Consider the following 57,671-nt stretch of genomic DNA (forward strand, 5'->3'; position numbering starts at 1 on the left):
TGGTGACGATTTATCTCCCCATCTCCCTGCCCTCACTCGCGACAGTCACCCTGTTCTCGGTCGTCGGTCACTGGAATGCGTTTTTTGACGGCATGATCCTGATGAACCACAAGGAGAATTGGCCGCTGCAAACGTATATCCAGCAATTGATTATCAGCGTGAATTCGATCATGAACACTACCGACCCGGAAGAGATCAAACGTCTGTCGAATATGTCGAGCCAACTGCTCAACGCGGCCAAGGTGATGGTCTCGATGATTCCGATCATGCTGATCTATCCGTTTCTGCAGCGGTATTTCGTCAGCGGAATCGTGCTCGGGGCCGTCAAAGAGTAAGCGTAAACTGCATGTAAGCGGGTGTCCTGTAAGCCGGAAACGGCTGGGGACACCCCTTTGTTGTTTGGGGGAAGGGCTTATGCGGGTCCGCTGCTTTTTCAGATTGTTATTTGCCGGGGTCAATGCTACGTTATAAGGACAAGAGGCTTAAGACAGGAGGGGTAGATCTGGAGCGATTGGGCCGGTTCATCAGGAATTTAAGAATTAAGCATAAGCTGTTTGTCTCTTATCTGCTCGTTATCATTATTCCGCTCAGTGTGCTTGGCTGGTATTCGTATGACCAATCCAGGAATCTGCTCGTTCAGCAGGCCCGGCTGACCTTAACCGACAATGTGTCGGAGATCGCCGCCAATCTGGATTATAAGTTCGGCAAGCTCAATGCCGCGCTGGACTCGTTCACTTTCAACTCTAGTGTGGTGTCCGTCTTCAACAATGATTACTCCGATAATTATTACTATATGTACAATGATCTGAACACCATCGTGGAGCCGCTGTTCAATACGCTTCTGTTCCTGAACGAAGAGATCCGCCAGCTGACGGTGTATACAGGGAATAACATCACGGAACGGAAGAATACGATTCTGCCGATTAGCAGCGTATCCGGGAAGCCCTGGTATGAAGCGGCTATGGCCAGCGGCCAGACGCATTGGATCAAGGAGGGCACGGCCTTGTCCGCAGTGCGGAGAATGGTGGGCGGCTCGGGAACGCAATATGACAATCTGATCTACTTGGGCTTTGACAGCAAGGAGATTTTTGCGGGTCTGACCAATGTGGTCTCCGGTGAGTACGGCGTCCTGGTCGAGAATGGAGCGGGGGAGCCTGTGTATGACTATCACAACGGGCTGCCGTCCTTCGAGTCGGCTAAGGCAGCGGAAGAGCGTGCAAGCGATTTCATTGTGATCTCCCAGGCGCTGGGCGTGACGGGCTGGAAGCTTGTCTTTTATATGCCCAAGAATTCGATCGGTGTCGATGCCAAGACGATTCTCCGCGCCACCATGCTCACGGTCGGGATTTGCCTGCTGATTCTGGTGCCTGCGGTCTGGCTGTTGTCCAATGCATTCGTGAGAAGAATCTACCGTCTGAACCGCACGATGAAAAGGGTGACCCGCGGGGACCTGCATGTAGACATTGTGGTCGATTCCAATGATGAGGTCGGCGAGCTGACCTCGCGGTTCAAGGATATGCTGCAAAGTCTGAATGAGCTATTCAATGAAGTCTACCGCAGTAAGGTTGTCCAGAAGGATGCGGAGCTGAAGGCGCTGCAGGCCCAGATCAATCCGCATTTTCTCTATAACTCTCTGTCGCTGATCAACTGGAAGGCTATAAGCATTAAAGCCTATGACATCAGTAAAATCACCACAACCCTCTCCAAGTTCTACCGGACGACCCTGAACAGGGGGCAGGATGTGATCAGCGTTCATGATGAACTGGAGAATACGAAATCTTATATTGATCTGCAGCTGATTATGCATGACCACAGCTTCGATGTAGTGTACGAGGTGGACCCGGAGGTGCTGGGCTATCATATGATCAAGCTGATTATGCAGCCGATTGTGGAGAATGCGATTGAGCACGGCGTAGACAACAAGCGGGAGGGGCGCGGCAGGATCAGCCTGCGGGCTTGCTTCGAGGAAGATACGATTGTATTCAGCATTGAAGACAACGGTCCGGGAATGACTCAGGAGACGATGGATACGGTATTAAGCAGGCAATCCAAATCGTATGGACTGTTCAACGCCCAGGAGAGAATCCGGATTTATTTTGGCGAGGCGTACGGGATCACGATCCGCAGCGAAATCGGCCAGGGTACGGCCGTGACGGTGAGAATTCCCAAGAGGACCACGTGAGAAGGGTAATAATTCATCCGCAGGAGTGTAACCTTTTGCCGGGCTGAAACGAATAACCAGTGGATGACACAGCGGGAGAGGAGGAGGCAACCGACGAACGGGACCGGAAGTGAGCATACAGAAGGCCGGGAAGCAGGGGCACAGCAGGCGGGTCCGGGGGAAGAAGAGGCGGTGCTCAGCAGATTCAGAGAGGGAAGCCTGGAGGCTTTTGAATGGCTGGTCCGGCGGTACCGGGAGCCTGCGGTGCGTTTTGCCTATCACTTGACGGGTGATTATCATACCGCTGAGGATCTGGCACAGGACTGCTTCGCCTATCTGCTGGTGTACCCGGAGAAGTATGACCGCCGGGCATCTTTCACAACGTATCTGTTCACCATTCTCCGCAACAAAAGCATTGACTCTATGCGTAAGCGGAAGAGGCAGCAGAGCTTGTCCGGTGCGCAAGAGGACCAGAGGGCCGAAAGAACCGGCAGTATACATACAGCGGGCTCGGATGATCCCGAGCGGGTGGCCATCATCCGGGAGGAGGATCTGGAATGGCGCAGAAGGCTGCGCCAGATGAAGCCCGATTACGGCCAGGCGGTCTATCTGGTTGATGTGGAGCAGATGTCTTATGAGCAGGCGGCTGCGGTGATGGGCCGGAATACGGTGAGCTTCAAGGTGCTGCTGCACCGGGCACGCAAGAAGCTGAGGCAGATCTACGACAAGGAGGAGGGGGATTGTGAAGTCAAACGAACAGGAGCAGCTATTTCTGGATGAGGTCTACCGCAAAGCCCGTCTGCTGGAATATGACAAGCTTGAAGCCCGGAAAGTGCTGCATAACCGCAAAATACTTGCCAGACGCAAAGCAGTGGCACTATCGGGCATTACTCTGTTTACGGCTGTGTTTGCCCTGATGATCAGGGTTGGACAGATCAATCAGGGATTATGCGTAGCGCTCTCGCTCCTTCTGATCGCAGCAGGTCTGCTGATAGAGCGGCTTGAATTGTCGTGGAGTCCGGAGAATGACGCGTAGACAAGGAGTCTTAAGAATGGGGAGAAGCTTAGAATGGAGAGAAGACTGGAATGGAGCTAATTATTAATCATTTGACCAAGAGCTACGGAAGCAAGCAGGCACTGCAGGATATCAGCTTCCGGGTGGGCGAAGGGATACACGGCCTGCTCGGTCCTAACGGAGCGGGCAAAACTACGCTGATGCGTCTGCTTGCCACCTTGCTTGAACCGACCTCGGGCACCGTGGAGATCGGCGGCGTCCCCTTGCGGGATAAAGCCCGGGTCCGTGAGCTGGTCGGCTATCTGCCGCAGGAGTTCGCCTTCTATCCGGGGATGAGCGTCTACGAGGCCATGGATTATCTGGCCCTGCTCTCGGGTATTGCCAGCCGCGGGGAGCGGAAACGGAGAATCGACAATCTGCTGGAGCTGGTTAATCTTACGGAGCAGCGCCGGACCAAGGTAAAGGCGCTGTCCGGCGGGATGAAACGCCGGCTCGGCGTGGCCCAGGCGATGGTGCATGAACCGAAGCTGCTGATTGTCGATGAGCCGACAGCGGGGCTGGACCCTGAGGAACGGATACGCTTCCGGCGGCTGCTGGGCCGGTTTGCGGAAGGGCGAATTGTTCTTTTGTCCACACATGTGGTCGAGGATGTGGAATCCACCTGCGAGCAGATGACTGTGCTGCATCAGGGAGGTCTGCGTTATCACGGCCGGATAGGCGATCTGACCGCCGCCGCTGCCGGGCAGGTCTGGATCGCCGAGCTGGACCGGGCGGAATGGGAGCGGGACCGTGACCGGTTCCCGGTATTATCCGCTGTGCCGGAGGGCAATGTGATGCGGGTTCGGGTACTGGCAGGTGAGCAGCCCTTTGCAAGAGCACGGCAGACAGTGCCGTCTATCGAAGATGCTTATCTGCACCTTATGCGCAGGGAGGAATCCCCGGTATGATGGCGCTGATCGGCAAAGAGCTGCGCATGACTCTGCGCAGCCTGGTGTTCTATCTGTTTATTATTGCGAGCGTCTTCTTCTATTTCACCTCTTATGCTACGGAGGAAACCTGGGGTGAACTAAGTCCACCGGCAGCAAGCGTTACACCGCAGAATCTGGGGACTGCGGAGCACCCGTATTACGGCAGGAAGCAGCCGGGTAACACTACGGAGCTGGCCCAAAGAATGAAGAGGGAAATAGGCTTCGACCTGAATGCCGGAACGACGGATAAGCAGAGACTGGGCTTCTCTGTCAAGAGCAAGCTGACAGCAGAGGAGAAGGAAGCGCTGTCGAAAGCGGTCTCCGAACTTGATCGGATTCTGCTAACTCCTGACAAGTACACTATGGCGAATGTATATAGTGTTGCCGGGGAGATCGATAAGCAGCTTGGCGGAAACAGCATGTATAAAGTAGGGCTTAGGGACTATGGTTTCCCTATTGAATCCTACGAGGAGGCAGTGAAGGCACAGGCAGTTATTCTTTCCAGTTATAATGCCAAAGTGAACGCCGGTGAACTGTTGCCCGGGGCTGCACGTTACTTCAGTGACTATATGTCTCTGCCCGCAGGGATCTTTCCAGTCTTCCTGTCCGCCTTCCTGCTGCTGCGCGACCGCTCCAGCCGGATGAGCGAGCTGACCTACAGCCGCCGGGTCTCATCATGGGTGTACGTAGGCTCCAAGTGTATCGCGCAAGGTATCATGCTGTCTCTCGTCTATCTCATCCTCGCTGTCATTGGGGGCTGGCAAACGGTGGATACACTGGGACTTACGGGCCAGACGGGAGAGGCCATAATGATCTTCCTCGGGTACACCGCCTGGTGGCTGCTGCCTACGCTATGGGTGTCTGTGGCCTTCGGGATGTTCGGCTCCATGCTGTTCCGGAGGGGAATTGTGCCTATCGCCCTCCAGATCGTCTGGTGGTTCTTATCGGTACTGCCGCTGATGGGCTCTTACGGACTGAACCGGCTGTTCATCCGGTTCAACTCACCGGATGACTATCAGCTGTACAGAGGCTGGGCGGATGAGATTGCGCTTAACCGCAGCTTCTATCTGGTGCTGACGGTCCTGCTGGTTATAGGAGCGGCAGGGTTATGGGAGAGAAACCGCAGCCGGCTGGATTCAGCGGGGACGCTGAACAGGAAGAAGGCGAAGGGAGCGCTGGCGGCGCCGGACCCGGGGGCGCTGAGATGAGCCGGCAGATCATCCTCCCGCTGGCCGGATACAACCTCAAGCTGACCCTGCACTATTCCTGGCTGCTGTCCGCCGCGCTTCTGGTTGCCGTTCCGTTCTTCATGGAGCCGTCGCTGATGGACAGGCGGCAGACAGCGAAGCTGGGAGAGCTGCTGATCAGCCTCATAGGGCTGATAGTCTATCCTTACCTGGGTCTTCTGGAGGATGGAGGGATAGGGGAAGTGCTCTATGCCAAGCGGATACGTCCTCATCCAGTATTTCTGTTTCGCTGGCTGCTTACCGTGCTTTTTATCTTCCTTGCGGTTACTGCCTTGTTCACCTGGGTGCATGGAGGCGGGGCTGAGTTTGAACTGTGGCCGATGATCGGCGGGACGGTTATCACCGCTGTGGCCATCGGGACAGCAGGAACGACGGCTGCGCTGCTGACCGGCAACATCTCCGCCGGATACATTGCCGGATTCGCCTGGTATCTGCTCGATTTCACCACCAAAGGCAAGCTGACCGGACACTTCTATCTGTTTGGCCTGCTCCGAAGCGAATGGGATCACGATAAATGGCTGCTTGCAGGTCTGTCTCTGGCCCTTGCCCTATTCTGCGCCTGCTGGCTGCCGCGCCGGAGACTGGATTAATATATTCCATGAACATCCTATAACAACCGCCTTGACGTCATGCAAGTGACGCGGGCGGTTGTTTGTGTAGCCTTTCAATCGCTGAGAGGGAGGGCTTAGTTGGAAAAAAGGCATTTAATTCTGCTTATATGGAGTGTTGCAAGTAAGCAGTTGGAAAAAGTCCACTTAATCCTCAGATTTCTATAAATTCTGCTGAAATTGGACGGAGTAAGTGTTGTTTATCCAATTAATTTTTATAAATGTACCATTGCCGTCAAATTAGGTGTACTAATTCCACTAACACTAACTACAAAGTGTGCTGGAGCATATTTGCCGAAAAAAAGGTATACTGTTAGTAATTTATGTCCCCACTTTCACAGAGGAGGCTTTAGCTTTGTCCGATACTCTATTTAAGCACTTGTATCTGCGGTCCTCAATAGGATATGCGGCAGTATCCATTATGGATGGTACTGTGCTCATGGCCAATCCTGCCCTTTGCGGGATGTTCGGGTACACCGAGGCTGAACTGAGGGCGCTGCGTTATCTGGATATGGTCTACCCGGAAGATGTACGAGCCCTGGACCACGGACAGATTATGGATTGCTTGCTGAACAGCCCGGACGGGGCTGTACATACAGAAAGACGGTTCGTGCGTAAGAACGGGGAAGTGATCTGGGTTGCGCTGCATATCTTTGTTATTAATGATGAAGCGGCTGCCGGGCACCCCCACCTGTTTGCAGAGCTGACCGATATTACCGCCCGGAAGCTGGCGGAGAAGAAGATTGAGGAGGATCATCACCTCTATAAGCTGATTACACAGCATACTCCGGATATGATCTCTTTCGCGGACCCGGACGGTACTCTGCGTTACGTCTCTCCGTCTGTGGAAGCGCTGCTAGGCTATTCGCCGGATGAAATGCTCGGCAGGAAGAAGCTGGAGTATTATCATGAAGCGGACGCGCGCGAGATGGCTGAGCAGGGCAAGCTCTTCTCGGACAGCGATGTCTTTACCCGCAGGGTCAGACATAAGAATGGTCATTACATCTGGATTGAAAGCTCGTTCCAGATCATGCGTGACAGCGCAGGTGAAGTGCGCCAGCTATTGACCATTGCCCGGGATATTACAGAGCGGAAGAAATACGAAGAGATGCTGGCTTCTGCCCAGGAGCTTGGACAGATGGGCTCCTGGGAATGGGATTCCGTTAACAGGGAGCTGAGTGTCTCCAGGCAGATGATGGCTATCTTTGAGCGAAGAGAGAACACCGGAAATCATACCGTGGCAGATTATAACGAGCTGTTCACCTGTGTGGTGCCGGAGGATCTGGAGGCACTGCGTTCAGAGCTGCAACATACCCTGAAGTCGGGAATCAACGGCGAAGCCGTCTTCAGGATTGAGGGCAGGGATAAACGAAAGTTCATCTATGCTCACTGGGAGGTTATCCTGGGTGCAGGCGGCAGAGTTCAGCAGGTCCGCGGCATCGTGCAGGACATTACCGAACGTCACAGGATGGAAGAGCAGCTCCGCGACAGTGAACGGAATTACCGTCTGATCTCGGAGAATTCCAAGGACTTTATCACGCGTAACGCTGCCGATGAACAGGCGACATTCCTGTATGCCTCACCGGTCTGCAGGCAGATGTTCGGGTATACCCCGGAAGAAATGGCCGGCAAGAGCGGGATGAGCTATGTGCATCCTGAGGACTATACCAGGGTGCAGGCTTATCTGGACAGCAGTAAGCAGGGCTTGCAGCTGGAGCCCATGGTCTTCCGCTTCCTGTGCAAGGACGGCTCTTACCTATGGGTCGAGACTACGCTTCGCCATACGCAGACGGGAAGTGCAGGGGTTGCGGAGATGATCGGAGTTACCCGGAATATTTCCGAACGCAAGCAATATGAATTGAAGCTGCTGGAGAGCGAGAACCGTTACAAATCGCTTTTTGAATATAATCCGTCCGCGATCAGCGCAATGGATCTGCAGGGTTACATACAGTCATTGAATGCCAGTCTGGAACAGTTGACGGGATATTCCCGGGAGACTCTGCTGAATTCGAGCTACGATGAAATTATTGACAGGGATGAGCTGGAGTTTGTGAATTCGCGGTTTCTTGCCGCTGCCGGAGGTATAGCCCAGACCTTCGATACCCGGATTATCCGCCGCGACGGGGGGATCGTTGAGGTAGGCATGATCTATGTGCCTATTCTGGTTGACCATGAGGTGGTGGGTGTATTTGCAATTACCAGTGATATTACAGAGCGCAAGCGGTATCTGGAGCAGATTGAGAAGCTCAGCTATGAGCATGCCCTGATTCTGAACTCTGTTTCTGAAGGGATCTTCGGGATCAATCTGAAGGGGGAGACCGTCTTTATTAATCCGGCGGCTTCGGTCATGCTGGGATACCATCCGGGAGAAGTGGCCGCGAGCATCAAGCTGCATACGATCGCCCAGACCTGGATGGATGGTGAATTATATCCCGGAGGACAAAAGACGCTGGGGGAGCTGCTGAGCACCAATCTCTCCTATGACCGGGAGCAGGAAGGGATCTTCTGGAGGCAGGACGGCTCCACCTTCCTGGTGAAATACCGGATGACGGCCCTGTACGATAACGGCGAGCGCAAAGGTGCGGTGGTTGTCTTCCGCGATATCACCGAGGAGAAGGCTGTGGTGCGTGCCAAGGAATCTGCGGAGAAGGCGGACCGGGCCAAGTCAGAATTTTTGGCGATTATGAGTCATGAGCTGCGCACTCCGATGAACGGGATCATTGGCATGGCTGATCTCCTGGCAGGAACAGAGCTTACGGAGGAGCAGCAGTATTACACCCAGATTATCACTAAAAGCGGCGGCGCACTGGTGCATATTCTGAATGAGGTTCTGGATTTCAGCAAGATAGAATCCGGCATGATGACCCTGGATCTGCAGCCGGTCGATATCCGGCAAGTGGTCCAGAACGTATGCGAGCTGTTTTATCCGCGCGTTCAGGAGAAAGGGCTGATTCTCCGCAGCGATATTGAACGGGAGATTCCGGGTGTTGTGATTACCGACGAAACCAGGCTAAGGCAGATTCTGGTGAATCTCGTCGGCAATGCGGTGAAATTCACCGAAGAAGGGGAAGTTGGCGTGTCCGTGACACTGGAAGCGGCCCGGGAGCCCGGGTCCCTGATTCTGAAGTTCTCGGTGACAGATACCGGTATTGGAATTCCGCAGGGCAGCCAAAATCTGCTGTTCCAGTCCTTCACCCAGCTGGACCCTTCCATCAACCGCAAGTACGGCGGAACCGGACTGGGGCTGGCGATCAGCAAGAAGCTGGTGGAGCTGCTGGATGGTGCCATTGGTGTGAACAGCATGGAAGGGGAAGGGTCGGAATTCTATTTCACGATTAGCGTGATGTGTCCGGCAGAGGAGTCTGGCCAACCGCTGCTTACGGGAACTGCTGCCGCTGAAGAATATAAGGGCGGGATCTTCAATATGGATCACCCTGAATCTGAATACGGCCCGCTGTCCATTCTCATTGCCGAAGACCATCCGGTGAACCAGCAGATCCTCCAGGCCTTTCTCAAAAAGCGGGGATACGCTTCGGATCTGGTTCCGAACGGGGAGCTGGCGGTTGAAGCCGTACGTTCACGGCATTATGATCTGGTGTTCATGGATATTCAGATGCCGGGAATGGATGGAATTGAAGCGACCCGACAGATTCGCGGGACCATGGGGCTGTCGCCGGTTATTATAGCTGTCACCGCCTTTGCCAGGAAGGAAGACAAAGACATGTGCCTCCGGGCAGGGATGCAGGACTTTATCTCCAAGCCGATTCACGGGGAAGCGCTGGATAGGGTGCTGAGGGAATGGTCCGGCAACGTCCGGAGATAAGTTAGCGTTGACAAACCTCCTTAAGCTAAATTACGATGTTATTAATTGTAATTAGTAATTATTACGATTAATAAGGCTCAGCGAAAGGATTAACGCAGTGCAAATCATGAAACGCGGCGATTTCATTATGATCCTGGCCGTATTGCTGGCCGCAGGCTCAATCTACGGCTATAAGTGGGTCTCGAACTCCAAGGAGCAGTACAGCCAGGGGGAGCTAAAGGCAAGGATCACGGTGAACGGCGAATTGTACCAGACGGTACAGCTGACCAAGAAGGAGCAGATGATTGATATCCGCACAAGGTATGGCCACAATACGCTGAAGGTGTATGATTATGGCATTCAGATGATCTATTCGGATGCTCCATTGACGATTGCGCTGGATATGGGCTTCATCTCCAGACCGAAACAGCAGATTATCTGCATTCCGGCCCGTCTCCTGGTGGAGATCTTCAATCCGGATTCATCTATTGATGACGATGACGCGCTGGATGCGGTCATTTGATGTCCGCGCGCTGCAGCTCCTCCCAGGCTGCTGCAGCATCGGCATTGGTGTACACATAAGGTGTGGACGGCGCTGCCATTGCAGTTATACGCTCTGGAGCAATCTGCAGGGTCTCCACTCCCTCAAAGAGCGCCACATGAAGCTTGCCCCGAACCTCAATCCAGGTATCGGCGGGCAGGCTTATTTGTGTTCCCGGCTGCAGCAGGATGCCGAAGGGAGTGGCATCTGCCGTACAGCACTGGACCAGGAAGCGGCTGACTGCATAGCCGGGCTGGCCGGCTCCTTGCGGTTCCCGGTACAGGAAGCCGGATACGGTGATCTCCTTGCCCTCGAACTGTGATTTATACAGGTTCATAGCACCCAGCGTTTCAGAGAAAATCTCAGAGTGTACCGGAATGACAGGCTGTTCATACAGCTTGCCGGCCAGCTCGGCAAATTCGGCCTCATAGGGATTGGACGGGGTGAACTTGGCCCCGTTGCCGGGCTCCGCAGCGGTATAAGACAGGACAATCCCCTTCTTGGCTGCAGCGGCACTGCCGAGTGCGCGGTCGGGCAGCAGGAAGCCCAGCAGCAGCGGCAGCAGAAAAAGGCTGTATAATGCGGAACTGCCAAGGCCCGAACGGGGCAGACGGTGCTCACAGTCACACAGGGCAGCGCTTCGGCCAAGGACTGCCTGAAGTCCAAGGCTGAGCGCCATCAGGCAGAGCGGAACCGGACATAATCTGATCCAGCGGGCCAGCTTGGGCGCAACATAATAATGCAGGGCGTCCTGCTGGACCAGATGTCCGATATAGAGGGCGAAGGCGAGCAGAATAACCGCCCTGAATAAATAGTGAAGCCGGATGCTCCGGGAATGATTCATGCAGATCCTCCTATAGGAATGCGCGATTTCATTGCAGCTATAGCCAGAGTGAAGCCAGTACGGAGCCGGTGAAGACCGTCGCGATGATGAGGAAGAACAGATACAGGGCAAACCTGGTTTTGAACAGCGACAGCAGCATCAGTGAATTCTTGAAGTCCAGCATCGGACCCAGCACCATGAAGGCGAGCAGTGAACCGGCCGGGAATACATGCAGGAAGGTGGAAGCGACGAAGGCGTCTGAGGTGGAACAGAGCGAGAGTACAAAGGACAGACCCATCATGAACAGATAGGAGCCGAGCGGCCGCTCACCAATGGCGGACAGGCTGCCCTGATTCATGAAGGTCTGGATTCCCGCAGTCAGCAGGCAGCCAATGATCAGGAATTTACCCATCTCAAAGAACTCGTCCGAAGTATGCACGAGGACAGCCGCAACCCGGCCGCCGCGTGTATCCGCCTGATGAACCTCGCTTCCCTCACGGCGGATGGACAAGCGCAGGGGGGACTTGCGGACGGTGGCATAGAGGATAAGGCCGATTAGCGCCGCCACCACAAAAGCCAGTCCCATTCGGGTGTAGGCCAGCTCCGGATGGGAGCGGAAGGCCATAAGGGTCGCCCCGTAGACGACCGGGTTGATAATCGGGCCGGACAGGATGAAGACGATTGCGACGTACAGCGGCATTCCTTTGTGTATCAGGCGGCGCACCAGCGGAATCATCCCGCATTCACAGACGGGGAACAGTATCCCGAGCAGACAGCCGAAGAGGATTGCCGGAAGCGGGCGGCGCGGAATCCAGCGCGAGATCATCTCATCTGGTACGAAGACGCGGAGGAGAGAGGAGAGCAGCGCCCCCAGAAGTACAAACGGCAAGGCCTCCAGCAGAATGCCCAGGAATGAGGTTTTGAAGGTATCGGAGAAGAGCAGCGGCCATAGGGTGAACGGAGTAAAGGTTGTCAAGGCTTCATCGGCCCCTTCCGTACCTTGAATTTATAGTTTAGCTGAACAAGCTGGCCCAGCTGCGGCTGATCGCCTTCTCATCCAGATTCAGGCCAATGCACACCACATAAGGCTGGCCCGGATAACTGGAAGCTTCCCAGGAAATGCGGTTTCCCGCGAGCTGCACCAGTTGAACGGAATCCTGGCCTGCAAGCCGTACATGTCCCTTGGCCCGGAGCAGACTGTACCCCCATTGCCGGAAAAATTCCTCCAGCTGCTCCCGCCTAAGCCCCCCGCTCCAAGCTGCGGGGACGGTTAACGTCACTGCTGCAACCTGGGAATAAGAGCCGTCTGTCCCGGCTGCCGGCTCATGTACTGCCGTCGCGCTGCCGCCGCTGGTGTTCATCCGCTGAAGCGCAGTGCCGCTGACATTGACGTTGCCGGAGCCGCGCCGGAGAGCAGGACTATTCAGCCCGCGAACAACTATGCCTGCCAGCAGCGGAGCCAGATTGATCTGGCTGTAATGGGTGAATACAATCTCGGATTCCGAGTTCTGCTTGGATACCATTTTCTCGATCTTCCATAGCGTCTCCGGTTCTACCAAATCGCTTTTGTTGACGATGATGAGGTCGGCAGTGGCGATCTGCTTGCGCAGCGTACGGACGAGCTGCTTATCGGACGAGAAGCGGCTGCTGTACTCCAGCGCGTTCTCGGCATCCAGCACTGTGACCGTATGATGCAGGCTCAGCCTGTCTGCCAGAGGCGGCGCCAGCAGCGATTTGGCAATTTCGTCGGGGTCGGCGACACCTGTAAGCTCGATGTAGATAATGTCCGGCCGGCGTGCCAGGAGGGCGGTCAGGGTGCGCGGCAGCTCCTCCTTACGGCTACAGCAGATGCAGCCGTCCAGCAGCTTTTCTACACGGGTGCCGGTGCTCTCCTGCAGAATATAGCCGTCTACATCCTTTTTCCCCAGCTCATTCATGACGACCCCCGGGTTCAGCCCCCTCAGCTTGCTCTCCTTCAGCAGACTCAGCAGCAGGGTCGTTTTTCCGCTCCCCAGAAATCCGCTTAGTATGATCACAGGTATCTTCATGGCTCACTCTCCCGCTCCAATAGTACCGTCCCCATAAGAAGGCGGCCAAGTTGCTTCACTTCATCATCATCCTGCTTATTCCCGCTGAAACGGTACCATCCTTCACAGGAACGGCCAAGCCGTTTCCGCTTGTAATTCCATCTATACGTAATTCCTGCACAGTAAAGAACACTAATCTAAGAGAGTTGAAATGTTTAGGTCACCCTGTTGACACTGGAGGGCTTAAGCATGTAGAATGTGTAAATCGTAATAATTACGATTAATCGGAAGGAGATGGATTTTAGTGAGAGTAATAGTTACTTTGGCTTGCACCGAGACGGGCGACCGCAACTACACCACTACGAAGAATAAGAGAACCACACCAGAGCGTCTGGAGATGAGAAAATATTGTCCGCGCCTGAAGCGCATCACGCTGCACCGCGAGACCCGCTAAGCGCCACTATATTGATATAAGGAGTACATCCATGAACAAAATTCCTGTAACTGTGCTGAGCGGGTACCTGGGCTCCGGCAAAACCACACTGCTCAATCATATTCTCCATAACCGTGCCGGCCTCAAGGTAGCCGTCATCGTCAATGATATGAGTGAAGTGAATGTGGATGCGAATCTGGTGAAATCCGGCAGCACGCTCTCCCGGACGGAGGAGAAGCTGGTGGAGATGTCCAACGGCTGCATCTGCTGCACACTCCGTGATGATCTGCTGCGCGAGGTGAACCAGCTCGCCTTGGAAGGGCGCTTCGATTATATTCTGATCGAGTCTTCCGGCATCAGCGAGCCGGTTCCTGTAGCCCAGACCTTCACCTATGCGAACCCTGAGCTGGATATCGACCTGACCGGGCTTGCCAGACTGGACACGATGGTTACGGTTGTCGATGCCAACCGCTTCTGGCATGATTTCGCTTCGGGCGACAGTCTGCTGGACCGCAATATGACGGCGGGTGAAGGCGACTTCCGGGATATCGTCGATCTGCTGGTTGACCAGATTGAGACCTGTGATGTCCTGCTGCTGAACAAATGCGATCTGGTGGAGGAGAATGAGCTGAACAAGCTGGAGGCTGTACTGCGCAGACTTCAGCCGCGTGCGAAGATTCTCCGCACGGTGAACGCGCAGGTGGACCCCTCCGAGATTCTGAATACAGGGTTGTTTGACTTCGAGCAGACCAGCCAGTCGTCCGGCTGGATCGCTGAGCTGGGCAAGGAGGAGCATACGCCAGAGACCGAAGAATACGGCATTACCTCCTTCGTCTACCGGCGCAGAGCACCGTTCCACCCGCAGCGGCTGAGCTTCTTCTTCAGCAACTGGCCTTCTGAGGTGGTCCGGGCCAAGGGTCTCGTCTGGCTGGCTGCGTACGGTGATCTGGCCGCGACGATCAGCCAGGCAGGGCCGTCCATCCAGTTCGGTCCCGCCGGTTATTGGCTGGCGACGATGCCGGAGGACCAGCAGCAGGAGGTGCTGGCCGCCGAGCCGGATGTCCAGGCGAAGTGGGACGGGCAGTGGGGCGACCGGCTGAATGAGATTGTATTCATCGGTGTCAGCATGAACCGTGAGGATATTGAAGCCCGCCTGGACCGCTGCCTCCTGAGTGCAGAGGAGATGAAGCAGGACTGGACCTTGTTCAACAATCCGCTGCCCTGGGCGGCAGAAGAGCTGCTTGCTGCGGGGCAGGAATAGAGAGTGCTGCGGACATGAAGATAAGGATCTGAATAGGAGGGAAGCCGGAATCAAGCTTGGCGGTTCCGGCTTTTTGCTGCCTGGTTTGCTGCCTGGATAGGTATGTGAATCAGCTCAAATCCGGTTAATTTCCGGGCATGGGTTTACAGATCGTAATAATTACGATAAACTCAATGGAGTTAAAACGTAATTATTACGAATAAACTTCATGTCCCACCGAAGAAGGGAGGACTAGGGCATATGATGTTGTCATCCATGCGGGATGTGGTGTTCGGCTACGGAAATGAGCCGGTCATTGACCGCTTGTCGCTGGATATTGAGGCCGGGCAGTTCATTGGAATTACCGGCCCGAACGGAGCGGCGAAGACGACGCTGCTTAAGCTGATGCTCGGCCTGCTGAAGCCATGGAGCGGGACGGTCTCCCTGAACCGGGAGATCAGCGGAGAGGGCAGGCTGGTTATCGGCTACGTGCCGCAGCAGGTAGCCTCCTTCAATGCCGGATTTCCCAGCAAGGTCATCGAGTTGGTCCGCTCCGGCTGTTACTCCAGGCTGGGATTATTCAGCCGCTTCACTAAGGAGCAGGAAGCACTCGTCGAGAGCAGCTTGCGGCAGGTGGAGATGTGGGACTACCGTAACCGCAGAATCGGTGAGCTGTCCGGCGGGCAGAAGCAGCGGATCTGTATCGCCCGGGCACTGGCCCAGCAGCCGCAGGTGCTGGTTCTCGATGAGCCGGTTACGGGGCTGGATGCGGCCAGCCGCAGCGGGTTCTACAAGCTGATGCGCCACTACGTCAGCCAGCATGGCTGGACTGTCATTATGGTTACACACGGCCTGGAGGAATCCGGCGCCTATCTGGATACCGTGATCACTCTGGAACGCCAAGAACAGGAGGGCTGGACATGCTTGGTTACGAATTCATGCAGCGCGCATTTTGGGCAGGAGGCCTGATCGGCCTGATTGGGCCGCTGCTTGGCGTGTACCTGATGCTGCGCAGGCAGGTACTGATGGCGGATACGCTGTCCCATGTATCACTTGCCGGAGTTGCGCTTGGTTCCGTGCTGCAGTGGAATCCTGCTCTCAGCGGCTTCAGCGTGGCTGTTGCCGGAGGCTTGGTCATCGAACAGCTCCGCCGCTCTTACCGTACATACAGTGAGCTTCCGGTTGCTATTATTATGACCTCAGGCCTGGCGCTGGCCGTCGTGCTGATGAGCCTGAAGCAGAATCTGTCCAAGAGCTTCAGCTCCTATCTGTTTGGCTCCATCGTAGCCGTCAGTAATACTCAGCTGAAGCTGATTGCCATAGTGGCCGCCGCCGGTCTCCTCTACTTCATCGTTCTGCGCCGCCCGCTGTACAGCCTGACGTTTGACGAAGAGACCGCCAGCATCAGCGGTGTTCGTACCGGGCTGCTGTCCTTCTCATTTGCCGTACTGACCGGCATGACCGTTGCCGCAGCAATGCCAGTGGTGGGTGTGCTGCTGGTATCCGCTCTGATTGTGCTTCCGGCCTCCATTGCGCTGAGGATCGCTTCAGGGTTTACCGCCGCGATATTCATTGCGGTGGGCGCCGGTCTGACCGGTGTTTTTAGCGGCCTGACGGCTTCCTATTATATCAACACACCTCCCGGAGGCACGATTGCCTTAATTCTGCTGGTCATTCTGCTGGTCACCATCGGGGTACAGCGGCTGATTAAGCTTAGAAACCGCCGCAGTGCTCATCCTTCCACAACCAATTAAGAAAAGGGGTCTCTTAACTCATGTTGAAGTTCAAATTCAAAATCCGCCCGGTTGCTGCCCTGTCCCTGACTGCCATGCTGATGATCGCCGGCTGCGGCAGTAACACTGCGGGCAACGCCGCTTCGACCGGCAGCTCTGCTAAGCCATCGGCCACTGAAGCTGCCTCTGCACCGGCGGCGGACAGATTAAATATTAAGGCCAGCTTCTACCCGATGTACGAATTCACGAAGAACATTACCGGCGGGCTTGCGGATGTGGAGCTTCTGATCCCGGCCGGCATCGAGCCGCATGACTGGGAGCCGACTGCGAAGGATATGGCCGGCATCTCGGACGCAGATGTGCTTGTCTATAACGGAGCGGGGATGGAAGGCTGGGCACAGCAGGTTATAGACGGTGCTTCAGGTAGCAGCCTGATTGCTGTAGAGGCCAGTAAAGGGCTGGAAATTATGGAGGGAAGCGAAGCCGAGCATGATCACGGCCATGCCCATGAAGAGAGCGCAGCCGGGGAAGCCGGTCATGAGCATTCTCATGAAGAAGCTGCTGCTGGTGAGGCCGGTCATGATCATGAGCATTCTCATGGAGAAGCTGGTGCCGGGGAAGCCGACCGTGATCATGAGCATTCTCATGAAGAAGCTGCTGCCGGTGAGGCTGGTCATGATCATGAGCATTCTCATGAAGGAGCTGCCGCTGGTGAAGCCGGTCATGATCATGAGCATGATCACGGACATGATCACGGCGGTCTTGACCCGCATGTCTGGCTGGACCCGGTTATGGCCATCCGGGAGGTCCGTACCATTGAAGCGGCGCTCTCCGCAGCCTCTCCCGGTAATGCCGCAGCCTTCAAGGCTAATAGTGAAGCTTATATCGCCAAGCTCCAGCAGCTCGACCAGGAGTTCAGAGACATTCTCCAGAACACGAAGCGTAAGGATTTTATTACCCAGCACGCCGCCTTTGGATATCTGGCCCAGCAATATGGTCTAACTCAGGTGCCGATCGCCGGGTTGTCCCCGGAGCAGGAGCCAACTGCTGCGCAAATGGCTGAGATCGTAGACTTTGCCAAAGCCAATGATGTGACCACGATCTTTTTCGAGACGCTGGTATCGTCCAGTGTGGCTGACGCTATTGCCCAGGAAATAGGCGCCAAGACCGCTGTACTGAATCCGCTTGAAGGCTTGTCGGACGAAGAATCCCGGAATCAGCAGGATTATCTGAGTATCATGCGCCAGAATCTTGAAGCTCTAAGCGCAGCTCTGAATGAATAAATAAATTAAGAGGAGATGTTGATTAACAGAATGGCTAAGAAATCAAAGGTAGTCAAGGAATGGAAGCGGCAGGAGCTGGTGGCGAAGTACGCAGACAAACGCAGAGAGCTGAAGGCGGCAGGCGATTATACCGCGCTGCAGAAGCTGCCCCGTGATTCCTCAGCCACCCGTCAAAAAAACAGATGCACCGTATCCGGCAGACCGCGCGGGTATTTAAGTAAATACAAGGTATCCCGGATCGTTTTCCGCGAGCTTGCCCATAAGGGGCAAATTCCTGGTATCACCAAGTCCAGCTGGTAGACCGTTAACATTATAGATTGCTGTCTGACAGGGCGGCTGTTCCTCTGAGCTACAGGGGGCAGCCGTTTTGTTCTTGTATAGGAAATTATAATATCCGTCAGATGCAGATAAGGAGGCGTAGCGTGGGGAGAATTGCTCATTGAATGATTCTGAGGCGCATGAGTAAATGAGGAGCCCAGAGTGTATGCGAAAAACCGAATACAATTGGACTGGGTGCGCCACGTAAGCCAAATGTAATCGGAAAACCGAATACAATGGGACCGGGTGCACCGCGTAGGCCAAATGTAATCGAAAAACCGAACACAATTGGACTGGTAGCGCCGCGTAGGCCGGATGCCCCGGAAATGGGCAAATGGGTACAGTGGAGGTAACCATACGAGTTCTCTGGAACGCAGAGGTTCCTATATTATCCAGCCGCAGGGTGATTTTGTTCCGCGTACAGGCTTTGCCTGATGCAGCAGAGTGAACTATGATAGAAGAAAAGGTTTTTCCGCCGCTGAAAGGAGGCTTGTTAATGAGCTATACCGATACCTTTATCCGGGTTGCTGAAGATTGCCCAGCAGAGACGGGGATAATCCCGGTATCTGAACGCCCGCTCCCGCCTGCCCATGTCATTCAGTACAATCTGCTGGCTGGCTCTCCTTACCGGTATAACCATGAAGAACTGCTGTACCAGGTGCATGTGCGGCACAAGGCCATACCCGAAGAGGAGCGGGAATCCCGCCGGGAAGAGATATGGGCAGAGCTGTTTGCGAAGAGTCATCCTTGTCTGCGCGCCTCTATGCTGCCCAAGAGATACGGCTGGGGTGTCCATTATGATGCCGAGGGCCGGATTGCTCTCTATGCCAAGGAATCCCCGGAGTATGATCATTACACTTCCGGTGCTGGGGCCGGGGTGAAGCTGCTGAACGCCATGCGGAATAAGCGGCGCTGAGCAGGATGGCAGGGCTGCCGGATTGGACTGGCCTATAGTTCCACTAAGAGCCGGCAGCCCACTTCTATCACAGAAAGAAGGAATTCCATGACAACGTATTGGAGTCAGAGGTTCGCCCGGGAGGGGATGATCTGGGGGAATCAGCCGAGCCCGTCGGCAGAATGGGCGAAGAAGAGGTTTCTTGAGGCAGGAGTATCTTCCATTCTGGTTCCAGGTGCCGGTTACGGGCGGAATACCAAAGGCTTTGCCTCCGAATTCACAGTATATGGAGTTGAATTAAGCGAACCGGCGCTGGAGCTGGCCGCAGAATGGGACCCGGAGACCACTTTCATCGCGGGATCGGCGCTGGAGCAGCAGCTTCAGCAGCCTGTAGATGCCGTATACTGCTATGATGTGCTGCATTTATTTCTTGCGGATGACCGCCGCAGGCTGATCGAGGCTAGCCTCGGGCAGGTCAGGAACGGAGGATTGCTCTATTTCACCAGCTTCTCTGATGAGGACCCTCATAATGGATACGGAATGGAGCTGGAGCCTGGTACTTATGAATATAAAGAGGATAAATATGCCCACTTTTTCAGTGATGCCGATTTGAGGGCACAGTTTGCCGGAACGGAGATTCTGGAGACAGGGGCATTTACCGAGGTCCTGCACAGCCCGGAGGGCGGGACTCATGAATACATACTGAGATACATTCTTGCGCGCAAACCGTAACGGCTGCGAGGCCGCAACGCCAAATGGCCCTTCCCCGGCTGCGAGAAGGACCTTGCTCCGCGCATTATATATGTGCGAATGGTAATCTAATGCAGCTCACAATCGGCAAACAGAATATGCCGCGGAATCCGGAAGAAGTTCTCGGCTTTCTCTTGCAGGGCCAGGGTGGGCAGATGACAATGGTGCAGCCACTTGCGGAAGGTTCCGGGATGGACGCCGATCCAGATGCTGACATCGGTTACAGAGAAATCATAGACCATGCAGAGTCCGGTCAGAATCGCGTTATGCTGCGGTGAATGGGCAAGTGTTCTTTTCATGAAACGGGATGGGGTGGGCTGGCACACAATCGGACTCTGCCGCAGAAGAGCTTCGTTGAACAAGATATGGGGCGGATAGCCTAAATGGCGGCAGACCTTATCCAGATTGGTTCTGGAGGGAATGCGGCCTTCATATACCCAGGCACTTACGCTGCGTGAGGAAACGGAGAGCTCTTCTGCGAGCCGTGAGAGCTTCATGTCCTTGGCCATCAGAATGGCCAGCAGAACGCGGTTGCGGATCTGGCTGCGTTTGGGGCGGCGAAATCGTTTGACCCGTACGCCTTGTCCAAGATATTTGCGGTTGATCAGAGACCAGGCCTGAATTTTATGTGTTTCTTGCTGATTCTTAGGCATAATTCCTCCGATTTACTGATGTAATGAAGTGGTGATTCTTCGAGTTTAGCTGTTATGACTTTACCATTACAGCAAGGCATTCGTCCAGAGTGCAATGCTCCTGTTTTGGCGGGACAGCTAAGTTTCCTTCTGTAATGCTGCTGTTTATGATATATTTTTAATAATCTAAATTACAATAATCATGAGCTGGGAGCGGGATAGATGATCAAGCATATTGTATTCTTCAAATTAAAGGACCGGTCACCGGAGCAGGTGGCAGAGACCGTTGCCGTCCTCCGCAATATGGAAGGAAGAATTCCGCAGCTGCTCTCCATTGAGGTCGGTGCCGATCTGATTCATTCCGAGCGTTCGTTCGATATAGCCCTGGTCACCGTGGTAGCTTCTATGGAGGATTTGCAGGCGTATCAGGTTCATCCGGCCCACAAGGAAGTTATTGCACATATCAATGAAGTCAAAGAGCTGTCGGTAGCCGTAGATTACGAGATCTGAGAATCCGGCTGTTCTGCAAGCTAAAGGACCCATTAAGGACGGAAAGCGGTGACGGGAATGCGCGAGCTTGAGTATCCAATGGAAGCGTTAACGTATCTGATTGTTTTTTTGGCGGCATGTGTGGTTATGCTGTTCTGGCTGAAGCGCCGGGGCAAGCGGGGGAAATAGCTATTCTAAAGGTGGAGGGTCAGCCGTGTATTATGTCAACCGGAAGCAAATTGAAGTTATCCTTGAACAGATCCCTGATCTTAATGAAGGTCTGCGCCATGCTGCGTCTTCCTGGGACGGCAGTACGATGCTGGGTCTTGTGCAGGAACGCTGTCTTCACTTGGCCGTTGAAGTTGTTACGGATGTGGGCAGTTGTCTGATCGACGGATTTATTATGCGGGATGCGGGAAGCTATGAAGATATTATCTCCATCATTCATGAGGAGAAGGTGCTGGGAGACAGCGGGATCTATGGCGATCTGACATCCCTGGTCGCCTTGCGCAAGCCGCTGGTTCAGGATTATTACGTATGGGAACGCCAGGCCCTGCATCCGCTGACGCTGGTGCTGCCGGATATTCTGGAGCAGTTCGCCTCTGAGGTGCGCAGGTATCTCGACCAGGAGCTGGGAAGCGAAGTTACGGGTTAGCCGGACCGGGGCCGTGTGCAGTCAGAAGTCAGACAGAGAGGAGGTCCTTAAATGGCGAAGAAAGGTCAGGAGAGCGGTTCGACCAGGCGGCTGATTATGACCCTGCTGAAGAAGAGGGGGCCGCTGACCATTGGCGCTCTGGCGGAAGAGCTGGGCATTACCGAGATGGGTGTTCGCCGCCATGTGCTTCAGCTGGAGCAGGAGTCGCTTGCCAAGACCAAGGTTGTGCGCCAGGCTATGGGACGTCCTATGCATGTATATTCGCTTACGGAGCGGGCGGAAGAGCATTTTCCCAAAAGCTATCACAATCTGGCTCTGGAGCTGCTGCGGGAGCTGGACCACGGAAGCGGGGTGGAGGCTGTTAACGGGTTGTTTGAAGGCCGCAGGCGGCGTATGCTTGCCCAGCACACCCCGGTGATGCAGAGCCGTGATCTGGAGCAGCGGGTCGCTGAGCTGTCCTCGATTCAGAATGCCGGGGGCTACATGGCGGAGTGGAGCAAGGAAGAAGACGGTTCATATACGCTGCGGGAATATAACTGTCCGATCCGCCAGGTGGCCGCGGAATACCGCAAGGCTTGTGAGTGTGAGCAGCATTTGTTCGAGGAGCTGCTGGAGGCGAAGGTGACCCGCAGCGAGTGTATGGCGGAAGGCGGCCAATGCTGCCGGTATGCCATCACTCCGAACCCCAGGCAGAAAACTTCCGAAATCAAGCGCTGATCAGTCACAGGACATCCCCGGCGTGCTTATGATATAGCAGAAATAGGCGATCGCCCGGGTGGCCGGGCAGAGGCACTTTACAACCAAAGGAGAGATGGATGATGAAAAAGGATACCAAAAACTTGTTCTGGGGTGTACTTGCCGGCAGTATCGTGGGAACGGTGACGGCGCTGCTGTTCGCTCCCAAGCCCGGTAAAGAGCTGCGTAAGGATATTGCCGAAGGAACGACTGAAGCAGTGGATAAGGTCCAGGAAATCGCCGGTCAGGCCAGTGAGAAGACTACCGAGCTGTACGGGAAGGCCAAAGAAGCTGTAGTTACGGTAGTCAGCGAAGTCAAAGAATGGAGCAAGTCGGTCAAGGATTCGGTGGAAGAAGCAGATGTCGCCGCCGTAAGCAGCATTGCTGAACAGACTGTGGAAGTCACCGATGCGGTGGAAGCCGTACGGGATGAGGTAGCGGCTTATGAAGCGGCTGAGGAAGCGGCAGTGGTAGAAGCTGATATCGAAGCAGTGACCGGTACAGATACCGCTGTAGCTGAAGCAATCGAGGATGGCAAGAACGCAGAGAAGCTGTCCTAAGCTTCGTATAAGTTTGTTATAAGAAAGAGGGGGCCGTTTTCCGCTGGCCAGGCGGAAGGCGGCTCTTGCTGTTCTTTTTTCCGCTGAAACGAATGCCGCTTTTTAAGAGGATGGCATGTATGCGGAAAACCGAATACAATGACCGGGTGCGAGGGTGCGGGGCCGAATGTATGCGGAAAACCGAATACAATGAGCGAGTGCGGGTGCGAGTACGCGTGGGCCGGATGCCCCGGAAATGGGAAGATGGGTAAGGTCGTAGCCATACGAGTGGTCTGGACCGCAGAGGTTCTTACATTATCCACCAGCATCCACCCGCAGGGTGATTTTATTCCTGCACCCTTAGATCCCGCCCCCTTGTCCTCCCCCGTTCTGCGCCTGAATTATCCTGTACTTGAACTAAGCCGGTAAATGGGGTATCATCTGCAATTGGGGCTGAATTTCTGGTACACATTATTCCAGCCTTACATAAGCTACACAAAACGAGTTAAAGGATGCGGTGTGTTCGTGCAGCAAGCCATAGCTATATTAGACTCAGGAGTGGGAGGATTGACCGTTGTCAAGGAAGTGATGCGACAGCTCCCGAGGGAGAAAATCATCTATTTCGGCGATACGGCGAGAGCCCCGTACGGACCCCGTTCAACTGAGGAAGTGAAACTGTTCACCGAACAAATCGTGGACTATTTAATTCAATTCAATCCTAAAATGATTGTCATTGCTTGCAACACGGCAACTGCGGCAGCTCTTGATTATATCTCCAGCAAGGTAGCCATTCCTGTGATCGGTGTGATTCACCCCGGTGCCCGCGCTGCTATCAGCGCGTCCAAGAGCGGTCAGGTCGGTGTGATCGGTACCGTCGGTACGATTACAAGCGGTGCCTATACGGCGGCGCTGAAGCAGCTGTCCCCTTTTGTACAGGTGGTCAGCCAGGCCTGTCCGGCACTGGTTCCCTATGTGGAGCAGGGCTTGTTCCGCTCGGAGGAGAGTCACCTCGCCGTGGCAGAGTCGCTGAACGGCATCAAATACGAGCCGATCGACACGCTGATTCTGGGCTGCACACATTATCCGTTCCTGATGGAGCCAATCAGCATGGTGATGGGGCCGGGTGTCAAGCTGATCAGCTCGGCGGATGAGACTGCCCGGGAGATCAGTACCATTCTCTATGATAAAGGCCAGCTGGCGCGCGGGGATGAGAGTCCGATTCACCAGTTCTTCTGCAGCGGAGATGCAGAGATCTTCCAGCGGATTGCCCGGGACTGGCTGGGCGAACAGATCAGCCGGACACCTGTCGTATGGCAAGTATCCTCTATGTAGCACGTAAGATTTAGAGCGGTGAATTGAATAGGGACAAACCCTCAGCGGTGACAATCCCGCGACCAAGGCGGAGGCTACCGCTTTACAGCAAGCCGCATATGACCGACAGCACAGAGCAGCGATCTTCCAGTAACAGGAGGAGCGCTGCTCTCTTGCCATTTTAAGCTTTTGAAAGGTAGAGCGGGTGTAGTTGGAAAAAAGGCACTTCCTTTTGCTGAAATGGAGTGTTGTGGGTAAGCAACTGTAAAAAGTCCACTTAATCCTCCAAATCCTATGGATTTCGTTGAAATTGGACGGAGCAAGTGTTGTTTTTCCAACTATTTCTTATAATTGTATCTTCTCCGTTAAATTAGATGTACAAATTCCAACTAAAAATATCCGCCGTGCTCCGAACTTAAATAGTAACGGCTACGCAGTCATTTTTAAGAACGGCAAAGTCGTTTCCGCTTGACGCAATTCCTCATGACCCGCTGCTGCTGCTCATATACTAGGTTTGAGGGCTGTGTCCCGCATATCTTCGCGTAAGATGCACAGGGACGGCGGCACCAGAGGGCCGGGAGGATGAGACATATGCAGCAATATATTGCCCGCAGGGGAGATACCGTAAGCCGTATAGCCGCAAGACACGGATTGACACCGGAGCATGTCATACAGGGGAATCCATGGGCTGGAAGCCAGCCTTATCTATATCCGGGGCAGGTGCTGCAACTGCCGTCTGCACCGCGCAAGCGTTATGCCGTGCAGACGGGGGACGATGTATACAGCATTGCTGCCTTGTTCGGTGTGGGCGTAGAGGAGCTGGAGATGCTGAATCCCGGTGTAAGCTCGGGGAGAACCTGCCTGCCGGGCAAGGTGCTGGTGCTTCCGGCCGCAGCCCGCAAGGCAGAGGTTTATCTTCGCGGGGAATACGGACCGGCAGAGCTGGAAGCGGATGCCGCCGGACTTGCGGAGCGTTATTCTTGTGTAAGCAGCGAAATTATAGGCCACAGCGTGCTGGGCAAGCCGCTCCGCCTGCTGCGGATCGGCAGCGGCCCGCGCCAGCTCCATGTGAATGCCGCGCTGCATGCCAACGAATGGCTGACCGCGCCGTGCCTGATGCGGTTCCTCGAGCAATATGCAGCCGCGTTCGCTTCAGGCACGGACTGGCATGGCCACCGGCCTGCGGACTGGCACCGGGACTGGACGCTCTGGGCCGTACCGATGGCGAACCCCGACGGTGTCGAGCTGGTGCAGGAAGGGGCGATGAAGGACCATCCCTTCTATGAGGAGCTTATGAAGTGGAACTGCGGCAGGCGCAGCTTCCGGCACTGGAAGGCCAACATCCGCGGCGTGGATCTCGGGGACCAGTTCCCCGCGCACTGGGAAGAGGAGCGCGACCGGCGGCAGGTTCCCGGCCCGGCCCCGCGTGATTACAGCGGCAGTGCGCCGCTCAGTGAGCCGGAGGCTGCGGCACTGGCGGTGCTGGCCGAGCGGATTCCGGGCGACGCCGCTGTGTCCCTGCATAGCCAGGGGGCAGAGATCTACTGGAACTACCGGGGCTACGAGCCGCCGGAGAGTAAGCAGTTGGCAGCTAAGCTTGCGGCGGCCAGCGGCTACCGGGCGGTGGAGCTGACCGGCAGCGACGCCGGCTACAAGGACTGGTTCATCCAGCGCTTCCGTAAGCCAGGCTTCACGGTCGAGCTGGGTGCAGGCAAGAATCCGCTGCCTGCGGCTGATTTTGAGGATATGGCGCTGGAGACAGGACTCATCCTGGGGGCAATACTCTCCAATATGCCAGTATAATAATGCACACCAAGAAATCTTTCTTCATAAGCGGCGGAGGGTGCCTCCGGCTTTTGAAGGAAGGTTTCTTTCGCGTACCATTCGCTTACCTCAACGCTGATAGATCCTCATCTCCAAATCCTTGAAATAATGCTTCGCCAGCCTGCCCGTGTTGTCACTGAATAACTGGCCTTTCGCATTCAATTTATAGACATAGGGTTTCACCGTTATGGATTGGGGAAGCGTTACGAAAGAACTGTAGCCCAGTTCCTCCTTCCCCGGCTTTGCAGGAAATCCGCCATTGTTAACTCCTAAGAACACGTTTCCTTTTTCATCTGCAAGGTCATATAACAGCCTACCCGGTTTTTGGACGGGGGCCGGGAAATTCCCTTTATAGCTTAGCTGAAGCTGCATCGTTAAGGGTGTCATCTTGAAGGAGGTGACGGTGTAGCTGAATGTACCGCTCTTCTTGGTAGTGCCCGGTGTGAGGCTTAGGAGACCGGCAATCTTGGTAACAGGGGCGGTGAAGATGAACGGCTCTTTGACTTCGTTGACATAAGCCTTCACCGTCAGCTCGAATGAATCCGGAATCTGCTGCTTAATGGCTCCTTTTGTCAGTCCGATCAAGACGGCGTTCGGGTCACTTGGCATACTGCTAACGGACGTATTGTAATACATTTTTTTCCCGTTTGCGGAAATGTTCAGCTTGTCGAGATCCAGGAAAGTTTTATCTGTCTTCACAGTACTGCCTTCCTGCCGGATGCCCATCACCAGTTCATTGCCGTCATAGATAAGGTCAGTTAAGGTCAGCGTTACGCCATCATGGGTAACTGCCTGATTAAGTGTGCTGGATAATCCTGTCTGCAATACACCCTTCAACGTCGGACTGTCGCTAATTTTGAAAACACTGCTAACATTTGCAGCATTACTGGCTGCCGCAGCATGAACAGGCCGGGCTGATTCTCCGCTTATCATTGTAAATCCCAGCGTGGCTGACAATGCGGTTATAGCCATTATTTTTACAAGCGTCCTGGATTTGTTGATGTTCAATGTTCATTCGCTCCTCTGTGTGCAATATCTACTGATGCCTATATAACGTCTCCCGGTATCTGTATTGTGACAAGCATAGAGTGCTTCCGCGTGTTCGGGGTCAAAATAATACACATCAAGGCGTATGAAAGCTATACCGTACTCGCCAAGGTCTATTGCTAAAATTAGCGTATAGAAGAGCGGCGGACGGCTTCCGGGACAAAAGGAGCGTCTGCCGGGAAAGCGAGGGCGAGATGGGGAAAGATATGTATACGCTGACAAGTAAACAAATCCCGCTGAATTCCTCCTACGACGTCATCGTAGTCGGAGGCGGACCGGCAGGCTGCACAGCCGCAGCCGCTGCGGCAAGAGAAGGGGCGCGGACGCTGCTGGTCGAGGCGACCGGGAGCCTGGGCGGAATGGGAACCTCCGGCCTGGTACCGGCCTGGTGCCCGTTCTCGGATAAAGAGAAGATGGTCTACCGTGGTCTTGCGGCCAAGGTGTTCAATACCTTAAAGGAACAAATGCCGCATGTACAGGCGGATGCCATGGACTGGGTGCCGATCGAACCGGAGAAGCTGAAGCGGGTCTATGACGATCTCGTAACGGAGTCGGGTGCGCATATCCTGTTCCTGACCGCGCTTGCGGATGTGGACAGAGACGACCAGGGCAACATCACCACCCTCCTCCTCTTGAACAAAGGCGGCCTGCAAGCCTTCCGCGCAGCTGTCTATGTCGATTGCACAGGAGATGGCGATGTCGCTGCCTGGGCAGGGGCCGAGTACCAGATGGGGGACGAGGAGACCGGCGAGCTTCAGCCTGCCACCCATTGCTTCATCCTTGGCAACGTGGATGATTATGCTTATGTGAACGGGCCGAAGCTGCACGCAGAGAACCCGCACAGCCCGATCCACGAGGTGGTCCGGTCCGGAGAATACCCGGACATTCCGGACACCCATCTGTGCAACAATATGGTGGCTCCGCGTGCCGTAGGCTTCAACGCCGGGCATCTATGGGGAGTCGATAACACCAATCCCTTCTCCGTATCCGGGGCGCTGGTAGAGGGACGCAAGATGGCAGCCGCCTACCGGGACATGCTTGCTGCTGTCCACCCTGCGGCCTTCGGCAACGCGGTGGTCATGAGTACAGGCACGCTGATCGGAACGCGGGAATCCCGGCGGATTACCGGTGATTACGTCCTGACGGCGGAGGACTACATCTCACGGAGAAGCTTCGGCGATGAGATTTGCCGTAACAGCTACTTCATTGATGTACACGGCACGCAGAAGGAGCAGCAGAGCGGGGATGGATCAAGCCTGGCCATCACGCTCTACGGGCCGGGCGAATCGCACGGCATTCCGTACCGCTGCCTTACGCCGCGCGGACTGCGCAACGTTCTGGTCGCCGGGCGTTCCATCTCCTGCGACCGCAGAGTGCTGGGCAGTGTCCGGGTCATGCCGGTCTGCCTGGCGATGGGCGAAGCCGCCGGGATGGCTGCGGCTCTGGCTGCCGCTAAGAACGGCGGCGACGTACATGCCGTTAATGTCGCTCATCTTCGCACTAGGCTGCGGGAAGAGGGCGGCTATCTGCCGGACAACCAAGCTGAAACTGCAGGGGAGAGAATGGAATGAGTCAATCTGCCGTTACCCGCAAGACCGCTAAGCCATCTGCTGGAACCTACTGGACGCGCAAAAGACGGGAGCAGCTCGCCGGATGGCTGTTCATTGCTCCAGAAGTCATCGGAATGCTCGTAATCGCGGTATTCCCGCTCTTGTTCAGCCTGTTCCTCAGCCTGACAGAATGGAATCTGGTCGGAGGCTTGTCGGCGATCAACTTTGTCGGCCTGGATAACTTCGTCGAGCTGTTTAAGGATAACCGCTTTCTGCTGGCTCTGAAGAACAATGTGCTGTTTACAGTGGGCACAGTGCCTGTTACCATGCTGCTCGGAGTGGTGCTCTCGGCGCTGATCCATAAGAAGCTGTATGCCAAGACGTTCTTCAAAGTAGCCTTTTTCGTACCCTATATCTGCTCCACGGTAGCAATTGCCGCCGTCTGGCAGGCGCTCTATCACCCGTCCAAAGGACCGATCAACCAGATTCTGATGCAGGTCGGGTTATCTGAGCCGCCGCGCTGGCTGGTCGATACCAGCTTCTCGCTGATTGCCATTATGATCATCTATGTCTGGCAGCTGCTGGGGTATCAGATTATTATTTTCCTGGCAGGGATGACGAATATTCCAGAGGAGCTGTATGAGGCGGCTACCATTGACGGGGCCAGCGGGATCGGACAGTTCCGGCGGATTACGCTGCCGCTGCTGGGTCCGACCACATTTTTCCTGGCGATTACCAGCACGATTTCCTCCTTTAAAATATTCGACATGATCAAGTTCCTGACGAACGGCGGTCCCAACTATTCGAGCACGGTTATCGTGTACCAGATTTATGAGGAAGGCTTCGAGCGCTTCAAAATGGGCTATGCCTCGGCGATGTCCTGGGTGCTGTTCCTCATCATCATGCTGGTCACCTCGATTACCTGGATGACACAGAACCGCAAAGTCCATTATTAGTCCACGGCGAAAGGAACGAAAGGCAATGACAAAGAGAAAATTCAAGACCGGCAATCTGATCTTTACGGCCCTGTTCGCCCTGCTCTCGGTATTCTTCCTGATGCCGCTGGTGTGGATGCTGTCCGCCGCCTCCAAGACGGAGAAGGAGGTCTGGACCTTCCCGATTCAGTGGATTCCCACCGACTGGAATCTGGTCGCCAACTTCAAGGCGGTGTGGATGGGCGATGTGGCGTTTGGATTGTTCTATATGAACTCGCTCAAAATCGCCCTGATCTCCACCCTGGCGACCATTGTAATCTCGGCTATGGCCGGGTATGCGCTCGCCAAGCTTGATTTCAAGGGCAGAACCGTGGTCTTCACCCTGATGCTGGCCTTCATGATGATCCCGGAGCAGGCGACACTGGTTCCGCGCTATATTATGATTAAGGAGCTGGGACTCTACGACTCCCACGCAGCGCTCATCCTGATGGGGATGTTCTCCAGCTACTTCACCTTCCTGCTGCGCCAGTTCATGATCGGCATTCATAATGATATGCTGGAAGCTGCCGAGCTGGACGGTGCCGGGTTCTTCCGGATCTTCTGGAGTGTGGCGCTGCCGCTGAGCCGGCCGATTCTGGCTACCGTAGGGATTATCAAGTTCATCTGGACCTGGAATGATTACCAGGGGCCGCTGATTATGCTGAATTCGACCAAGCTGTACACCATTCCGCTCGGGATGCAGTTCTTCAAGGAGGAATTCGGCACGCAAATCTCCGTCATGATGATGGCTTCCGTGGCAGCGATCCTGCCGCTGCTGGTGCTATTCCTGGCGCTGCAAAAGCAGGTCATCGACGGAATTGCCATCGGCGGGGTTAAAGGGTAAAGGTCAAAAAAGTGTACGCGTACACCGCATAGCTGTACACGGTGTGCGCGGAGCTTAGATTGTATAATGAGCCTGCAGACCACAAATCAAGGGGGAATTGCTTTGAAAAAACTACCGTTAATGCTAGCCAGTATGCTCCTCATGCTCTCCGTCACCGCGTGCGGCGGGAACGGAGGCAACTCATCAGCGGCAACCAATGCACCGGCCTCGGCTGATCCGGCTGCCGGGGGCAGCAGCACAGCCCAGCCCGCAGGCAAAGCGAAGATCAAATTCTACACGTTCAAGGCGGATAAGCCGGAAGAGCCGATCTTCCAGGCCGTGCAGGCTTATAACGCAGCTCAGGATAAAGTAGAGGTTGAATACGAATCCCTGGTTCAGAACAGCGACAGCACCGATTTCATGAAGAAGCTGGATATTCTGGTAGCCGGCGGAGAAGTGGTCGATGTGTTCATGACCGGGAATGAGGATGAACTGCTGGAGCGTGCCTCACGCAGTGTTGTGGAACCGCTTAACTCCTTTTTTGAACAGGAGAGCATCAAGCCTGAGGATGAATATTCCAAGCTGCTGAAGCTGGAGGATAAGGTATACGGCATTCTGCCAAGCTCGACGCAGTGGCTGACCGTCTTCAATAAGGATCATCTGGAAGCCGCAGGGCTGTCCCTGCCTGAGATGGGCTGGACCTGGGATGATTTCCGTGATTATGCCAAAAAGCTGACGACACCCGAACACTTCGGTACGTACTTCCACACGTGGGGAGAATATCCGAACGTTATCGCTTACACCGAGAAGCCGCATCCGCAGCTGAGTGCAGACCTGAAGCCGATTTTTGATGATCCGTCCTTCGAGTACTTCTTCAATCTCCGCCGCGTGATGGAGAAGGAAGACAAGAGTGTTGAGCCGTATGCCGATGTGCTGGCCTCGAACTATCATGTGCTGCAGCAGTTTTTTGCCGGAAATGCCAGTATGCTGGCTGTGCCAAGCTATGCAGTCAGAGCGGCGCTGAATCTGGAGAAATTCCCGCATGAGTTCCAGAGCATGTACGCACCGCTGCCGCGCTCCGTGGACAGCAAAGAGCTGGGGATGACGAATATCTCCGGCGGCGGGCTGGCCATGGGTGCGAAATCAGCGAACAAGGAAGCCTCTTATGACTTCATCCGCTGGATGTCCAAGGAAGCCTATAAGTTCACCAAGGAAATTCCGGCCTTCAAGGGCGTGGACGGAGCAGAGCTGATTAACGGATTTTTCGGTGAAAATACAGACCTGATCGATACCGCCTCCTTATCCAAAACACTGTTCGATCCTAACCTTAAAATGCCCGATACCTTCAGCGTGCCTTACGGCAGTGAGCTGAAAGCGATTGTGGAGAACGGCTTCGCCAGCTACATCCTGGATAACCGCAGCTTCGAGGAGATCAAGGGTGAAATGACAGCCGAGGTGGAAAAGGTAGTTCAGGCCAACCAGAAATAACGAATGAAGCATAAGGCAGCAGCGATTATGGATTATAATAGGGACGAATGAATCTTTATACTACAGTACAAGGTGGAATGCTTATGAAATGGGTAAGCCGTTTTTCTTTCCATCGCCGGCTGCAGTTCACGTTCCTGATCCTGATTCTGCTGCCTTTTATTGTCGTTACCTTCTGGTCGTACACCTCCGTGAGAGAGAATGTGAGTGACAAGATCGCCCGTTCCAATGAGGAGACCCTGAAGGTGATCGGGAGTCAAATAGAGAAAACCGTAGACAGCATCTCGTTTGTCTCGGTTTATTTCTCTGAGGCGTATGATCCGGCCGTGCTGGAAAGTCTGCGTTATCTCAAAAACACCGGGAACTTCGGGAACTACGGAGTGTATACCCACTACAATAAACTCAAGACGACGGCCAATATCCTGTCCGTGCAGTCGCTGGATGCCGATCTGCAGATTATGCTGGTCAACCGGGAGAACCGGATTCTGATTGGCAACCAGGAGATCCCGGTCTTCTCGGAATTGCCGAAGCGTCTTCTGCAGGAGAGCGGCAAGCTGAATGAGCAGGAAAAAATATCGCTGCAATGGTTCCCCTACGGCGGCACGCCCGCTGCACCGGAGTATTATTATGCGGTACGCTTCATTACCGACCCGCTGAACCAGAATAAGCTGGCGACGCTGTATGTGGGCATTCCGAGTCATTATTTCCGTAACCTGCTGGATACGGGAAATCCGGAGAGCAGGCTCTCGCTGGCGGACCAGAAGGGGAGAAGCATCGCGGTCACGGGTGAAGCGGATAATGACAACGAAGGCTCGCTGCTGATTAGTGAGGTCCGCATCCCCAAGGTAGGCTGGCTGCTCACCAGCAAGACGCCCCGCGATTCTATCGACAGTCATATCAACCGTGAATTTCTGGTCTCGATATCGGTGGTCGGTCTGTTCTTCCTGGCATTTCTGATCCTGTCGATGCTGTGGGCCGGATATATGAACAAGCCGATCAGCCTGCTGCGGACCAGCGTCAAGCAGTATGTCGGCGGCAACCGCGCAGTGCGGATACCAGTCCGGGGGAAGGATGAGGTGGCGGTGCTGTCTGCCGCTTTTAATCAGATGCTGGACGATATGAATCAGCTTCTGCAGCAGGTCGAGAGTGAGCAGGAGGAGAAAAGGCTGCTGGAGCTTCAGGCGCTGGCGGCGCAGATCCGGCCCCATTTCCTGCTCAATACGCTCAATTCGATCAAGGTGGATCTGCTGCTAAGCGGGGATGAGCCGCACGGTGCCATGATTGATGCACTGATGAAGCTGCTGCGCGTGTACGTCCATGTGGACAAGCCGCTGGAGCTGGCGGAAGAGTGCCGGGTGCTTGGCAGCTACGTGCAGGTGATGCAGATCCGCAACCGTTTGGATATTGCTTTTGAATGTGTGCTGGACGGGGAGGCTGGAGCGGTGATGCTTCCGAGGCTGCTGCTGCAGCCCATTGTCGAGAATGCCATCAGCCACGGCTTCTCTGCCCGTCCGCAGAATCCGGCGATCCGGCTCGAAGCAGAGATGGAACAGGATCTGCTGAAGATCAGCATCAGCGATAATGGCCGGGGGATGCCGGAGGATAAGCTCCAGCGCCTGAACCGGCGTCTGCAAGGCAGTGAAGACACGGCGCTGTGGCCGGAAAAAGGGGTCGGGCTGGTAAACACGGCACGCCGGCTGGAGGTATTGTACGGATACCGTGCGCGGTTGAGCGCGCAGGCAGGCACAGAGGAAGGCATGACGTTTACCCTATATATCCCTATAACCAGTGAGAAGGAGGCGGTTCCCCTTGATGACCCTGATGCTGATAGATGATGATGTCCCGATGCTGGAGTATGTAGAATATCTGCTCGGGTCTCTGGGGCTGGATCTGCAGCTTGTAGCTTCGGCTTACAGCAGTGAGGATGCGCTGGAGCAGTTCCATGACGTATTGCCCGATCTCGTTATTATCGACATCGGCCTGCCGGGCATGGACGGGCTGGAGCTTGCGGCTGCCTTCCGGATCACCAAGCCGGAGGTGCGGCTGATCTTCCTGACCTGCTATGAGGACTTCCATTACTCGAAGCGGGCCATCCAATTGGAGGCGGATGATTATCTGATTAAGGATGAACTATCGCCCGAGCAGCTTAAGGGCAGTCTGGGCAAAGCGATGAGCCGCTTCAAAAGCCGGGAGGAGCTGCTGGAGCGCTACTCCTTCCGCCAGGCTATTGAGCGCAATAAGGAAGTGCTGAAGCAGAGCTTCCTGAAACAGCTGTTGTCCGGTGCGGCAGACCAGGAGAGTACCCTGGAGTTCGGTGAACGGCTGGGCATCTCCTGGAAGCTGCCTTATCTGCGCCATGGATTCCTTCATATGGATGCCGCTTCGGTAACGGAACGTTACCGGTACAAGGATATTCCGCTGATTCATTTTGCCGTGAACAATATCGCGCTGGAGCTGTCCGCCGGAGAGCCATCCATTACACCTATCATGAGCAGGGAGGCCGACCTCTATCTGGTCTTGAATGTGGCGGACCCCGGGGTTGCGGAGAATACGCTGACTGTCTTCATGCAAGCGGTCATGGACAAGGTGGAGCAGTATCTGAAGATTACCCTGCGGGGATTCTACTCCGGGGCTTCCGTACCGTTGCGCAACTTCGACTCGCTGTATAAGACGCTCATGGACAGCCGCGATTATAACTTCTATAAGGCGGTTACGCCTATTGCTGCCCTTGATGAACAGGCAGATTTCGGGCAGACCGCTGAATGGCGCGGAGAGAAGGAACGCGGGATGCTGTCGCTGGCGCTGGAGGAGGGGCAGGCCGCCTGGATTGATCTGGCGGTGAATCAGTGGACACAGCAGGCAGCGGCGGAGCGGCTGCTGCCCCGGCTGGTGAAGGAGGCCTGCGGCAATTTTGTGCGGCAGCTGGCCTTTGAGGCTGGGGGGCTGGCTGAGGATGAGTTCTTCACGCAGCTGGAGCAGACGGTTCATATCCGGGAGGCGGCGGGCTTGACCAAGCGGGAGCTGAGGAATCTGTGGAGACAGCATACGCTGGCCCCGGCTGCCGCAGAAGCGAAGGACATCCGGCTTCAGGCCGTCGACCAGTTCCTGGAGGAGCATGTGGACCAGATGGTGACCTCAACCGATATGGCGGAGCATCTGCATCTGAACGCCAGCTACTTCTCTCGTTATTTCAAGAAGCTGTCCGGCGTTAATTTCACCGACTACGTCAATCAGTACAAGATGAACATGGCGATCACGATGCTCGCCCGTCCGCATGAAACCGTGGAGAATGTGGCCTACACGCTCGGCTTCTCCGACCGGGCGTATTTCTCCAAGGTCTTCAAGAAATACAGCGGCCGAAATCCCAGTGAATTCAAGGCTGTACCGCCGGAAGAGGACGGCAGAGAGCCATCCACGGATGACGCAAGGCCATAAAAGTCAAAACTGTCCACCGGAACAGGCAATCAGTCTGCACGCTATAGATACCTCCGCCTCACTATAATGGTGAGGAGTCTAAATAAACTGAATAAAAGGAAATAACAAAAAGCGGGAAGGATCGGAGGGGGATTTTGGAACTGTAGGAGCGGTAGCGACCGCCTTTGTCACCGGATTTCACCCGCGAAAAGCGGAATAAATCAAGAAATCTGGGGACAACAGCGGCCGGAAGTCCAAATATTCACCGTAGTGACGGCAGAGCTGTAAGTTAGTTTCTTAAGTTCAGGTTATATAAGTATAGCTTCAAGGAGGAAGAACGATGAACAGAACTGTATTTACCCTGCCTGCGGAGGAGATAACGATATCCCGCGAGGTGGATGTACTCGTTGCGGGCGGCGGGCCTGCCGGGGTGGCCGCGGCGATATCAGCGGCCCGGAGCGGGGCCCGGACCCTGCTGATTGAGCAGCGCGGCTTCCTGGGTGGCATGGGTACCGTTGCTCTGGTTCCGGCCTTCTGCCCTTACAGCGACGGGGAGAAGGCTGTGGTGCGCGGCATCGGCCTCGAACTGCTGGAGCGGATGAAGGCGGAATGTGAGCCGGAATTCCGCGAACGCTTCGGAGCCGAGCTGGATTGGGTGCCAATCGACCCGGAGGTGCTGAAGCGCGTGTATGACGAGGCTGTTACGGAGAGCGGAGCTGAGGTACTGCTCCATACCATCGCCAGCCAGACGGTTATGGATAGGGACAGAGGCAGAATTGACGGTGTAGTGATCGTCAACAAGTCCGGCCGGAGCCTCATCCGGGCCAAAACAGTCATTGATACGACCGGCGATGCCGATCTGGCCGCCTTGGCGGGTGCGCCGTTCCACAAAGGCGGGGAAGCGGGCGAGCTTCAAGCCGCGACCATGTGTTACCTGCTGGCCAATGTGGACCGCAGACGGTTTGAGCAATACCGGAATGAAAGCGGTGACACGGATCAGATTCATGCAGCCGTACAGCGGGCGCAAGCGGACGGGAAGCTGCCGCAGGGCCGGGACTCCGTCTCCGGGCTGTCCTGGGTGGCCGACTATCTGGTCGGTGTGAATTTCGGTCATGTGTTTGGTATTGACGGCGTAAGTGCAGAGGACTTGACTCGTGGAGCCATAGAGGGGCGTAAGCTGGTCCGCCGCCAGCTGGAATTCTTCCGGGCGTATGTGCCCGGATTTGAACAGGCCCATCTGGTGTCTACCGGTGAGCAGATCGGCATCCGCGAGACGCGGCGCATTGTCGGCGACTACGTTCTGACCCAGGAGGATTTCATGAATATGGCCTCCTTCCCGGATGATATTGCCCGTAACAGCTATTTCATTGATATCCATATGGCGCGCAGCAGCGGGGCGATGCATATTCACCATCTGCCGCCCGGTAAGTCCCACGGTGTTCCCTACCGCTGTATGCTGCCGGTTGGCCTGGAGAATGTATGGGTGGCCGGGCGCGCAGCCTCCTCGGACCGTGTGGTGCAAGGCTCGCTGCGTGTGATGCCCAACTGCTTCGCTATGGGGCAGGCGGCAGGAATGGCGGCGGCGATGGCCGCCGGAACGGACAGCTTAAGCCGGAAGGTAGATATCACCGCGCTTCAGCACGGGCTGGTCGGGCAGGGAGCCTGGCTGGGAGAGGCGATCACAGCGTTATAACTAATTGCGGGAGAGTGATTAGAATGACAAGTAACCATGTGAAACATAATTCAAGGCAAGGCAGGCCGCACAGGTTGACCATGCTGGGCATGATTGCATTTTTACTGTTCAGTCTACTATCCGGCTTGTCAGGTCCTGTTGCAGAGGCGGCAGGCACCACGTATTATGTCGACTCTGCCCAAGGCAGCGATAATAACTCCGGCACCAGTGAAGCGGGAGCCTGGAAGACGCTGGGCCAAGTGAACAGCGTGACCTTTAGCCCGGGAGACCGGATTCTGCTCAAGGCGGGCAGTGTATGGAATGACCAGTATCTTGATCTTAAGGGCTCAGGCTCTGAGGGGAATCCGATTACAGTTGACCGCTACGGGAGCGGAGCCAAGCCGCTGATTCATTTCGGCAACACCGCCGTGGGCGGGGAGGGCTTCGGTGTCCGGCTGCGCAATGTCTCGTATTGGGAGATTAATAATCTGGAGATTACAAGCGGACAGCAGCCCACGGATATGCGGAGGAACGGCGTGCTGGTGGTGGGGGATGGAGCAGGAGCGGGGAACTTCCGGCATATTTATATCCGGAATCTCGACATTCACGATATCTTCGGCACAGACCGCCGCACAGGCGGCATCAACTTCCATGCGCGCGGAGCAAATACTGCACCGGAGAGCACCTGGGAAGATATTCTGATCGAGAATAACACCGTGATCAACGTGGCGGATACAGGGATTCAGACGATGACGGATGCTTTTTTCAACAGTGCCTGGACGCATAAGTTCGACGCCTTCCGGGGTGTGGTGATCCGCGGCAATGTGGTGGAGAAGATCCACCGGGACGGCATCCTGGTCAGAGCCAGCGCCTCGCCGCTGATCGAATACAATAAGACGAAGTCCATCGGAGAAGCCTGCGAGGTGAATACATCCATCGTCAATTACCTGGAGGATATCACTGTAGTTGCGGCGCAGTGGGCTTATTATACGAAGGGTGCTATTTTCCAGTACAACGAGGCCTCCGATACCCGGATGCTGGGCGGAGACGGTCAGCCGTGGGACTTCGATATCGAGGTGCACGACAGCATCTACCAGTATAATTTCAGCTATAACAACGAAGGCGGCACGCTGCTGGTCATGAACAACACGAACAATAATATTTTCCGCTACAATATCAGCCAGAACGACAAGGATGCGAACGGGGTGTTCCATCTGGTGAACGGCGGCGGTAATCTCTATGTCTACAACAACATCATCTACCGTTCGGGCACGCAGAATAAGGCGCTGACCCATGCGAGCAACACAGGAATGGCTTATTACACGAACAATATCTTTTATAATGGGGCCAGCGGCCAGTACACGAACAGCCCGAGAATGACGTATGATCACAACAGCTTCTACGGGCTGAATTCAAGCGTTCCGAACGATCCCCATAAAATCACCGGCAATCCCGGATTCGTAAGTCCCGGCACGGCCACCGGCCTCACTTCAGCAGACGGCTATAAGCTGGCTCTGACCTCTCCGCTGCTTAATGCCGGGGTGGTGGTTGCCGATAACGGAGGACAGGACTACTTCGGGAATACACTGTATAACGGCGCGCCGGATATCGGAGCTTTTGAATTCCAGGGTACGATTACACCTCCGGTTATGCTGTTCCAGGATGATTTTGAGGATGGCAATTCCAGCGGATGGACGACTTCCGGCGGAGCCTGGAGTATAGAGGATGACGGTTCGAAGGCTCTATCACAGAACTCCGGGACAGGAGAAGCGCTTGCCTATACAGGCGATGCCTCCTGGAGGGATTACACGTATTCTGCAAAAGTTAAGGTAGTGAATGCTTTTGGCAACGCCGGACTTCTGTTCCGGTATGCAGATGCTTCGAATTATTATATGTTCCGGTTGAACGATTCCGGTGACAAGGCGGAGCTGTTCAAAAAAACAGCCGGAACGCTCACGATGGTCAGCAGCGCCAGCTTTGCCGTTACGCCCGGCCAGTGGACTGAGCTGAAGGTGACAGTCAGCGGCAGTACGATTACGGCATCTGCCGGAAGTAGCCAGCTGATCCAGTGGACCGATACGGCGGCGCAGCCGGCCGGAGGGAAGATTGGCCTGCGGATGCATTCCAGCACTGCACGGATGAATGACGTTAAGGTTACCGAGTAAGGTTGGCAGGGCGACCGATCAAATTTTATTTTAAAAATGAAACGATTTCTGCAAATTTGCGTAAGATAACAGCAAAGGGTACGGCCGCAATCCTTCCATTAGGTGCTCAGCGGCTGTGCCCTTTTCTATTTCAAGGAATCTTAAGCAAATGAAGCAGGGAGGACTACTTATGAAATTCAGAAAACTGTTGTCGCTCAAACAATGGTCTCATATATTCCGCAGCTCCTGGAGATATATTATTTCACCGGAGGTCGCTATGGGAGATAAGCTGCTGTTCACTATTCCGGCACTGCTGTACTGGGTACTGCCCGACTTTATGCCGTTCATACCAATTGATGACATCGGCGTAACAATGCTGCTGATGGGCTGGTTCGTGACACGGATGGACCGCAAATATGCGGCGCTAAGCAGCGGAAGATGACGGTTTAGCGAAAAATACTGGTGCAACTGCGGATGAATGTCAGCTAATGGTTGCTTTATCCGCCTGTATTCCTTAAAATGAATTATTGAGTATTTAAACTATAGATGCCTGGGAGATGGAATCGAATGAACGTCAAAATTACCCGCAATGCGGCTAAAGTGATAAAAAAAACCATGGAGCTTGAAGGCAACAGCGAGCTTAAGCTGCGTGTAGCCATTACACATGCCCACGGCGATCATGCCCACTATGGACTGGATCTGGACACGCCCAAGGAGAACGATGTAGTGGTCTCCACTGACAAGGATATCGATGTCATTCTTGATCCGAGCCAGCCGCTGCTGGACGGAGTGAAGATTGATTATCTCTACTTGCCCGAAGAAGGTTTCGTTATTACTAATCCGTCTAAAGGAAATCATGGCGATCACTAGTTGATCCGCCCGTATTTTACGGACATAAAGAAGGGTTGCTTCATGGCTAACGATATAAGATTATGTGACGAGTGCAATCATATCAAAATGAAGAGCATCGTGCCCAAGCTGCTGAAGATGGCACCTGATGCCGAGATCAAGACAGGCTGCATCTCCTATTGCGGACCTTGCGGCAAACGCCCGTTCGTCTACATCAACGGCCGTTACATCAGCGGTCCGACAGAAGACGAGGTGCTGGCCAAAGCGGAAGCTTTCGTTAAGCGGCCGGTGGAGAAGGCGTAGCTCGGGTCCGAGCTGAGCTGTTAGACAGTTAGTTTCAATGCACAGCCCCCGCGTTATTTGCGGGGGCTGTTTTGGTGTGTGCGGGTGTATGCGAAAAACCGAACACAATGGACGGGGGCGTGGGGGGGGGCGGGACGAGTGTATGCCAAAAATAACATACAATGTGTAGTTATGAGGGTGAACGGGGCAAATGTATGTGGAAAACAACATACAATATGCAGCTGCGAGGGTGAATGGAGGAAATGTATGTGGAAAACAACATACAATATGCAGCTGCAAGGGTGAACGGGGCAAATGTGTGTGGAAAACAACATACAATGTGCAGCTGTGAGGGTGAACGGAGGAAATGTATGCCAAAAACAACATACATTCTTTACTGCCGCAAGGGCAGGAAGTAAAGATTTGGGTTTACCAATACCAACAAGCTCTTGCTGATTTTTATACCGGAGGAAATTGTAACTCTATAATACTACCTTTATATTGCATTCGTTGCCCAAAAGTGGGACACTAATTTTAGGTACAAATTAACGCGGCAAAGAATGCCCCGCTCCCTTCCATTCAGAAGGAGGCGGGGTTTTGTGTGTTCTGAGATTAATTTCAATGCTAAGCGGGGGGACTGAAATGGGCTTTGCTGGAGAGCATGATCAATGGTTAAGCAATCATCTCAAACGAAGAAAGGGGGAGCGGCTAGATGCGCTTAAGCGGGGACATGGCTACGGGAACCGCTTATTCGTCGAAAGTGTATGGTGGCCGCTTGCCGGACATTTTCACGGACTGCATCCGGAATACGAAGTAAAGGACTGGCGTGGCAGATCCTATTTTGTCGATTTACTATGGAAGGTTGGATCTTCGCGCATTGCGTTTGAGATTATGGATTTTGGGTCGCATGGCACGGATCGGAGCAAATACCGGATGGACCTGAATCGGGGTCTCTTCCTGCAATCACAAGATTGCGTGGTGCTCTACATCTCTCTAGACGAGATGAAAGATAATCCATCATTCATCCTTTCCGCACTGCGGAACCTTTTGTTTCCTTATTTGTTGGCAGGAACTACAAATCGGAGTACAGAGAAAGCTTATTCCAGAATTGAACGAGAGTTAATGCGATTTGCCATCCGTTACAATCGTGTTCTTCGTCCGGGGAATGCTGCGAGAGAGCTTGAACTGCAAACCGCGACAGTCATTAAGTACAGCCGCATGTTGGTGGATAAAGGTAAATTTCGCCCTGTAGCTCGAGGAGTATTTCAAAGGATTATTTACTATGAGTATGTAGGTACGCTGCAAAGTCCAGATCTGGTTTAAGGTCTGATTCCACCCGCAAATGTATGTGGAAAACAACATACAATTTGCAACTGCGGGGGTGAGCGGGGCAAATGTATGTGGAAAACAACATACAATGTGCAACTGCGGGGGTGAGCGGGGCAAATGTGTGTGGAAAACAACATACAATGTGTAGCTACGGGGGTGAGCGGGGCAAATGTATGTGGAAAACAATATACAATGTACTACTACGGGGGTATCGGGGCAAATGTATGCCAAAAACAACATACAATGTGCAGCTGCAAGGGTTAACGGAGCAGCAACAGGGGCTTAAGTGAAAACAAAAAGCCTTAAGTTCATAGCACAGAGTGCTTCATGTGACTTAAGGCTCTTTGCTTTTAAGGGATAGTTACTTAACTGCAAAACTGCTTAACCCTCGCCGGTCATTCTAATTCCGCGGAGGCAGCGGTCCCAGGTATTGATAGTATTGGCATTCAATCCGGCCGTTGTAGAGCTTGCGGCGCTTGTCCGCCTTGCGTCCGTAGTATTGCTCGAATTCCTTATACGGGCTGATGGCGAAGAAGGACCAGGTTGGCAGATAGAGCATCATCTCGCCGAACTGGCGGGTCAGCTTCTCCACTTCCTTGTCATTACTGATCCGCTCGCCGTAAGGCGGGTTGGTGATGATGCAGCCGTATTCGCCTTCCGGCCGGGCCTTCGCAGCGGCGATATGCTTGAAGGTAATCTCACCGGAGAGGCCAGCGCTCTTCGCTGCCGCTTCGGCGATCTCAATCGCGGCCGGGTCAATATCGGTTCCGGTCAGCTGCAGAGGGTAATCGTCGCGCACAGCGTCGAAGGCTTCCTCGCGGGCTTCTTCCCACAGCCGCCGGGGAATCTCCGGCCAGTGCTCGGACGGGAAGGAGCGGCGCAGACCCGGCGCGATATTCCAGGCGATCATTGCGGCTTCGATCAGAATGGTGCCTGATCCGCAGCAAGGGTCGTACAGCGGGCGATGGCCGTTCCAGCGGCTGAGCTGGATCAGAGCCGCAGCCATGGTCTCCTTCAACGGCGCTTCAGTGGCCTGGCGGCGGTAGCCGCGTTTGTGCAGCGCCGGTCCGGTAGTGTCCAGGGTGATCAGCGCAATGTCATTCAGCAGAATGACTTCGACCACATACCGCGGGCCGTTCTCAGGGAACCATTCCGTGCGGTACGACAGCTTCAGCTTCTCGACGATCGCCTTCTTGACGATCCCCTGGCAAGCGGGAACACTGGTCAGCTGAGACTTGTGCGAGCGGCCTTCGACCGGGAATTCGCCGTTCTCGGGAATCCAGTCCTCCCAGTTAATCGCTTTGACGCCTTCGAACAGCTCATCGAAGGTTGTGGCCGGGAACTGTCCCATCTTGACCAGTACACGGTCAGAGGTGCGCAGCCACAGATTGCAGCGGCAGATGTCAATATAATCTCCGCTGAACAAGACCCGTCCGTTCTCGACCGTGGTCTCATAACCCAGTTCGTTTAATTCGCGTGCTACTACAGCCTCCAGCCCCATGGGGGCGGTGGCGATCAATTGTAATTTGCCCAAATGCTCTCAACTCCGTTTAACTTGTGGATAAATACGCAAAGCCAGTACAATAGAGAAGCATGTTCTTGAGCCCCGGCTATTGAACGTTCAGTATCAAGTATAGGGGAATGAAGGGTTCTACACAATGCCCGTCCGCAGGTGCACACAATGAATGAAGAGGAGAATACATATGCAGAATCAGGAAACGTACAGTGAACAGCTATATACAGAGGATGAATTATTGTTAAAAGTCAAAGCGGTCATCGCCGCCAATGAGATGCCGGAGGTGTCGATTGCCCCGGGCTATGGCAGATTGCTGACGATGCTGGTGACCCTGTCCCGCTCTACGAGCATCCTGGAGATTGGAGCGCTCGGCGGTTACAGCGGGATCTGTCTGTGCCGTGGACTCACGCAGGGCGGTACACTGACCTCTCTGGAGCTTAAGGCTGAATATGCCAAGCTTGCACAGGGCCATCTGGAGCAGGCAGGCTTCGGGGATGCGGTAGAATACAGAATCGGCCCTGCGCTGGATAGCCTGAAGCTGCTCGAAGCGCAGGGCCGAAAGTATGATTTCTTCTTCATCGACGCCGACAAGGAGAACTATCCGAATTATCTGGAGTATGCGATCCGGCTGGCTTCGCCAGGTGCGGTCATTGCCGGGGACAACATCTTCCTGCGCGGGCGTACGCTCAATGCCGAGAAGAATGGACCGGCGGTTCAGGCGATGCGGCGCTTCAATGAGATGATTGCCACCGATCCCCGCCTGACCAGCACCCTGCTGCCCGCCTATGACGGACTGGCCCTGGCGATGGTTAAGTAGCTAGTCCTCTCCAACCATGGGCTTGCCTTGTCTTACGCTAACGGAACAACCGGGGTTCAGTCTTCTTGTACAGCTTAAGCCGTACCCACACCGTGTTGATCAGCAGGAACGCGCCAGAGATAATGAACAGCCCTTCAATTCCGATATAACCGGACAAAAATCCGCCGATCACCGCGCCAAGCATATTGCCGAGCGCGAGTGTACTGCTGTTGAAGCCGAACGCCCGGCTCTCCTTGCCGTCAGGCGTATAGGAGCGGATCAGGGCGTTGACGCTCGGCAGCAGACCGCCCATGAAGACGCCCATCAGGAAGCGGACGAGAATCAGCTGCCAGACGCTGGTCACGAACGCCTGCGGAATCAGGAACAGAGCAGCGCCGATCAGCGCAAAGGTTAGTATCCGGTGTGCCCCCACCTTGTCGCTGAGCTTGCCAAGCAGCGGCGAGGCGACCATGTTCGAGATACCGGTGACGGCACTGACCATGCCCGCCCAGAAAGCGATATTCACAGCGGAGCCGTGCAGCTTCTCAACATAGAGCGGCAGCAGCGTCATCGGGCTGATCATGGCGAATTGCAGCAGGAAGGTCACGCCGAACAGTGCGGGAAGCTGAGGCACCTTCGCCAGCTCCTTGAAGCCTTGAAGCACGGATACCTGAGGGACCTGCGCGGCTTCCACCCGGTCGAATTTCTCTTTGACCAGGAATAAGGCCAGCAGTGATGCAACGAATAGCAGCGCACCGACCACATAAAAGATCGGACGGAACCCGATCCAGTCCGCAAGCAAGCCGCCCATCAGCGGGCCGAGAATCGTTCCGGCCACCGCGCCGGACTGCATCAGGCCCATAGCGAAGCCCATCCGGGGTTTCGGTGTCGTTCCCGAGACCAGCGCGATAGACGCCGGGTTGAAGCCGGAGATGGTTCCGTTCAGCAGCCGGAGCAGCAGCAGCTGCATAGGGGACTGCGCGAAGCCCATCAGCACAATAACAATCGCCATGCCGAAGCTGGAGCGCAGGAGCATAATTTTACGTCCGTATTTGTCGGCAAGCTTGCCCCAGAGCGGCTGGAAGATGAACGAGGTCAAGAAGTTTGCGGCAAAAATAAGTCCGGCCCACATCCCTATAGCGCGATCGCCGGTTACCCCCAGATCCTTGGCGAGATAAAGAGACAGAAAAGGGGTAATCATAGTCATACCCGCATTCACCAGAAACTGGCCGAACCAAAGCACCATGAGGTTGACTTTCCAGGTCTCCCAATTCTTCAAAGTGCTTTTCACTTCCTTTCATGGAATTCAATGAACATTGTTCACGAAAAATTGACATTATATCAGTATATCATAGTTTTTCAGTCGTATAATGCAACACTTGTCATAGTAATGTCATGGGATTGTCATTCCCTTAAGGGTGAAACGGTTGTTAGCCGTTTACAAAAGGGGCATAATAATGATATGTGTTTTCACAAAGCAATCTATCAAATCTAATGGAGATCTTATCATGACCTACAACGACACTTTTATCCGCGCCTGCAGACAGCAGGGCACGGAGTACACTCCCGTATGGTACATGCGGCAGGCTGGCCGGTATGATCCCGACTACCGAACCATCAAAGAGAAATATTCGCTGCTCGAGATCTGCAGACAGCCCGAGCTTGCGGCTGAAGTGACCTTGATGCCTGTGCGCAAGCTGGGTGTGGACGCAGCTATTCTGTATTCCGACATCATGAATCCGGTGGCTTCCCTCGGTGTCAATTTCGACATTGTGAAGAACATTGGGCCGGTCATTGAGAATCCGATCCGCTCCGCAAGGGATGTCGAGCGGCTGAAGCCGATTGATGTGGAAGGCGATCTGGGCCATATTCTGGAGACGATTGCCATCCTGGACAAGGAGCTGGATGTACCGCTGATTACTTTTGCAGGGGCTCCGTTCACCATTGCCAGTTATCTGATTGAAGGCCGTCCGTCCAAGACGTACCACCGCACCAAGGAGATGATGTTCAGTCAGCCTAAGGTGTGGGAGAAGCTGATGGAGAAGCTGGGCGATATGGTTATTGCCTATCTGCGTGCTCATGTCCGCAGCGGCGGGAAGGCCTTCCAGTTGTTCGACAGCTGGGTCGGGGCACTGGCTCCGCGTGATTTTGAAGCATATGTGCTGCCGACGATCACCCGGATTTTTGCCAGCTTATCCGATCTGGATGTTCCCAAGATTTATTTCCCGGGTGTCAGCTCCGGGGAGCTGCTTCCGAGCCTGACCAGGCTGCAGGCCGATGTGATCGGACTGGACTGGCGGGTAAGCCTAACCGAAGGGCGGCGCAGACTCGGCGGAGGGTTTGCCGTTCAAGGCAACCTGGACCCTTACCTGCTGACCGCGCCGATGGATGTATTGAAGGCCCGGGCCAAAGAGCTGATTGATGAAGGCATCACGCAGCCGGGGTATATTTTTAACCTGGGGCATGGATTATTTCCTGAAGCCTCTTTGGACACGCTAAAGGAATTGACGGATTACGTGCATGAATATTCGGCAGCGGCAATGAAGCAGGCGGCACCGCCGCTGGCCTGACTTGGGACATTATTCGTAAAAGGGGATGGGAACCGTGACCACAAAAATTGGTGTACTCGTGATGTCGTACGGCACGCCTGAGAGTCTTGAGGACGTAGAGGCCTATTATACGCATATCCGGCGGGGGAATGCGCCTTCTGCCGAACAGCTCAAAGAGCTGACGGACCGCTATAAGGCGATTGTGGGAGGCGTATTTCCGCTTAGAGAGAACACAGACCGCCAGGTGGAAGCCTTGCAGGCCAAGCTGAACAGCGGGCAGATTCAGTATGTCTGCTACCAGGGTCTTAAGCACGCCCGGCCTTTTATCGAGGATGGCGTGGAGGCGATGGTCCGGGACGGGATTACACAGGCGATCGGCATCGTGCTTGCCCCTCATTATTCTGTGATGAGTGTGGGCACATATATCAAGCGGGCCAAGGAAAAGGCTGAAGCCTGCGGAATTAACATGGAGTTCGTTGAGAGCTACCATATGCATCCCGAGCTGATTGATGTGCTCAGCCGGAGGGTGACTGCGAAGCTGGATGAATTTGAAGAAACCGGCGCAGTGCGGGAAGACGTGCGTGTGCTGTTCAGCGCGCATAGTCTTCCTGAACGCATTCTGGCTATGGGCGATCCGTACCGTGACCAGCTGCTGGAGACCTCTCAGGCGATTGCCTCACAGGCAGGTGTAGACTCCTGGCAGTTCACCTGGCAGAGCGCGGGCCGGACGGCAGAGCCGTGGCTGGGCCCGGATATTCTGGATACGTTGCGTGAGCTTGCTGACAGCCAGGTGAAATATGTATTGTCCGCGCCTATCGGGTTCGTATCCGACCACCTGGAGGTGCTGTACGATCTGGATATTGAGGCACAGGCCCTTGCCTCCGAGCTCGACATGCGGCTGCTGCGGATTGATTCGCTCAATAGCGATCCGGCTTACATGTCCGTGCTTAGCGATGTAGTGCGTACCAAGGCCAACCAGCTGAAGGTGAACATGCCATGACCGCTTCACCCCGCAAGGTAGTCATTATCGGCGGAGGCCTCAGCGGCCTCAGTGCCGCGTACTACATCCGCAAGTTTTACCGTGAAGCCGGAATACAGCCGGAGCTTACTTTGGTCGAGAAGGACAAGGTCCTTGGCGGCAAAATTGAGACGCTGCACCGTGACGGCTTCGTGATTGAGAAGGGCCCGGATTCCTTCCTGGCCCGCAAGACGGCGATGGTTGATCTGGCCAGGGAGCTGGAGCTGGATCATGAGCTGGTGAGCACCAATCCGAACGCCAAAAAGACCTACATACTGCAGCGTGGCAAACTTCATCCGATGCCTGCCGGTCTTGTGCTTGGCATTCCTACAGAGCTAAAGCCCTTCCTGAAGAGCGGACTCGTCTCCTTCAGCGGTAAAATGCGGGCGATGATGGATTTCGTAATTCCGCCCCGCCGCAGTCTGGAGGATGAATCGCTCGGCGACCTGATCGAACGCCGTCTCGGGACAGAGGTGCTGGAGAATATGACGGAGCCGCTGCTCGCAGGGATTTATGCAGGTGACATGCGGAAGATCAGCCTTCAGGCGACTTTTCCGCAGTTCGGCGAGGTGGAGCGGCAGTACGGCAGTCTGATCCGGGGGATGACGACCGGCAAGAAGCCGGTGGAGACCCACACCGGAACCAAGAAAAGCGCTTTTCTCACCTTCCGTCAAGGACTACAGAGTCTGGTACACGCTCTTATTCATGATCTGCATGAGGTCCGCCAGCTCACGGGGACAGGCGCGAAGTCCATTCGGGTCCTGGGGGAGGACGGATCTTCTGAAGCTCCCCGCTATGAGGTAGAGCTGGACAGCGGCGAACTGCTGCAAGCGGATGATGTCTATATAACCGTGCAGAACTTCGCAGCCGCAGAGCTGCTGCGTCCCCATGTGGATGTATCTTCACTGGATGCAGTGAACTATGTGTCTGTAGCTAATGTGGTTATGGCCTTTACCAAGAAGGATATCGTTACCGAATATGACGGATCGGGCTTCCTTGTCCCCCGCAAGGAGGGACGGAACATCACAGCCTGTACCTGGACTTCTACCAAATGGCTGCATACCAGCCCTGAGGATAAAGTGCTGCTGCGCTGTTACGTTGGACGTTCGGGGGATGAGCAAAATGTGGATCTGCCGGATGAGGCACTGGCGGAGCTGGTGCGCAAAGACCTGAAGGAAATTATGGGAATCACCGCTGCACCGCTGTTCACAGAGATTACCCGGCTCAGATCGTCCATGCCGCAATATCCGGTGGGTCATCCCGGCCGGATTGCCGGCCTGCGCAGGGAGCTGGCACAGAAGCTGCCGGGCGTCTATGCGTTCGGTGCAGGCTATGACGGCATCGGAATGCCGGACTGTATCAAGCAGGCGAAGCTAACGGCTGAGACTGCGGCGGCGGGCTTGCAGAAGCGGCCGCAACCGGCGGAAGCGATGGTATAAAAAAGAGCGGTGGAGCGGAGCAGTGGCGCTTCACCTTTTTTAAAATATAAGAATTTATATGTTTCACATAATAACTTATCCTTATATTTCTCGCTGAAACGAATACCGTCCTTATAAAAGGACGGCAAAGCCGTTTCCGCTTGTGAAAATACCTTCCTAGTACCAAGGGCTGCCTTGGAGCGTCAGCTAATAGATATGCTATAATAGAAACACTTTAAGGGTAAAGGAGATTACTTGTACTCATGTATCCGCCCAGATCAGGCAGTAGACAAGGCAAGAAACGCACAAGCAGGCGCCGGCGCAGAAGAGTATGGGCATGGATTAACGTGATGCTGCTACTGATGATTACCGGTGTTCTGGCTTATTCGTTCATGGATGATAATAACCAGGATAGCTCCCCACCTCCGCCGGTGTCTCCTGTTACTTCGTCTTCACCGGAAGCGGCGGCAACGGAGGCTCTTCCTACCGGGGAAGCGCCCGGGACAGAGGCAGTGGCTACAGCCACAGCCACAGCAACGGCCACTCCGGAGCCTGCTCCCGAGAGAACGCAGGAGGCTACTCCGGTGCCTGCAGAGACAGCGGAAGCCGCCGCTACCCCTGCTTCAACGGAACAGGCGGCCGCTACGGATGCACCGCTAGCAACCACTGGAACGGCCGGCGGGCTGGTCTCAGGCTTGCCGGAGAACGCTTCCGGCGGGACGGTGAAGCTGAGCTTTGCCGGAGATATCATTTTCAGCGGTAAGGCGGGTGAGCTGCTGCAGAAGAAAGGCTACGATTATTCCTACAGCGCGCTGGATGGAATGTTCAAGAAGGATGATCTCACAGTTGTTAATCTGGAGACTCCGATTACTACACGCGGGGTAGGGGCCAAGAACAAGCAGTTTGTATTCAAGGGGCCGCCAAAAGCGCTGGATGCGCTCAAATCTGCCGGTGTAGATGCAGTCAATCTCGCTAATAACCATACGCTGGATCAGGGGGAAGAAGGACTGCTGGATACCCTGAAGCACCTGGGCGAGCGGGGAATTCCCCATGTGGGGGCGGGAAAAAACAGCAAAGAGGCCTATTCGGCTCAGTTTTTTGAGCGGAAGGGAATCAAAATCGCCTTGCTTGGCTTCACCCGGGTGATGCCGGTGATCGAATGGAAGGCCGAAGCAGGCAAGCCGGGTCTTGCCTCTGTATATGATAGTGCGGAAGCGCTCAGAGCCATTGCCGCCGCCAAGCAGCAGGCCGATGTTGTCGTCGTTGTCGTCCACTGGGGGCGGGAGCGGATGGAACAGTATGACAAGACCCAGCAGGATATGGGCCGTAGCTTCATTGATGCCGGAGCGGATCTTGTAATGGGCGGGCATCCGCATGTACTGCAGGGCATTGAGCCTTACAAAGGCAAATGGATCGCCTACAGCACCGGTAACTTTATCTTTACACGCGGTTCCGTCCCGGCTACTTGGGAGACGGCGGTATTTGAGGCGGAATGCAGCAAGCAAGGACAGTGTTCGCTTAAGCTAAAGCCGATGGATGCTGAACTGGCACAGCCGGTACCGATGAATGAGGCGGACGGGCAACTGCTGCTGCACAGAGTGGAGTCTATCTCTTCCGGTCTGATCCAGATCCGCAATGACGGTACCGTTACTCAAACCGTGAAATAGCTCTGAAATAGCTGTACAATAGCCTGAATTACCAGAACACCTGAACAGGTATTACTTCTGCTGGAGGTGCGAATGATGATGAACAACCTGTGTGTAGCCCACCGCGGATTTTCCGGCAAAGCGCCGGAGAATACGCTGGCAGCCGTCCGGATGGCGATTGCGCTGCCTTATGTACGCTGGATGGAGATTGACGTACAGCTGACGAAGGACGGGGTGCCTGTGGTCATCCATGATTATTCTCTGGACCGCACGACGAACGGACACGGCAAGGTGAAGAATATGGATTTTGAGCCTATGCGGCGCCTGGATGCGGGGAGCTGGAAAGGGCGGGCTTTTCGCGGAGAGCGGGTGCCTTCGCTGGAGGAAGTGCTTGCGCTGGCGTCAGGCAGATTACGGCTTAATATTGAACTGAAGACCAGCGGGGATCTGTATCCGGGCCTTGAGAAGGCGGTCATTGATCTGGTGAATGCCAGGGGAATGCGCGAGGATGTGGTGCTGACCTCCTTCGATGCCGGTGCACTGCAGCGGATTAAGGAGCTGGACCCCAGGTTCCGCACGGGACTGATCTACGACTCCAGATCTGGTGATCCCGCGGGCAAGCTGAATGAGCTGGGCTGCTCTTTTCTATCCATCAGCTTCGACCGGCTTAGTCCGGTGCTGGTGAAGTCCCTGGTGGAGCGGGGCGTGAAGGTTATGGCCTGGACCGTGAACAAGGGCAAGGAGATGCGCCGCCTGTCCGCGATGCATTCCGAGATTATGATCTGTACGAACCGTCCGGATATCTGGGGCGATATCTTTCTGAAGGCGTAAGCTGCACGGCTGTTGGCTATCATTATATAGAGAAAGCGAGCTGAAGGATCAATGAGTGGAACGGTCAATAATGTATACTGTGTCGGACGTAATTATCAATTACATGCGGAGGAGCTGGGCAACCAGGTGCCGGCCGAGCCGCTGATCTTCCTGAAGCCCTCACACGCTGCTGTGGCGCTGGATAAATCCATTATTCATCTTCCCCAGAATGCAGGATTGATCCATTATGAAGGTGAGCTGGTGCTGCGTATTGCGCGTGACTATGTGCCGGGAATGAGTGTGGACGAGCTGGTGGATGTCATGGCCCTGGGGCTGGATTTCACGCTCCGTGATGTGCATAATGATCTGCAGCGCAAAGGCCTGCCCTGGACGCCCGCCAAGGGCTTCAAGAATGCTGCCCCGCTGACGCCTTATATTGCTTTGCCTGAGAAGGAAGAACTGGAGTCCACAGACTTCACCGTCCGCAAGAACGGAATTGAAGTCCAGCGGGGGAACGTGAAGAACATGATTTTTCCGCTGCAAAAAATCGTTGAATTCATTGCCTCCCGCTACGGGCTGGGCAAGGATGATATCATCTTCACCGGAACGCCGGCAGGCGTAGGTCCTGTGGTACCGGGCGATTCGTTCGAGCTGTTCTGGGGCGATACTCTCATGGGCACCTGCCTGATCGGTTAAGGCGATGCTCACAGGACTTGAAGTGCTGCAATGGATTATCGGGGCCGGCGGTGCGCTGCTGGTCGCAGGTGCAGCTTACTGGAAGCAGTCGCTGAGCTTCTCGGGGATGCTGGCGGCAGTCATGATGGGCACGATCTACTTCGGCGCGGGCAATCTGTTCTGGTTCGGCATCCTGCTGGTGTTCTTCATCTCCTCGACCCTGCTGTCGAGGCTTCATCATGAGAATAAGGCAGAGCTTGAGGCTACGTATGACAAGACGGGACGCCGGGACGCCGGCCAGGTCTTCGCCAATGGCGGGCTTGGTATGCTGCTGGTTCTGCTGAACGCAATTTACCCGCTGGAAATCTGGGGATTCCTGTTCATCGGGGTCATGGCTACCGTGACCTCGGATACCTGGGCGACAGAGATCGGCACATTGGCCCGGAAGCCTCCCCGGTCGGTCCTGACCGGGAAGGTGCTGCAGGCGGGTGCCTCCGGGGGCGTGTCCCTGCCGGGTACGCTGGCGGCGGCAGCAGGCGGGGCATTGATCGGCGCCGCCTCCTGGCTGCTGCGGGCAGCCTCAGGCATGATGCCGCACTCTTTGCTGCTGCTGGTTCTGGCCGGACTGCTGGGCGGGCTGGCCGGAGCTTTTGCCGACTCGATCCTGGGAGCCACGGTGCAGCGGATGAACCGCTGCGCGGTCTGCGGCCGCGAGGTGGAAGCCTCGCAGCATTGCGGAACGCCTACTGTGTACGCCCGGGGCTGGCGCTGGATGGACAATGATACGGTGAATGCGGTGAGTTCAATATTCGGCGGTGCTGTGGCGCTGCTGGTCAGTTACATAGGATGAGGACGGGCTACGTTACGTTATCCGGTAAGATCGTTGATTATTACAATTGGGGGGAGGTGAACCGTTGAGCAGTGCATCTGTAGACAAACATGCAGCGATTCTGGATGCCGCTTATGAGCTTTTCGGTTCAGGAGGCTTCTACGAGACGAAGATGTCGGAAGTAGCGGAGCGTGCGGGAATTGCCAAGGGCACGGTCTATTTATATTTTACAAGCAAGGAAGAGCTGTTCATGGCGGTCACCCGCCGCGATTGTGAAGAATTCCTCGAGCAGCTTGAGGGCAAGCTGCGTATCTGCTCTACACTGACAGAGAAGCTCTCGGTCATTGCCGAGCATCACTTGTTCTATTATTATGAACGCAAGCAGCATACGAAGCTGTTCTTCCGCGCGCCCAACAATAACCCTGAACTGGTGGCCTATATGGCCGAGTTCATGGAAGCCTACATGCAGGCTGTCGTGAAGGTGCTGCTGGAAGGCGGGGCAACCGAGCCGGAGCTGATGGCACAGTCGTATATCGGGATACTCGACCGCCTGAAGATGGATATCCTGTTCAACCCGGAGTTTGCGGAAGCAGATGCGGATAAGCGGGCGAGGTTTGCGGCCAGACTCTTCATTAACGGGGCATTGGGCAGCCTGAATCCGGCGTCTGGTGATCTTCCGTCTGAACCCTAAGAAATACAGCCAATTCTGGTTTTAAAATATAAGGCAAGCGAGGACAACAGATGAATATTATGACGGTGGAACATCTCTCCAAAAGCTACGGGGAGAAAATCTTATTCCGTGATGCCTCCTTTGGCATGGATGACAGGGATAAGATTGGCGTGATTGGCGTAAACGGAACAGGTAAATCGACCTTTCTGAAGATTATCGCCGGACTGGACACAGCGGACGCGGGGCAGATTGCGATTGGCAATGATGTGCGGGTGCAGTTTCTGGCCCAGAACCCGCCGTATGAGCCTGGGAATACGGTGCTGCAGCAGGTATTTGCCGGGGATGAACCGGAGCTTGCGACGATGCGGGAGTATATGGAGATCCTGTCTCTTCTGGAGCAGAATCCGGGGGATTCGGGACTGGAGGGCAGGCTGGTCACAATCAGCCAGGCTATTGATGCCGCCGGTACCTGGCAGCTGGAGAGTGAGGCCAAGACCGTCCTGACGAAGCTGGGCATTACCCAGTTCGATGCCCGGATGGAGAATCTCTCAGGCGGACAACGCAAGCGTGTCGCGCTGGCCGCAGCGCTGATTACGCCATCGGAGCTGCTGATTCTGGACGAGCCTACCAACCATATTGATACGGATTCCGTAGCCTGGCTGGAGCAGTATTTACAGAAGCGGCGCGGCGCGCTGCTGATGGTTACGCATGACCGTTATTTCCTGGAGCGGGTAGCAAGCGTGATGCTGGAGCTGGACGGGGGCAGCCTGTACCGCTATGAAGCGAACTATTCCCGCTTCCTGGAGCTGAAGGCGGACCGTGAAGAACGCGAAGCCTCAGCGGAGCAGAAGCGCAAGAATCTGCTGCGCACGGAGCTGGCGTGGATCAGACGCGGAGCCAAAGCCCGCTCTACGAAGCAGAAGGCGCGGATCGACCGCTTCGAGAAGCTCAAAGACAGCACAGGAGGGGCTTCAGCGGCTTCGATGGATATCTCTGTGGCCTCTACAAGACTAGGCCGCAAAATCATCGAAATTCAGGATCTTACGAAATCACTGGACGGCCGGACCTTAATCAAGGATCTGACTTATATTGCTGTACCGCAGGACCGCGTAGGGATTGTCGGCAAGAACGGCAGCGGGAAGTCCACCCTGCTTAACCTGATTGCCGGTAAAATTACGCCGGATAGTGGAGAGGTTCAGCTGGGGACTACCGTCAAGCTGGGCTATTTCACCCAGGAGCATCAGGACATGGATCTCAGCCTGCGGGCTATTGAGTATGTGAAGGAAGAGGCGGAGATTATCAAGACCGCAGACGGCAGTGTGATTACTGCCGGGCAAATGCTGGAACGGTTCCTGTTCCCTCCTGCGATGCAGTGGACCCCGATCTCGAAGCTGTCCGGCGGCGAGAAAAGACGGCTCTACCTGCTCCGTGTACTCATGGGGGCGCCGAATGTGCTGCTGCTGGATGAGCCGACGAATGACCTGGATATCGGAACCCTGGCGGTGCTGGAGGACTATCTGGATGAATTCCCCGGTGTAGTCTTCACCGTATCCCATGACCGGTACTTCCTGGACCGCACAGTGGATAAGCTGATTGCGTTCGAGGACGGGGCTATTCGCCTGCATGTCGGGGATTATAGCGAATATGAAGAGTGGCTTGCGAAGAATGTGCCGTCCGGTAGCGGAGACTCCGCCAAGTCGGAAGGTACCTCCGGACGCGCTCCGGGTGCGGCTGCTGAGCAGGGATCGAATACACCGGCTGCCGCAGCTTCCCGCGAGAAGCTGAAATTCACCTTCAAGGAGCAGAAGGAATACGAGGGCATAGACGAGGCAATCGAACAGGCTGAACAGCATCTCGTGGAGATTGCGTCACAGATGGAGGCGGCCTTTGCAGACTCTGGCAAGCTTCAGGAGCTGGTGGAGAAGCAACGGCAGGCTGAAGCAGAGCTGGAGCGCCTGATGGAGCGCTGGACCTATCTGAACGAGCTGGCGGAGAAGATCGCCGGGAAAGCGTGAGCATTCCTCTGTTCACTGTCCTTCCCGGACAGAGAGCGGGTAACTTTATAGCCAATTCCTGCCCGGAATACAACATTGTCCCCATCCTACCGGCCCAGAGCCGGGGAATGTTGTATAAATGGCAGGATTTCACCTTTTACAAGCGTCTGAGGAGGATTAGATAGGTTGCACACAATAACTTATCCTTCTATTTCTCGCTGAAACGGGACCGTCCTTTAAAAGGACGGCAAAGCCGTATCCACTTGTTATTAATTTGTCATACTAGAGCTACATCATGGAAGGAGGGCGCTGTTAGTGACAAGTACCATTGAAGCTGCCATAGCGCTGCGGACCTCCGGACAGGCGGAGGAAGCGAGAGTCCTCCTGCTTGAGTTATTGTCAGCGGATGACAGTAATGCCGAACTGTACTATCAGCTGGCCTGGACGCACGATGTGTTGGGTCTGGAGAGAGAAGCTGTGTCCTATTATGAGCGGAGTCTTGCGCTGGGTCTTGCGGATGCGGAGCAGAAGGCGGGGGCGATGCTGGGACTCGGCAGCACGTACCGGACGCTTGGAGAGTATGCAGCATCCCGTGCGATCCTGGAGCAGGGGGCGCTTGAATTCCCGCAGCGTGCGGAGTTCCAGGCATTCCTGGCGATGACGCTGCATAATCTGGGTGCGCATACTGAGGCGATGGAACTGCTTCTTAAGCTGCTTGCAGATACCTCCGCCGATGCCGGTATCCAAGAGTACAGCAAGGCCATTATGTTCTACGCGGATAAGCTGGAGCAGGTGTGGCCTTAGCCACAATGGGTTAGAGAAGCCGTATCATAGCGGAAATATCTAATCCGGGCCGGGCTATGATCAAATCCTGCCCGAAATGCAACTTTTCAATCGCGATCGCGGCTTTAATCCAGAATGGTTGTTCTGCCAAAAATGCTGCACCAGCTATTTAAATAAGCCGGTGCAGCATTTTTTGTATCGTATAGGGGATTTATCACACATAAGTATTGTTGGCAATTCCCGATTCCTAACGGTCATTGCTACTAGACTAGACGGGTTTGAAGCGCATGAGGATTTAGTTGGATTTTATCCACCTGCTGATGGACGAGGGCGCCCTGCGAATGAAGCAGATGGATAAACAGCACTTAAATCATCATATTTCACCCGAATTCGCTCAAACCCACATAATAGATGTCGTTTATCCACTTGCTTCCGGAAATCCTCGTAAAACCAGCAAATTAAGCTACCTTTTTCCACTTGCTGGCCGGGAGGTAAGGCTCTAGAGTCTGCTGCCTCGCGCTGTCCGTCGAGCCCGCTGCCCCACGCTGTCCGCCCGAGCCCGCTGCCCGCCACCGAGCCCGCTGCCCGCCACCGAGCCCCGCTGCCCCGCGCTGTCTGCCGAGCCCGCTGCCCCACGCTGTCTGCCGAGCCCGCTGCCCGGCCGAGTTCGCTGCCCCGCGCTGTCCGCCGCCGAGTCCGCTGTTCGCTGAGCGCGCTGCCCTTCAGGGTTCGCTGCCCGGCTGAGTCAGCTTCACCCTTGCCGGACCCGATAAGCCGCCTCGAATATCAGTTCGCCCCCACATAAGCCGCAAGCAGCTTAGCGGTATTCAGCACAGCCTGCTTATGGGTGCGCTCCATGGAATGGGAGGCATGGACGCCGGGGCCGATCAGCGCGGCGCGGATATTATTGCCGCCGCGCAGCGCGGCCGAAGCATCTGAGCCATATTGCGGATAGATATCTACCGCAAATGGAATCGCCAGACCGTTCGCCAGCTCGATCATCCGGCTGGTCATGGCATAGTCATAAGGGCCGGAGGAATCCTTCGCACAGATAGAGACATCGGTCTCCTTGCAGCTAAGGTCATCGCCCATTGCACCCATATCCACAGCAATCATCTCGTTGATTTCGCCCGGAATCCAGGCTGCGCCGTGTCCAACCTCTTCATAATTGGAGATCAGCAGGGAGAGGTTGTGCAGCGGCTTCCAGCCTTCGCGCCGGATGCTCTCCAGAAGCCCGAATAACGCAGCCACACTGGCTTTGTCATCCAGGTGACGCGACTTGATATATCCGCTTGGGGTAAGCACGGCACGGGCGTCAAAAGAGATGAAGTCGCCGACGGAAATCCCCAGCTTAAGTACATCATCTTTG

The 57,671-nt window shown here is 55.0% G+C and carries 55 protein-coding genes (2 of these 55 cut by a window edge); 47 read left to right on the forward strand and 8 right to left on the reverse strand.

Annotated features, from left to right (window positions below):
* From KDC22_RS10825 to KDC22_RS10865, 9 genes are all read left to right on the forward strand, one after another.
* Positions 1 to 335 carry the 3' portion of a carbohydrate ABC transporter permease gene (locus KDC22_RS10825; protein ID WP_173141266.1) on the forward strand. Its footprint begins 547 nt before the window's first position, so the window shows 335 of its 882 coding nt (coding positions 548–882); its start codon lies off the left edge, out of view; it ends in the stop codon at positions 333 to 335.
* Between the two features lie 122 nt (positions 336 to 457).
* Positions 458 to 2,182, forward strand: coding sequence for a sensor histidine kinase (locus KDC22_RS10830; RefSeq protein WP_211723020.1), 1,725 nt, complete (start codon positions 458 to 460; stop codon positions 2,180 to 2,182).
* 63 nt (positions 2,183 to 2,245) lie between these two features.
* A complete protein-coding gene (locus tag KDC22_RS10835; RefSeq protein ID WP_211723021.1) occupies positions 2,246 to 2,941 on the forward strand; it encodes an RNA polymerase sigma factor in 696 nt (231 codons plus the stop codon).
* Positions 2,904 to 3,197 (forward strand): hypothetical protein, encoded by a 294-nt coding sequence (locus KDC22_RS10840; RefSeq protein ID WP_211723022.1) that lies wholly within the window; start codon positions 2,904 to 2,906, stop codon positions 3,195 to 3,197. The genes KDC22_RS10835 and KDC22_RS10840 overlap by 38 nt, the downstream gene beginning before the upstream one ends.
* A gap of 50 nt (positions 3,198 to 3,247) precedes the next feature.
* Positions 3,248 to 4,123 carry an ABC transporter ATP-binding protein gene (locus KDC22_RS10845; RefSeq protein ID WP_211723023.1) on the forward strand — a complete coding sequence of 292 codons (876 nt, stop codon included), beginning with the start codon at positions 3,248 to 3,250 and terminating at the stop codon, positions 4,121 to 4,123.
* The gene (locus tag KDC22_RS10850) at positions 4,120 to 5,352 is read left to right on the forward strand and encodes an ABC transporter permease (RefSeq protein WP_211723024.1); all 1,233 of its coding nucleotides are present in this window, start codon (positions 4,120 to 4,122) and stop codon (positions 5,350 to 5,352) included. The genes KDC22_RS10845 and KDC22_RS10850 overlap by 4 nt, the downstream gene beginning before the upstream one ends.
* The gene (locus tag KDC22_RS10855; RefSeq protein WP_211723025.1) at positions 5,253 to 5,981 is read left to right on the forward strand and encodes a hypothetical protein; all 729 of its coding nucleotides are present in this window, start codon (positions 5,253 to 5,255) and stop codon (positions 5,979 to 5,981) included. Before KDC22_RS10850 ends, KDC22_RS10855 begins: the two co-directional genes overlap by 100 nt.
* A gap of 373 nt (positions 5,982 to 6,354) precedes the next feature.
* Complete coding sequence (locus tag KDC22_RS10860; protein WP_211723026.1) at positions 6,355 to 9,822, forward strand: PAS domain S-box protein; 3,468 nt, start codon at positions 6,355 to 6,357, stop codon at positions 9,820 to 9,822.
* Between the two features lie 106 nt (positions 9,823 to 9,928).
* Positions 9,929 to 10,324: a NusG domain II-containing protein gene (locus KDC22_RS10865; RefSeq protein ID WP_246553463.1), complete on the forward strand. Its 396-nt coding sequence runs from the start codon at positions 9,929 to 9,931 to the stop codon at positions 10,322 to 10,324.
* On the opposite strand, the gene KDC22_RS10870 is transcribed toward KDC22_RS10865, so the two are convergent.
* The 3 genes from KDC22_RS10870 to KDC22_RS10880 are packed head-to-tail and all read right to left on the reverse strand — an operon-like array spanning position 10,317 to position 13,213.
* Positions 10,317 to 11,186, reverse strand: coding sequence for a TIGR03943 family putative permease subunit (locus tag KDC22_RS10870; RefSeq protein ID WP_211723028.1), 870 nt, complete (start codon positions 11,184 to 11,186; stop codon positions 10,317 to 10,319). The genes KDC22_RS10865 and KDC22_RS10870 overlap by 8 nt on opposite strands.
* Before the next feature lie 37 nt (positions 11,187 to 11,223).
* Complete coding sequence (locus KDC22_RS10875; RefSeq protein ID WP_211723029.1) at positions 11,224 to 12,141, reverse strand: permease; 918 nt, start codon at positions 12,139 to 12,141, stop codon at positions 11,224 to 11,226.
* 37 nt (positions 12,142 to 12,178) lie between these two features.
* A complete protein-coding gene (locus KDC22_RS10880) occupies positions 12,179 to 13,213 on the reverse strand; it encodes a CobW family GTP-binding protein (protein WP_173141243.1) in 1,035 nt (344 codons plus the stop codon).
* Positions 13,214 to 13,496: 283 nt separating this feature from the next.
* On the opposite strand from KDC22_RS10880, the gene rpmG reads away from it, so the two are divergent.
* From rpmG to KDC22_RS10920, 8 genes are all read left to right on the forward strand, one after another.
* Positions 13,497 to 13,646 (forward strand): 50S ribosomal protein L33, encoded by a 150-nt coding sequence (gene rpmG, locus KDC22_RS10885; RefSeq protein WP_036702285.1) that lies wholly within the window; start codon positions 13,497 to 13,499, stop codon positions 13,644 to 13,646.
* A 31-nt stretch (positions 13,647 to 13,677) separates the two neighbouring features.
* Positions 13,678 to 14,886, forward strand: a complete 1,209-nt coding sequence (locus tag KDC22_RS10890; protein WP_173141241.1) for a GTP-binding protein — start codon at positions 13,678 to 13,680, stop codon at positions 14,884 to 14,886.
* Positions 14,887 to 15,126: 240 nt separating this feature from the next.
* Positions 15,127 to 15,834, forward strand: a complete 708-nt coding sequence (locus tag KDC22_RS10895; protein ID WP_173141239.1) for a metal ABC transporter ATP-binding protein — start codon at positions 15,127 to 15,129, stop codon at positions 15,832 to 15,834.
* Complete coding sequence (locus tag KDC22_RS10900; RefSeq protein WP_173141278.1) at positions 15,780 to 16,619, forward strand: metal ABC transporter permease; 840 nt, start codon at positions 15,780 to 15,782, stop codon at positions 16,617 to 16,619. Before KDC22_RS10895 ends, KDC22_RS10900 begins: the two co-directional genes overlap by 55 nt.
* 20 nt (positions 16,620 to 16,639) lie before the next feature.
* A complete protein-coding gene (locus tag KDC22_RS10905) occupies positions 16,640 to 17,881 on the forward strand; it encodes a metal ABC transporter substrate-binding protein (RefSeq protein WP_211723030.1) in 1,242 nt (413 codons plus the stop codon).
* Positions 17,882 to 17,911: 30 nt separating this feature from the next.
* Complete coding sequence (gene rpsN / locus KDC22_RS10910) at positions 17,912 to 18,181, forward strand: 30S ribosomal protein S14 (RefSeq protein WP_173141235.1); 270 nt, start codon at positions 17,912 to 17,914, stop codon at positions 18,179 to 18,181.
* Between the two features lie 514 nt (positions 18,182 to 18,695).
* Positions 18,696 to 19,115, forward strand: coding sequence for a DUF6157 family protein (locus KDC22_RS10915; RefSeq protein WP_211723031.1), 420 nt, complete (start codon positions 18,696 to 18,698; stop codon positions 19,113 to 19,115).
* 87 nt (positions 19,116 to 19,202) lie between these two features.
* Positions 19,203 to 19,826 (forward strand): class I SAM-dependent methyltransferase, encoded by a 624-nt coding sequence (locus tag KDC22_RS10920; protein ID WP_211723032.1) that lies wholly within the window; start codon positions 19,203 to 19,205, stop codon positions 19,824 to 19,826.
* An 86-nt stretch (positions 19,827 to 19,912) separates the two neighbouring features.
* On the opposite strand, the gene KDC22_RS10925 is transcribed toward KDC22_RS10920, so the two are convergent.
* Positions 19,913 to 20,497, reverse strand: a complete 585-nt coding sequence (locus KDC22_RS10925) for a helix-turn-helix domain-containing protein (RefSeq protein WP_173141229.1) — start codon at positions 20,495 to 20,497, stop codon at positions 19,913 to 19,915.
* Positions 20,498 to 20,698: 201 nt separating this feature from the next.
* Between KDC22_RS10925 and KDC22_RS10930 the strand changes: the two genes are divergently transcribed.
* The 6 genes from KDC22_RS10930 to KDC22_RS10955 all read left to right on the forward strand — a co-directional run bounded on the left by KDC22_RS10930 (position 20,699) and on the right by KDC22_RS10955 (position 26,008).
* A complete protein-coding gene (locus KDC22_RS10930; RefSeq protein ID WP_173141227.1) occupies positions 20,699 to 20,986 on the forward strand; it encodes a Dabb family protein in 288 nt (95 codons plus the stop codon).
* Between the two features lie 193 nt (positions 20,987 to 21,179).
* Positions 21,180 to 21,620, forward strand: coding sequence for a DUF86 domain-containing protein (locus tag KDC22_RS10935; RefSeq protein ID WP_211723033.1), 441 nt, complete (start codon positions 21,180 to 21,182; stop codon positions 21,618 to 21,620).
* A gap of 51 nt (positions 21,621 to 21,671) precedes the next feature.
* The gene (locus KDC22_RS10940; RefSeq protein ID WP_173141223.1) at positions 21,672 to 22,337 is read left to right on the forward strand and encodes a helix-turn-helix transcriptional regulator; all 666 of its coding nucleotides are present in this window, start codon (positions 21,672 to 21,674) and stop codon (positions 22,335 to 22,337) included.
* A 98-nt stretch (positions 22,338 to 22,435) separates the two neighbouring features.
* Complete coding sequence (locus KDC22_RS10945; protein WP_211723034.1) at positions 22,436 to 22,915, forward strand: YtxH domain-containing protein; 480 nt, start codon at positions 22,436 to 22,438, stop codon at positions 22,913 to 22,915.
* Positions 22,916 to 23,419: 504 nt separating this feature from the next.
* Complete coding sequence (gene racE / locus KDC22_RS10950; RefSeq protein WP_281424973.1) at positions 23,420 to 24,226, forward strand: glutamate racemase; 807 nt, start codon at positions 23,420 to 23,422, stop codon at positions 24,224 to 24,226.
* Positions 24,227 to 24,796: 570 nt separating this feature from the next.
* The gene (locus KDC22_RS10955) at positions 24,797 to 26,008 is read left to right on the forward strand and encodes a M14 family metallopeptidase (protein ID WP_211723035.1); all 1,212 of its coding nucleotides are present in this window, start codon (positions 24,797 to 24,799) and stop codon (positions 26,006 to 26,008) included.
* Between the two features lie 90 nt (positions 26,009 to 26,098).
* On the opposite strand, the gene KDC22_RS10960 is transcribed toward KDC22_RS10955, so the two are convergent.
* Positions 26,099 to 27,037, reverse strand: a complete 939-nt coding sequence (locus tag KDC22_RS10960) for a DUF4179 domain-containing protein (protein ID WP_211723036.1) — start codon at positions 27,035 to 27,037, stop codon at positions 26,099 to 26,101.
* Positions 27,038 to 27,270: 233 nt separating this feature from the next.
* On the opposite strand from KDC22_RS10960, the gene KDC22_RS10965 reads away from it, so the two are divergent.
* The 12 genes from KDC22_RS10965 (at position 27,271) to KDC22_RS11020 (ending at position 41,592) form a co-directional block, all read left to right on the forward strand.
* A complete protein-coding gene (locus KDC22_RS10965; protein ID WP_246553465.1) occupies positions 27,271 to 28,647 on the forward strand; it encodes an FAD-dependent oxidoreductase in 1,377 nt (458 codons plus the stop codon).
* The gene (locus KDC22_RS10970) at positions 28,644 to 29,582 is read left to right on the forward strand and encodes a carbohydrate ABC transporter permease (RefSeq protein WP_211723037.1); all 939 of its coding nucleotides are present in this window, start codon (positions 28,644 to 28,646) and stop codon (positions 29,580 to 29,582) included. Before KDC22_RS10965 ends, KDC22_RS10970 begins: the two co-directional genes overlap by 4 nt.
* 25 nt (positions 29,583 to 29,607) lie before the next feature.
* The gene (locus tag KDC22_RS10975; protein ID WP_211723038.1) at positions 29,608 to 30,444 is read left to right on the forward strand and encodes a carbohydrate ABC transporter permease; all 837 of its coding nucleotides are present in this window, start codon (positions 29,608 to 29,610) and stop codon (positions 30,442 to 30,444) included.
* A gap of 102 nt (positions 30,445 to 30,546) precedes the next feature.
* Positions 30,547 to 31,911 (forward strand): ABC transporter substrate-binding protein, encoded by a 1,365-nt coding sequence (locus KDC22_RS10980; protein ID WP_211723039.1) that lies wholly within the window; start codon positions 30,547 to 30,549, stop codon positions 31,909 to 31,911.
* A gap of 83 nt (positions 31,912 to 31,994) precedes the next feature.
* Complete coding sequence (locus tag KDC22_RS10985) at positions 31,995 to 33,743, forward strand: sensor histidine kinase (protein ID WP_211723040.1); 1,749 nt, start codon at positions 31,995 to 31,997, stop codon at positions 33,741 to 33,743.
* The gene (locus tag KDC22_RS10990; RefSeq protein WP_246553702.1) at positions 33,721 to 35,343 is read left to right on the forward strand and encodes a helix-turn-helix domain-containing protein; all 1,623 of its coding nucleotides are present in this window, start codon (positions 33,721 to 33,723) and stop codon (positions 35,341 to 35,343) included. The genes KDC22_RS10985 and KDC22_RS10990 overlap by 23 nt, the downstream gene beginning before the upstream one ends.
* A gap of 319 nt (positions 35,344 to 35,662) precedes the next feature.
* Positions 35,663 to 37,015: an FAD-dependent oxidoreductase gene (locus KDC22_RS10995; protein WP_211723042.1), complete on the forward strand. Its 1,353-nt coding sequence runs from the start codon at positions 35,663 to 35,665 to the stop codon at positions 37,013 to 37,015.
* Between the two features lie 23 nt (positions 37,016 to 37,038).
* Complete coding sequence (locus KDC22_RS11000) at positions 37,039 to 39,159, forward strand: 3-keto-alpha-glucoside-1,2-lyase-like domain-containing protein (protein WP_211723043.1); 2,121 nt, start codon at positions 37,039 to 37,041, stop codon at positions 39,157 to 39,159.
* A gap of 169 nt (positions 39,160 to 39,328) precedes the next feature.
* Positions 39,329 to 39,580 (forward strand): hypothetical protein, encoded by a 252-nt coding sequence (locus KDC22_RS11005; protein WP_173137832.1) that lies wholly within the window; start codon positions 39,329 to 39,331, stop codon positions 39,578 to 39,580.
* Positions 39,581 to 39,705: 125 nt separating this feature from the next.
* Entirely contained in the window at positions 39,706 to 40,008 is a 303-nt protein-coding gene (locus KDC22_RS11010; protein WP_173137830.1) for a HesB/IscA family protein, read from the forward strand.
* A gap of 42 nt (positions 40,009 to 40,050) precedes the next feature.
* Positions 40,051 to 40,290: a DUF1450 domain-containing protein gene (locus tag KDC22_RS11015; RefSeq protein ID WP_173137828.1), complete on the forward strand. Its 240-nt coding sequence runs from the start codon at positions 40,051 to 40,053 to the stop codon at positions 40,288 to 40,290.
* 621 nt (positions 40,291 to 40,911) lie between these two features.
* Complete coding sequence (locus tag KDC22_RS11020; protein ID WP_211723044.1) at positions 40,912 to 41,592, forward strand: hypothetical protein; 681 nt, start codon at positions 40,912 to 40,914, stop codon at positions 41,590 to 41,592.
* Between the two features lie 406 nt (positions 41,593 to 41,998).
* Here KDC22_RS11020 and KDC22_RS11025 read toward each other — a convergent pair whose 3' ends face one another.
* A complete protein-coding gene (locus KDC22_RS11025) occupies positions 41,999 to 43,132 on the reverse strand; it encodes a THUMP domain-containing class I SAM-dependent RNA methyltransferase (protein WP_211723045.1) in 1,134 nt (377 codons plus the stop codon).
* Positions 43,133 to 43,301: 169 nt separating this feature from the next.
* Between KDC22_RS11025 and KDC22_RS11030 the strand changes: the two genes are divergently transcribed.
* Positions 43,302 to 43,931: an O-methyltransferase gene (locus KDC22_RS11030; protein WP_425517024.1), complete on the forward strand. Its 630-nt coding sequence runs from the start codon at positions 43,302 to 43,304 to the stop codon at positions 43,929 to 43,931.
* A gap of 37 nt (positions 43,932 to 43,968) precedes the next feature.
* On the opposite strand, the gene KDC22_RS11035 is transcribed toward KDC22_RS11030, so the two are convergent.
* Positions 43,969 to 45,189 carry an MFS transporter gene (locus tag KDC22_RS11035; RefSeq protein ID WP_173137907.1) on the reverse strand — a complete coding sequence of 407 codons (1,221 nt, stop codon included), beginning with the start codon at positions 45,187 to 45,189 and terminating at the stop codon, positions 43,969 to 43,971.
* 229 nt (positions 45,190 to 45,418) lie between these two features.
* On the opposite strand from KDC22_RS11035, the gene hemE reads away from it, so the two are divergent.
* The 11 genes from hemE to KDC22_RS11090 all read left to right on the forward strand — a co-directional run bounded on the left by hemE (position 45,419) and on the right by KDC22_RS11090 (position 56,805).
* Positions 45,419 to 46,480, forward strand: coding sequence for a uroporphyrinogen decarboxylase (hemE, locus tag KDC22_RS11040; RefSeq protein WP_211723047.1), 1,062 nt, complete (start codon positions 45,419 to 45,421; stop codon positions 46,478 to 46,480).
* A 34-nt stretch (positions 46,481 to 46,514) separates the two neighbouring features.
* On the forward strand, positions 46,515 to 47,459 hold the full coding sequence (gene hemH, locus KDC22_RS11045) for a ferrochelatase (RefSeq protein WP_211723048.1): 945 nt from the start codon (positions 46,515 to 46,517) through the stop codon (positions 47,457 to 47,459).
* Entirely contained in the window at positions 47,456 to 48,916 is a 1,461-nt protein-coding gene (gene hemG / locus KDC22_RS11050; RefSeq protein ID WP_211723049.1) for a protoporphyrinogen oxidase, read from the forward strand. The genes hemH and hemG overlap by 4 nt, the downstream gene beginning before the upstream one ends.
* A gap of 242 nt (positions 48,917 to 49,158) precedes the next feature.
* Positions 49,159 to 50,562 (forward strand): CapA family protein, encoded by a 1,404-nt coding sequence (locus KDC22_RS11055; protein WP_211723050.1) that lies wholly within the window; start codon positions 49,159 to 49,161, stop codon positions 50,560 to 50,562.
* 78 nt (positions 50,563 to 50,640) lie between these two features.
* Entirely contained in the window at positions 50,641 to 51,372 is a 732-nt protein-coding gene (locus KDC22_RS11060; protein WP_211723995.1) for a glycerophosphodiester phosphodiesterase, read from the forward strand.
* A 51-nt stretch (positions 51,373 to 51,423) separates the two neighbouring features.
* Positions 51,424 to 52,047, forward strand: coding sequence for a fumarylacetoacetate hydrolase family protein (locus tag KDC22_RS11065; protein WP_211723051.1), 624 nt, complete (start codon positions 51,424 to 51,426; stop codon positions 52,045 to 52,047).
* Positions 52,048 to 52,072: 25 nt separating this feature from the next.
* Positions 52,073 to 52,876, forward strand: a complete 804-nt coding sequence (locus KDC22_RS11070; RefSeq protein ID WP_173137903.1) for a DUF92 domain-containing protein — start codon at positions 52,073 to 52,075, stop codon at positions 52,874 to 52,876.
* 64 nt (positions 52,877 to 52,940) lie between these two features.
* Entirely contained in the window at positions 52,941 to 53,546 is a 606-nt protein-coding gene (locus KDC22_RS11075; RefSeq protein WP_211723052.1) for a TetR/AcrR family transcriptional regulator, read from the forward strand.
* 50 nt (positions 53,547 to 53,596) lie between these two features.
* Positions 53,597 to 55,540, forward strand: coding sequence for an ABC-F family ATP-binding cassette domain-containing protein (locus KDC22_RS11080; RefSeq protein WP_211723053.1), 1,944 nt, complete (start codon positions 53,597 to 53,599; stop codon positions 55,538 to 55,540).
* A 294-nt stretch (positions 55,541 to 55,834) separates the two neighbouring features.
* Positions 55,835 to 56,323, forward strand: coding sequence for a tetratricopeptide repeat protein (locus KDC22_RS11085; RefSeq protein ID WP_211723054.1), 489 nt, complete (start codon positions 55,835 to 55,837; stop codon positions 56,321 to 56,323).
* Between the two features lie 278 nt (positions 56,324 to 56,601).
* Entirely contained in the window at positions 56,602 to 56,805 is a 204-nt protein-coding gene (locus KDC22_RS11090; RefSeq protein ID WP_211723055.1) for a hypothetical protein, read from the forward strand.
* A gap of 283 nt (positions 56,806 to 57,088) precedes the next feature.
* Here KDC22_RS11090 and KDC22_RS11095 read toward each other — a convergent pair whose 3' ends face one another.
* Positions 57,089 to 57,671, reverse strand: partial view of a M42 family metallopeptidase gene (locus tag KDC22_RS11095; protein ID WP_211723056.1) — the 3' portion only. The gene runs 461 nt beyond the window's last position; only the last 583 of its 1,044 coding nucleotides appear in the window; its start codon lies beyond the right edge, outside the window — the gene reads right to left on this strand; its stop codon occupies positions 57,089 to 57,091.

Origin of the sequence: Paenibacillus tritici, assembly GCF_018207515.1 — a bacterium.
In the GTDB taxonomy this organism is placed as follows: domain Bacteria; phylum Bacillota; class Bacilli; order Paenibacillales; family Paenibacillaceae; genus Paenibacillus_AQ; species Paenibacillus_AQ tritici.

What these genes read in the sequence shown, in the direction of transcription:
- hemG (WP_211723049.1), top strand. Translation starts at nt 47,456, where the DNA reads ATGACCGCTTCACCCCGCAAGGTAGTCATTATCGGCGGAGGCCTCAGC.
- KDC22_RS11060 (WP_211723995.1), top strand. Translation starts at nt 50,641, where the DNA reads ATGAACAACCTGTGTGTAGCCCACCGCGGATTTTCCGGCAAAGCGCCG.
- KDC22_RS11020 (WP_211723044.1), top strand. Translation starts at nt 40,912, where the DNA reads ATGGGCTTTGCTGGAGAGCATGATCAATGGTTAAGCAATCATCTCAAA.
- KDC22_RS10925 (WP_173141229.1), bottom strand. Translation starts at nt 20,497, where the DNA reads ATGCCTAAGAATCAGCAAGAAACACATAAAATTCAGGCCTGGTCTCTG.
- KDC22_RS10915 (WP_211723031.1), top strand. Translation starts at nt 18,696, where the DNA reads ATGAGCTATACCGATACCTTTATCCGGGTTGCTGAAGATTGCCCAGCA.
- KDC22_RS10955 (WP_211723035.1), top strand. Translation starts at nt 24,797, where the DNA reads ATGCAGCAATATATTGCCCGCAGGGGAGATACCGTAAGCCGTATAGCC.
- KDC22_RS10985 (WP_211723040.1), top strand. Translation starts at nt 31,995, where the DNA reads ATGAAATGGGTAAGCCGTTTTTCTTTCCATCGCCGGCTGCAGTTCACG.
- KDC22_RS10855 (WP_211723025.1), top strand. Translation starts at nt 5,253, where the DNA reads ATGGGAGAGAAACCGCAGCCGGCTGGATTCAGCGGGGACGCTGAACAG.
- KDC22_RS10865 (WP_246553463.1), top strand. Translation starts at nt 9,929, where the DNA reads ATGAAACGCGGCGATTTCATTATGATCCTGGCCGTATTGCTGGCCGCA.
- KDC22_RS10830 (WP_211723020.1), top strand. Translation starts at nt 458, where the DNA reads ATGCTACGTTATAAGGACAAGAGGCTTAAGACAGGAGGGGTAGATCTG.
- KDC22_RS10850 (WP_211723024.1), top strand. Translation starts at nt 4,120, where the DNA reads ATGATGGCGCTGATCGGCAAAGAGCTGCGCATGACTCTGCGCAGCCTG.
- KDC22_RS10845 (WP_211723023.1), top strand. Translation starts at nt 3,248, where the DNA reads ATGGAGCTAATTATTAATCATTTGACCAAGAGCTACGGAAGCAAGCAG.
- KDC22_RS10945 (WP_211723034.1), top strand. Translation starts at nt 22,436, where the DNA reads ATGATGAAAAAGGATACCAAAAACTTGTTCTGGGGTGTACTTGCCGGC.
- hemE (WP_211723047.1), top strand. Translation starts at nt 45,419, where the DNA reads ATGACCTACAACGACACTTTTATCCGCGCCTGCAGACAGCAGGGCACG.
- KDC22_RS11005 (WP_173137832.1), top strand. Translation starts at nt 39,329, where the DNA reads ATGAAATTCAGAAAACTGTTGTCGCTCAAACAATGGTCTCATATATTC.
- KDC22_RS10905 (WP_211723030.1), top strand. Translation starts at nt 16,640, where the DNA reads ATGTTGAAGTTCAAATTCAAAATCCGCCCGGTTGCTGCCCTGTCCCTG.
- KDC22_RS10965 (WP_246553465.1), top strand. Translation starts at nt 27,271, where the DNA reads ATGGGGAAAGATATGTATACGCTGACAAGTAAACAAATCCCGCTGAAT.
- KDC22_RS10975 (WP_211723038.1), top strand. Translation starts at nt 29,608, where the DNA reads ATGACAAAGAGAAAATTCAAGACCGGCAATCTGATCTTTACGGCCCTG.
- KDC22_RS10870 (WP_211723028.1), bottom strand. Translation starts at nt 11,186, where the DNA reads ATGAATCATTCCCGGAGCATCCGGCTTCACTATTTATTCAGGGCGGTT.
- KDC22_RS10940 (WP_173141223.1), top strand. Translation starts at nt 21,672, where the DNA reads ATGGCGAAGAAAGGTCAGGAGAGCGGTTCGACCAGGCGGCTGATTATG.
- KDC22_RS11055 (WP_211723050.1), top strand. Translation starts at nt 49,159, where the DNA reads ATGTATCCGCCCAGATCAGGCAGTAGACAAGGCAAGAAACGCACAAGC.
- KDC22_RS10895 (WP_173141239.1), top strand. Translation starts at nt 15,127, where the DNA reads ATGATGTTGTCATCCATGCGGGATGTGGTGTTCGGCTACGGAAATGAG.
- rpsN (WP_173141235.1), top strand. Translation starts at nt 17,912, where the DNA reads ATGGCTAAGAAATCAAAGGTAGTCAAGGAATGGAAGCGGCAGGAGCTG.
- KDC22_RS11000 (WP_211723043.1), top strand. Translation starts at nt 37,039, where the DNA reads ATGACAAGTAACCATGTGAAACATAATTCAAGGCAAGGCAGGCCGCAC.
- KDC22_RS10970 (WP_211723037.1), top strand. Translation starts at nt 28,644, where the DNA reads ATGAGTCAATCTGCCGTTACCCGCAAGACCGCTAAGCCATCTGCTGGA.
- KDC22_RS10890 (WP_173141241.1), top strand. Translation starts at nt 13,678, where the DNA reads ATGAACAAAATTCCTGTAACTGTGCTGAGCGGGTACCTGGGCTCCGGC.
- KDC22_RS10835 (WP_211723021.1), top strand. Translation starts at nt 2,246, where the DNA reads ATGACACAGCGGGAGAGGAGGAGGCAACCGACGAACGGGACCGGAAGT.
- KDC22_RS10995 (WP_211723042.1), top strand. Translation starts at nt 35,663, where the DNA reads ATGAACAGAACTGTATTTACCCTGCCTGCGGAGGAGATAACGATATCC.
- KDC22_RS11010 (WP_173137830.1), top strand. Translation starts at nt 39,706, where the DNA reads ATGAACGTCAAAATTACCCGCAATGCGGCTAAAGTGATAAAAAAAACC.
- KDC22_RS11080 (WP_211723053.1), top strand. Translation starts at nt 53,597, where the DNA reads ATGAATATTATGACGGTGGAACATCTCTCCAAAAGCTACGGGGAGAAA.
- KDC22_RS11065 (WP_211723051.1), top strand. Translation starts at nt 51,424, where the DNA reads ATGAGTGGAACGGTCAATAATGTATACTGTGTCGGACGTAATTATCAA.
- KDC22_RS10930 (WP_173141227.1), top strand. Translation starts at nt 20,699, where the DNA reads ATGATCAAGCATATTGTATTCTTCAAATTAAAGGACCGGTCACCGGAG.
- KDC22_RS10880 (WP_173141243.1), bottom strand. Translation starts at nt 13,213, where the DNA reads ATGAAGATACCTGTGATCATACTAAGCGGATTTCTGGGGAGCGGAAAA.
- KDC22_RS11015 (WP_173137828.1), top strand. Translation starts at nt 40,051, where the DNA reads ATGGCTAACGATATAAGATTATGTGACGAGTGCAATCATATCAAAATG.
- KDC22_RS10990 (WP_246553702.1), top strand. Translation starts at nt 33,721, where the DNA reads ATGACCCTGATGCTGATAGATGATGATGTCCCGATGCTGGAGTATGTA.
- KDC22_RS11030 (WP_425517024.1), top strand. Translation starts at nt 43,302, where the DNA reads ATGCAGAATCAGGAAACGTACAGTGAACAGCTATATACAGAGGATGAA.
- KDC22_RS10920 (WP_211723032.1), top strand. Translation starts at nt 19,203, where the DNA reads ATGACAACGTATTGGAGTCAGAGGTTCGCCCGGGAGGGGATGATCTGG.